Below are 55,531 nucleotides of genomic sequence, written 5' to 3'. Positions count from 1 at the left end.
TCGTCACGTTAAACCAGCATTCCGTTCGTCGGCGCAGCGCCGGCGCGCCCGCTTTCGGCCAGCCGTAGCCGCAAGCCGTTCGCGCCCGCCCGGCCCGCCGTGCCGGCAAGGTAGCGAACCATGAAGATCCACGCCCCGCAGGCGGCCGTCGCCGCCAAGACCTTCACCAACGCCACGGCCGACGCCTACCGTCCGGCGGATGAAATGCTGCGCGCGCTGGATTCGCGCATCGATGGCCTGGACGAGGCCGCCATCGCCGAGCGGCTCGACCGCGACGGCGTCAACGAAGTGGGCCACGAGAAGCCGCCGCACTGGTCGCTGCAGCTGCTGCACGCCTTCAAGAACCCGTTCATCATCGTGCTGCTGGTGCTCGCGGTGGTGCAGCTGTTCACCGACGATGACTTCACCGGCCCCACCATCATCGCGGTGATGGTCGGCATCAGCGTCGTGCTCTCGTTCACGCAGGAATACCGTTCCTCGCAGGCGGCCGAGAAGCTGAAGGCCATGGTGCGCAACACGGCCGCCGTCACCCGCCGCGCGGACGACGGCCACGCGGAGCGCATCGAGGTGCCGGTGGAGGAGCTGGTGGTAGGCGATATCGTCCACCTCGGCGCGGGCGACATGATCCCGGCCGATCTGCGCCTCATCGCGGCGAAGGATCTGTTCATCTCGCAGGCCATCCTCACGGGCGAATCCATCCCCGTGGAAAAGGTCGCCCCGAACAACGCCGCGGCGGGCGACGCGGGCGGCCCGCTCGACCTGCCCACCGTCTGCTACATGGGCACCAACGTCGTCTCCGGCAGCGCCACCGCCGTGGTGCTGGCCACGGGCGCGCGCACCTACCTCGGTTCGCTGGCGCGCACGCTCTCGGGCGAGCGCGTGCAGACCAGCTTCGACAAGGGCATCTCGTCGGTGAGCTGGCTGCTGATCCGCTTCATGGCGGTGATGGTGCCCATCGTTTTCGTCATCAACGGCTTCGACAAGCACGACTGGCTCGAGGCCTTCATGTTCGGCCTCTCGGTGGCCGTGGGCCTCACGCCCGAGATGCTGCCGCTCATCGTCACCGCCAACCTCGGCAAGGGCGCCATCGCCATGTCGAAGCGCAAGGTGGTGGTCAAGCGCCTCAACGCCATCCAGAACTTCGGCGCCATGGACGTGCTGTGCACGGACAAGACCGGCACGCTGACGCTGGACAAGATCGTGCTCGAGCGCCACGTCGACCTGGATGGCGATGACTCGGACGAGGCGCTGGAGTGGGGCTACCTCAACAGCCGCTTCCAGACCGGCCTGCGCAACCTCATGGACAAGGCGGTGCTGGCGCACCGCGACCTGGAAACCATCGCGCACCGCTTCCGCATCGTTGACGAGATCCCCTTCGACTTCCAGCGCCGCCGCATGTCGGTGGTGGTCACCGATGGCGAGTACGAGCAGCTGCTGGTGTGCAAGGGCGCCGTCGAGGAAATGCTGGCGATCTGCACCGAGGCGCGCATCGGCGGCGACGTCGAGCCGATGACGGACGAGAAGCGCGCCGAGATCCGCGCCATGACCCGTCGCCTCAACGAGGACGGCCTGCGCGTGCTGATCGTGGCCGTGCGCCGCGACCCCATGGGCGATCGTGCCTACGGCGTGGCCGACGAAGCCGGGCTCACCGCGGTGGGCTGCCTGGCCTTCCTCGATCCGCCGAAGGATTCGGCGGCCACGGCCATCCGTGCGCTCAACCACCACGGCGTGGCGGTGAAGGTCATCACGGGCGATAACGAGGCGGTGACGAAGAAGATCTGCGCCGAGGTGGGCCTCGACGTGGGCGGCACGGCGCTGGGCCGCGACATCGAACAGCTCGACGACGACGCACTCGACGCCATGGTGGAAACCACCACCATCTTCGCCAAGATGTCGCCGGTGCAGAAGGCGCGCGTGGTGAAGTCGCTGCAGCGCAAGGGCCACACCGTGGGCTTCCTGGGCGACGGCATCAACGACGCTCCCGCCCTGCGCGATGCCGACGTCGGTATCTCGGTCGATACCGCCACGGATATCGCCAAGGAATCGGCGGATATCATCCTGCTGGAAAAGAACCTGATGGTGCTGGAGGAGGGCGTGGTCGAGGGCCGCGTCACCTTCGGCAACATCATGAAGTACATCAAGATGACCGCCAGCTCGAACTTCGGCAACGTGTTCAGCGTGCTGGTGGCCAGCGCCTTCCTGCCGTTCCTGCCCATGCTGCCGCTGCAGATCCTGGTGCAGAACCTGCTGTACGACCTGTCGCAGCTGTCCATCCCGTTCGACCGCATGGACGAGGAATACCTGCGCGTGCCGCGCAAGTGGGATGCGGGCGACATCGGCCGCTTCATGGTGTGGATCGGCCCGGTGAGCTCCGTGTTCGACATCACCACGTTCTTCCTGATGTGGCACGTGTTCGGCGCGAACGACATGGCGCACCAGTCGCTGTTCCAGTCCGGCTGGTTCATCGAAGGCCTGCTGTCGCAGACCCTGGTGGTGCACATGATCCGCACGCGGCGCATCCCGTTCCTGCGCAGCATGGCGTCGGCCCCGGTGCTGGCGCTCACGGTCGCCATCATGATCGTGGGCATCATCATCCCGTTCACCGGCCTGGGCGCCCGCATCGGCATGCAGCCGCTACCCGGCGCGTACTTCGGCTGGCTGGCGCTCACCCTGGCCTCGTACTGCATCCTCACCCAGCTGGTGAAGACCCTCTACATCCGCCGCTACAACCGCTGGCTGTAAAGCTCTTTGTAGGAGCGCACTCCGTGCGCGACGCCTTTCGCGATACCGCAACAGGCCCTGCGCCTCTTCCGCGAAAGGCGTCGCACACGGGGTGGGCTCCTACAAAAATCCCTGCGCTGCGCCTACACACCATGTAGGCGCAAAGCGACATACGCGGCGCCACGAAATCGTTGAAATGGAACCTCCTCAACCAAGGAGCCACAACGATGCTTCGCAACACCCTCGCTGCACTGTTCCTCACCGCTTCGGCCTCCGCGTTCGCGGCCGATACGCCGCCCGCCAACAAGTACGTCGACGCCACCGACTGGCCGGTTTCCGAGGCCGGCATGGATCGCTTCTTCGAAGCCGAGGCCCGCCTCAATGCGGCCTTCGACAAGGTCTGCGGCGATACCTTCTGCGAAGGCGACTTCGCCAATCTGCGCCCGCTGCAGCTGCGCTGCTCCATCGACGCCACCAAGGGCACCTTCAAGCAGTGCCTGTGGGCCTTCGCGGGCAGCCACGCCACCGTGAACCCCAAGTCCGGTGCCGTGCAGGTCACGGCCAAGACCTTCAAATGCAAGCTGCTGCTCGCGAAGGACACCCCGGCCGAGGCGTTCTACGAACTCACCAAGGGTGACGATCCCCTCCACGCCAAGCTGCCCATGGCCTCCGTCTCCATCTACGACGGCCTGCCGGGCTGCATCAACTAACCGCCGCGCCACCCCGGCGCGGCCGGGGCCAAGGCGGTGCGCCGGCCCGTTGTGAAACGCCCCGGCGCTCCGATCCAACGGCTCGCCGCCAGGTATCTGGCGGCGATGTCGTTGCATGCCGATCAGGTCGCTATGACGACACGGTCGCGGCCGGCATTCTTCGCCTGGTACATCGCCTCGTCGGCTTTCATCAGCAGGCGGTCGAGTTCGTAGCCGAACATGACGCTCGAGGCCACGCCGAAGCTGGCGGTGGCGCGCAGGATCGTACGGTGTTCCTCCGAGGGCGCGCTGATGGCCGTGCGCATGCGCTCGGCGATCTCCCTGGCCTGCGCGGGCGTGGTATCGCGCAACATCACCGCGAACTCTTCGCCACCGAGGCGGCCGAACACATCGTGGTCGCGCAGGTGGTCACGGCACTCCGCAACCACCCGCAACAACACCCAGTCACCTTCCGCATGCCCATGGGTATCGTTGATCTGCTTGAAATGGTCGAGATCGAACAGCACCAGCGAGACCTTCTCGCCCGAGCGGCTTGCGCCAGCAAGGGCCGCGGCGCATTCGTCCACGAAGGCCTGGCGGTTGCTGGTGCCCGTGAGGCCATCGGTGCGGGCCATGTGCATGAAGCGACGCTGCGAGCGACGGGTACGCAAGAGCCACAGGACGATGGCCGCCGTGATCGCGGCCAGCATCAGGAAATAGAGGCGCGTCGACGCGGCCTCGCGCTGGTCGGCCTCGCGCTGCAGGTGCAGGATCTGGTTCTGCTTGTCCAGCGCGTCCGCTTCCAGCCGGCTCGCCGTCACCTGCTGCTTCACGATCTGGTACGCGATGGAGCGGGCCGTCACGTCGTCGAGGTAACCCTTGTCAGCCTCGGTGTTGCGCTCGAGCCACGCCGTGGCGCTTTTCCAGTCGCCGCGCTTCTTGGCGATGAGGTACGCCGTGCGCGTGGCCGATACCAGCGGCTCGGAGTATTCGCCCGGCACGGCGGTCTTCACGGCCAGCAGCGCATAGCGCTGCGCCGCGTCGAGGTCGCCGGTGGCCAGCGCGGCGCGCGCCATCGTTGCCTGCACCTGCGCGGTCTGCGTGGGGTAGTCGTCGTGCAGCACGGAGTCGTAATAGCGCTGCAGCAACGCGATGGCATCTGTCGGATGGCCGTGCTTGATCGCGCTGTCGGCCACGTCGGCACGCAGTGCATTGGCGTAGAGCACTTCGCCACTTGCCTGGCACTCGCCCACCCATTGGGCGAAGCTGGCGTCGTCGCCGTCGACCTTGCCGGCCTGGTACATGGCGTGCAGCTTCACCATGTTGGTCTTGCACGCGTTGGCGGGCGTCGTCGACTCGGCGATCGCGCGGTTGGCGTAGTCCATGGCCAGGTCGTACTGGCCGGCAGAGGTCAGCAGCTGCGAGGCTTCGATCAGTGCCTGCATGCGGGCCACCGGGTCGCTCACGGCCGGCAGCGAGGCCACCATGCCGTTGAGGCGGACGAACGCTTCCTCGTAGCGGTGGCCCATGCCCAGGATGTTGACCAGGGTGGCGCTGGCGCGCATGCGCAATGTGCGGCTGGGCGAGTGGTCGGCGATCGCTTCCAGCAAGGGCAGGCCCTTCACGTAGTCGCCGGCGTAGACCACCTGCCACGCCACGAGGTAGTCGAGGTGCGCGCGGGCATCGGTCGGCAGCTGGTCGCGGGCGCGGCCAAGGCGGTCGAGCGTGGCGACGAACGTGGGGTGGTCGGACGTCTTCGTCGCGTCGACCTGCACCAGCGTGGCCCCGGCGTTTTCCCCTTCGCGCAGCTGCGCGCGCACGCCGCCCGCGGCCAGGGCCGCCAGCGTGGCAAGGGCGAAAGCCGGCAAGTGCCGGCGAAAACGACGAAACGACACGCAACCCCCCAATCCCTGGCGTGGCCCCACGGCCCGGCGTGGCGAACCGCCGGGCCGTTGCCCCGCCCCCAAAACGCCACGAACTGGCCCGTAAGCCGCCGCGTGCGCCCCCCATCCTTCCCTAACCACCCAAGGACCCCCTGATGAGCCGACTGCCCGGACTGGACACCCTGCGCGCCATCGCCGTCCTGTGGGTGATGCTGTTCCACAGTTACCTTGTCGGCGGGCTGGGAGAAAACTTTGGCGTGCTGGAGCGGGCCGGCTGGATGGGCGTCGACCTGTTCTTCGTCCTTAGCGGCTTCCTCATCGGCTCGCAGGTGTTCACGGCCCTGCGCGACACGGGGCGGCTGGATGTGAAGGCGTTCTACGCACGGCGCGCCTTCCGCATCCTGCCCGCGTACGCGGTGGTGCTGGGGTTGTACCTGGCGTGGCCCTTGTGGCGTGAAACCCCACTCATGCAGCCCGCATGGCAGTTCGTGACCTTCACGTTCAACCTGCTGTTCGACGCGCCGCAGCGGTACGCCTTCTCGCATGCCTGGTCGCTTTGCGTGGAGGAGCACTTCTACCTCGTGTTCCCGCTGCTGGCGATGCTGCTGGCGGGGCGGCTGACGGCGGCGCGATTCATCGTGCTCTGCGCGGCCATGGTGGCGGGCGGCATCGCCCTGCGTGCGTGGCTGTGGCAGGCGCAGCTGGGCCCTTTGGTGGGTACCGACGCCCCCGCCGGCCCGCCGTACCTGCGCTATCTCTACTACCCCACGTACTCGCGGCTGGATGGCCTGCTCGCGGGCGTGGCCGTGGCGGCCTGCGCGGTGTTCCGCCCGGCCTGGCTGGCGGGGGCGCAGCGGCGTGGAGGCCTCGTGCTGCCCGCGTCGGCGTTGCTGCTCGGCGGGTGCGTCGTGTTCTTCGACGACGGCGGCCGCCTCGGCTTCTGGCAGAACGCCGTGGGCTACCCGCTGGTGGCGCTTGCCATGGCCGGGTTCGTCGGCGTGGGCGCAGGTGGCACGTGGCTGGCGCGGTGGCGCATGCCGGGGGCGGGCTGGCTGGCCCGCGCCTCGTACAGCCTGTATCTCAGCCACAAGGGCGCTTTCATGCTCACGGTGGCCGTGCTGGGCGGGCGGCTGGACGGCTATCCGGGTTGGCGGTTCCTCGCCTTCGCCGTGGTGGTGCTGGCGGTGGGTGCGGCCCTGCACTACGGGGTGGAGCGCCCCTGCCTGCGCTGGCGCGAGCGCCGTTCGGCTACACTACGCGGACCCAGGGTGATCCACGGCGCCAGCGCCGCGGATTGAAACGGGAATCCGGTGCCGCGCAGGCCTTTCGCCCGCGCCATTCCGGAGCTGCCCCCGCAACGGTAGGCGAGTTGACGGGGCTGGCCAATGCCACTGTGCCGCGTGCGGCATGGGAAGGCGCCAGCCCTTGCAGGTAACCCCTGCGCTCGCGAGCCCGGAGACCGGCCCACGGGTATCACCGGACAGGCGGAGGGCCTAAGGTCGCGGGTGGCCCGACTCCGTTCGCCGTCGCTTCGCTCCCTGTTCCCCGCACGTCCCTCGCAGCCCATGCCGCGCGGGTAGGCGCGGCCAGCAGGGAGTTACAACGTGTCGTTCCATCCGTCCCGCCTCGCGCTCGCCCTTGCGGCGGCCGCGCTCGTCCCCGTCGCCGCCCATGCGGACGCCGCCGATTCCACCGACCTCGACAAGGTCGTCGTCACCGCCAGCCGCACCGAGCAGACGCTCAACCAGGTGCTCTCGGCGTCCACCGTCATCGACCGCGCCGACATCGAGCGCCTGCAGCCGCGCTCGCTCAGCGACCTGCTGCGCGCCACGCCCGGTGTCTCCATCGCCAACAACGGCGGCCCGGGCAAGGCTACCTCCGTGTTCATGCGCGGCACCGAATCCGACCACGTGCTGGTGCTGGTCGATGGCGTGAAGATCGGCTCCGCCACCTCGGGCACCGCGGCGTTCCAGGATATCCCTGTCGACCAGATCGAGCGCATCGAGATCGTGCGCGGCCCGTATTCCAGCCTGTATGGCTCCGATGCGCTGGGCGGCGTCATCCAGATCTTCACCCGCCACCCGCAGGGCGCCTTCGTGCCCAGCTTCTCCGTGGGCGTGGGCAGCTGGTCGACCCTGCGCGGTTCGGCGGGCTTCGCCGGGCGTGGCGCGAACGGCTGGTACGCGGTGGAAGCCACCCACGACCAGACGCATGGCATCAATGCCTGCCGCGGCAAGCCCAGCCCGGGCGGCGGCGGTTGCTACACCTACGAGCCGGACGATGACGGCTACCGCAACAACGCGCTGTCGCTGAAGGGCGGCTGGCGCTTCGACGAACAGTGGGATGCCGATGCCAGCGCCACGCGCAGCGAAGGGCATAACTACTACGACGGCACCAGTAGCAACTCCGCGGAATCCGCGACGCAGACCGTGGGCGGCCGCCTGCGCTACCGCCCGGCGCAGGATGCGCTGGTGACCTTGAACGTGGGCCGCAGCCTCGATCTGTCCACCGACTACGAAAACGGCGTTTACGCCGATACCTTCAACACGCACCGCGACCTCGCGTCGCTGCAAGGCGACTTCGGCAAGATCGGCGGTGCCTACGGCCTGGCCACGGTCGGCTTCGACTGGCAGCGCGACCGCGTGGTGGGCAGCACCGATTACTTCGTCGACGCGCGCCGCAACCACGCCCTGTTCGCGCAGTGGCAGCAGGAGTTTGGCGACAGCTCGATCCAGGGCAGCCTGCGCCGCGACGAGAACAGCCAGTTCGGCGGCAAGACCACCGGCAGCCTGCAGTACGGTTACGCGCTGAGCGAACAGCTGCGCGTCACGGGCAGCTACGGCACCGCGTTCAAGGCACCGACGTTCAACGACCTCTACTACCCGGATTACGGCAACCCCGACCTGCAGCCGGAAACCTCGCGTAACTGGGAGCTCGGCTTGCGCGGCACGCCGGGCTGGGGCCACTGGAGCCTGAACGCGTTCCAGAACCGCATCGACCACCTCATCGTCTTCGATAGCAGCCTCACCGGCCCGCTGTTCCCGTTCGGCGGCGCCAACAACATCGACCGTTCGCGCATCCGTGGCGTGGAACTGGCCGCCGATACCACGCTAGGTGACTGGCGCCTGGGCGGCAACGCCACGTGGCTGTCGCCGGAAGACGATAGCGACGACAGCGCGCACGGCAACCTGCTGCCGCGCCGTTCGCGCCGCACCGCCAACGTTGACCTCGACCGCTCGTTCGGCGCCTTCAGCGTCGGCGCCAGCGTGTTCGCCTCGGGCTACCGCTACGACGACACCGCCAACCTGCATCGCCTCGGCGGCTACGCGCTGACCGACGTGCGCATGGCGTATGCGTTCGACCCGTCGTGGAACGTGGAGCTTTCCGCGAAGAACATCTTCGACCGCCACTACGAGACCGCCCGCTACTTCAACCAGCCTGGCCGCAACTGGATGCTCACGCTGCGCTACCAGCCGCGTTCCTGACCTGATACCCGGAGGACACCCCGATGAAGCCGCTCTCCCGCCCCGCGTTCGCCGCCGTGGCCGCGTTCTTCGCGATCTGCATGATCGCCACGCGCTTCCACCACTTCGGCGACATGCTGCACCTGCCCGACATGTCCATGGCCCTGTTTTTCCTCGGGGGCATCTACCTGCGCAGGCACCTGGCCTTCGTCGCCTTCGTGGTGCTGTCGGTGCTCATCGACTGGTACTCGGTGAGCTATGCGGGCGTGAGCGACTTCTGCATCACGGTGGCGTACTCGTTCATGCCGCTGGCGTACGCCGTGCTGTGGTACGGCGGCCGCCTGCTGGCGCCGCGCTTCGACGGGTCGCTGCGTTCGCACGGGCTGGTATTCCTTGGCCTGCTCGTGTGCGCCACGCTCAGCTACGCCGTATCCAACGGTGCGTTCTACTGGTTCGGTGGCCGCTACACGAACCCGAACATGGGTGAGTACCTCGCGCGCTTCATGCAGTGGGCGCCACTGTTCGTGCGTGCCGCGGCCATGTACGTGCTGGTGGCGCAGGTGGTGCATGCCGTCATCGCGCACTTCCTCCCGCGCCAGGGTGGCCGGCCGGCCGCGCACGCATGAGCGACACGCCCGCCTGGCGCGACATGGATGACGCGTCGCGCTACAAGGACAGGGCACAACGCAAGAAGGAACTGGTGGACCGGCGCATCGCGCGGGCCACCATCGATCGCGGCGTGCTGGTGGTGAACACCGGCAATGGCAAGGGCAAGAGCTCGTCGGGCTTCGGCATGCTGGCGCGTTCACTCGGCCACGGCTTCCGCTGTGGTGTCGTACAGTTCATCAAGGGCAGCTTCTCCACCGGGGAGGAGGCCTTCTTCCGCAGGTTCGAAGGCGATGGGCTGGATTACCACGTGATGGGCGAGGGCTTTACCTGGGAAACCCAGGACCGCGAACGCGATATCGCCGCCGCCATGGCGGCGTGGGGCGTGGCCGAGCGCATGCTGGGCGACCCCGCGTACGACTACGTGTTGCTCGATGAACTCAACATCGCGCTGGTGAAAGGGTACATCCCGCTCGACCGCGTCATCGCCGTGCTGCTGGCGCGGCCGGAACGCCAGCATGTGGCCATCACCGGCCGCGGCGCGCCCGACGACCTGGTGGCCATCGCCGATACGGTCACCGAGATGCGCGTGGTGAAGCACGCGTTCCAGGCGGGCATCAAGGCGCAGAAGGGCATCGAGCTGTGACCCGCCAGTGCCCCGCGCTGCTCGTCTCCGCGCCGGCCTCAGGGCAGGGCAAGACGAGCATCACGGCGGCGCTGGCGCGGGCGCATGCGCGCGTGGGGCGGCGCGTGCGGGTGTTCAAAACGGGGCCGGATTTCCTCGACCCGATGATCCTTGGCCGGGCCAGTGGCGCCCCCGTGTACCAGCTGGATGCATGGATGGGCGGCGAGGACGACGTCCGCGCGCGGCTCCATGAGGCCGCCGGTGATGCGGACCTGATCCTGGTCGAGGGCGTGATGGGGCTGTTCGATGGCTCGCCGTCGAGCGCCGACCTTGCGGCGCGCTTCGGGCTACCCGTGCTGGCCGTCATCGATGGCTCGGCCATGGCCCAGACCTTTGGTGCGCTGGCGCACGGGCTGGCGACGTACCGCGCCAATATCACCGTGCAGGGCGTGCTCGCCAACCGCGTGGGGAGCGATTACCACGCCACGTTGCTGCAGGCGAGCCTGCCGCCCGGGCTCGCGTGGCATGGCGCGCTGCCCCGCGATGCGGGCATGGCGTTGCCGGAGCGGCATCTGGGGCTGGTGTCGGCCGATGAGTTGCATGACCTCGATGCGCGGCTTGATGCGTTGGCGGATGCCTTGGCGTCGCGATCGCCGCTGGCGTTACCGGGCCCGGTAACCTTCATGCCGGTGCGGCGTGCATCGCCTGGCGTGTCGTTGCGCGGCGTGCGGATCGCCGTGGCGCGTGACGCGGCGTTCGCGTTTCTCTATCCCGCGAACCTCGACGTGCTGCGCGATGCAGGTGCGGAGCTTGTGTTTTTCTCGCCGCTGGCAGGCGATGCGTTGCCACCTTGCGATGCCGTTTGGTTGCCAGGTGGTTATCCGGAGCTGCACCTCGATGCGCTGGCGTCTCGCGACGATCTGCGCACGGCGCTGCATGCCCACGTGGCGGCGGGCAAGCCGCTGCTCGCCGAGTGCGGTGGCCTGCTTTACGCGCTGGACCGCCTTGCCGACCGCGACGGCCATGTCGCACCCATGGCCGGCCTGCTGCATGGCCACGCGGCGATGCAGCCGCGCATGGCCGCGCTGGGCATGCAGGGCGTGGCCTTGCCCGAGGGCGAGTTGCGTGGCCACTCGTTCCACTACGCACGGGCAACGATCGACGCCGAGCCGCTGGCGCTTGCGACGAACCCGAACGGCGGGCCGACCGCCGAGGCCGTGTATCGCCGGGGCCGCATGACGGCCAGCTTCGTGCACTTCTATTTCCCGTCGAACCCCGACGCGGCGGCGCGCCTGTTCCTGCCATGAGCATCGCGCTGGCCATGCTGCTTGCGGTGGCACTGGATGCGCTGGTGGGCGAGCCGAAGCGCTTCCATCCGCTGGTGGGCTATGGCCGGTATGCATCGATGATCGAGCGGCGGGTGCACCGGGACACGCGTGCGGCCGGCATCGTGGCGTGGAGCCTCGCTGTGGTGGCGCCGCTCATCGTCTTTACCGTCGTGCGCGCGCTGGTGCCCTCGTGGCTCGCGTTCGTGCTCGACGTACTCGTGCATTACACGGCCATCGGCCGCCGCAGCCTGGGCGAGCACGCGCGGCCCATCGCCGACGCGCTGGAACGCGGCGACCTTGCCGCCGCGCGCACATCGGTGGGCTGGATGGTGAGCCGTGACACCGAGGCGCTGGATGCCTCGCAGGTCGCCGGTGCGGCGACGGAATCGGTGCTTGAGAACGGCAACGACGCCGTGTTCGGCGCGTTGTTCTGGTTCGTGCTGCTGGGCGGGCCGGGCGCGTTGCTGTTCCGGCTGGCGAATACGCTGGATGCCATGTGGGGTTACCGCACGCCGCGCTTTCTCCGTTTTGGTGAAACCGCGGCGCGCATCGACGATGCGCTGGGCTTCTTCCCGGCGCGGCTCACGGCGCTCACGTATGCCGGGGTGGGGCGCTTCGATGGCGCCATGCGTTGCTGGCGCGAACAGGGCCTGCGCTGGAAAAGCCCGAACGCCGGGCCGGTGATGGCCGCGGGTGCCGGTGCGTTGAACGTCACGCTGGGCGGGCCTGCGCCCTACCACGGCCAATGGCAACACCGGCCCGGGCTGGGGGAGGGCGATGCACCCGATGCGTCGAGCATCCGTGCCGCGCTACGCCTCGTCGACCGTGGCGTCATCGCATGGGTAGCCGCCGTACTGGTGATCGCGGTGGCCGCGCATGCTTGAACACGGTGGCCGCCTCGCCCGCGCCGCGGCCGCGCATGGCATCCCGCGCGAGCAGTGGCTCGATCTTTCCACCGGTATCAGCCCGCACGCGTGGCCCGTGCCACCCGTGCCCGCCGACGCGTGGCACCGGCTGCCCGAGGACGAAGACGGCTTGCTCGATGCGGCGCGCGCCTACTACGGCTGCGAACAGCTTCTACCTGTCGCGGGCACGCAGGCCGCCATCCAGGCGTTGCCACGCCTGCGCCCCCGCTCGCGGGTGGGCGTGCTGGCGCCTGGCTACGCCGAGCACGCGCACGCATGGCGCGAGGCGGGCCATGACGTAGCGCTGCTGCCGATGGGCGAGCTGCTAGACCGCGCCGACGAGTTCGATGTGCTGGTCTTCATCTCCCCGAACAACCCGACAGGCGAAACTGTAGGAGCCCACTTCGTGGGCGACATCTTTTCGCGAAAGGCAACAGGGCCTGGTGCTCCTCGCGAAAAGATGTCGCGCGCAAGCGCGCTCCTACAGGGGAGGCAGCGCTGGGTGATTGTTGACGAGGCCTTTGGCGACACACGCCCCGAGACCTTCCTCCAGCCGCGCCATGGCCTCATCCTGCTCCGGTCCATCGGTAAGTTCTTCGGCCTGGCGGGGGCGCGGGCGGGGTTTGTCGCCGCGTGGCCCGCGCTGCTCGATGCCCTGCGCGAGCAGCTTGGCCCGTGGACGCTCACGGGGCCCACGCGCTTCGCCGTTACGCAGGCGCTGCGCGATACCCGCTGGCAGGAAGCCATGCGCGCCCGTTTGCGCGAAGAGAGCGAGCAGCTCGCGGACGTGCTGAGTGGCGCAGGCCTCCTTCCCCATGGCGGTACCGACTTGTTCCAATACACCCGGCACGCCGACGCGGCGCGCATCCACGAAGGCCTCGCCCAGCGCGGCATCCTCGTCCGGCTGTTCGCCGAGCCCGCCGCGCTGCGCTTCGGCCTCCCGCCCGACGACGCTGGCTTCGCGCGCCTGGCCGCCGCCCTGGCCGAGGTGATGCGATGACCGCCCGCGTGCTGATGGTGCAGGGCTGCACCTCCGATGCCGGCAAGAGCACGGTGGTGGCGGCGCTGTGCCGCTGGCTCGCCCGGCGAGGCGTGCGCGTCGCGCCGTTCAAGCCGCAGAACATGGCACTCAATGCGGCGGTGACGGTCGATGGCGGCGAGATCGGGCGCGCCCAGGCCGTGCAGGCGCAGGCCGCGGGCGTGGCGCCGCACACCGATTTCAACCCCGTGCTGCTCAAGCCCAACAGCGATACCGGGGCGCAAGTGATCGTGCACGGCCACCCCGTGGGCAACATGGACGCCGTGGGCTACCACGCCTACAAGCGCGTGGCCATGGACGCCGTGCTCGCCTCGCACGCGCGGCTTTCTGAGGCGTACGAAGCCATCGTCGTCGAAGGCGCCGGCAGCCCCGCCGAGGTGAACCTGCGCGACCGCGACATCGCGAACATGGGCTATGCCGAGGCCGTCGACTGCCCGGTGGTGCTCGTCGCCGACATCGACCGGGGTGGCGTGTTCGCGCACCTCGTCGGCACGCTGGCCGTGCTGTCGCCGAGCGAGCGCGAGCGCATCGTCGGGTTCGTCATCAATCGCTTCCGTGGTGACATCGCGTTGCTGCAGCCGGGCCTTGACTGGCTTGAGGAGGAAACTGGCAAGCCCGTCCTTGGCGTGCTGCCGTACATGCATGGCTTGGTGCTGGAAGCGGAAGATGCGCTACCTCGCACGCATGAGGCACGCGACGGTGCGAGGCTGCGCGTCGCGGTGCCCGCGTTCCCGCGCATCAGCAACCACAACGACTTCGATGCGCTACGCGCGCATCCCGACGTGGAATGCCTCTTTGTCGGCCCGGGCGACGCCTTCCCCGCATGCGACGTCATCGTCTTGCCCGGTTCCAAGGCCACGCGCGCCGACCTCGCCTGGCTGCGCGAGCGCGGCTGGGACAAGGCCATCCTCCGCCACGTGCGCTATGGCGGCCACGTGATCGGGATCTGCGGTGGCTTCCAGATGCTCGGCCGCGCCGTGCATGATCCCGATGGCATCGAAGGCGCGCCCGGCTCGACGGCCGGCCTCGGCCTGCTCGACATGGAAACGACGATGGGCCCGCGGAAGCAGTTGCGGCAGGTCGAGGGCACGCTCGCAGAAAGCGGCGCATCCGTGAGCGGTTACGAAATCCATTGCGGTGTATCCAGTGGCCCCGCGCTCGCGCGACCGATGTTATTAATCGGCAAACACGACGGCGCCATGTCCGATGACGGCCTTGTCATGGGAACCTACCTGCACGGCCTGTTCGACCATCCTGATGCGCTCGCGGCACTCCTTGCGCACATGGGCGTGAACAACGCCGCGCCGCTGGATATCCACGCGCTGCGCGATGCATCGATCGGCCGTATCGCGGATGCGATCGACCAACACCTGGATACCCACCGCCTGGCGGCATGGTTCGGACTGGACGGATGAAGACACTTATCCTCGGGGGCGCCCGTTCGGGCAAGAGCGCGCTGGCGGAAAAGCTGGCCATCGATAGCGGCAAGCCGGTGGTGTACGTCGCCACGGCCGAAGCGCTCGACGACGAGATGGCCGTGCGTATCGCGCACCATCGCGCGCGGCGTCCCTCCACATGGCTTTCCATCGAGGAGCCGCTGGCCCTCGGCACCACGCTACGCACGCATGTGGCCGCTGGGAATCTCGTGCTCGTCGACTGCCTCACGCTGTGGCTCTCCAACGCGTTGTGGATGAGAGAAGGCATCCACTTCGATGCCGAGCACGCCGACCTGCTCGCGGCGGCGGGTGAGCCCGGTGGCGACATCATCTTCGTCAGCAACGAGGTCGGCCTCGGCATCACGCCCCTGGGCGAAATCACGCGGCGCTTCGTCGACGAGGCCGGGCGCCTGCACCAATCCCTCGCCAGCGTGTGCGATCGCGTCGTGTTCGTCGCCGCCGGGCTCCCCCTCGTATTGAAAGGAACGTTGCCATGAAACGCTGGATGACCGTGCCCTGCCGCGTCCCCGACCACGCGGCGGCCGCCGCGGCCGCGGAACGGCAGGATACGCTGACCAAGCCACCGGGTTCGCTGGGGCGCCTCGAGGCGCTGGCGATCCAGCTGGCGTCACTGCAATCGCGCAAGCGGCCGCGGGTCGATCGCGTGCACATCGCCGTCTTCGCGGGCGACCACGGCGTGGCGGCCGAAGGCATCTCGGCGTTCCCGCAGGCGGTTACGGGCGAAATGCTGCGCAACTTCGCCCGCGGCGGCGCGGCCATCTCGGTGCTGGCACGCGAACTGGGCGCCACGCTTGAGGTGGTGAACCTCGGCACGGTGAACGATCCCGGTGATATCCCCGGCGTGCGCCGCGACATCATCGCGTCATCCACGGGGAATCTGCGCCACGTACCCGCGATGACGGACGATGAACTGGATGCGGCGCTCGATGCCGGCGTGCGCAGCGTCGCGCGCGCCATGGCCGATGGCGCCGAGCTTTATATCGGCGGCGACATGGGCATCGGCAATACCACCGCGGCCAGTGCGCTCGCATGCGCGCTGCTGGGCGAGAAGCCCGAGACGCTGGCGGGCCCGGGCACGGGCCTGGACAAGCAGGGCGTGGCCCGCAAGGCCGTCGTCATCGCCGATGCGCTGCGTGTCCATGCGGCGGCCGATACCCCGCGCGACAAACTGCGCCACTACGGTGGGTTCGAGATCGCCGCGCTGGCGGGCGCCTTCGTCAACGCCGCGCAGTGCGGGCTGCCCATCCTCGTTGACGGCTTCATCGCCACCACCGCGGCACTGGCCGCCGTCGCGCTGCGGCCGGATGCCCGCCCCTGGATGATCTTCGCCCACCGCTCGCACGAGCGGGGCCACGGGCGCGTCCTGGACGCGCTGCAGGCCACGCCGCTGCTCGACCTGCACATGCGCCTGGGCGAGGCCAGCGGCGCCGCCGTGGCCGTGCCCCTGCTGCGCATGGCGTGTACGCTGCACGGGTCGATGGCGACCTTCGCCGAAGCCGGGGTTTCCGAAGCGTGAGCATCCACCTCCTGCGCCATGGCGATACCGGCCAGGCCGGTTTTCGCGGGCAGCTCGACGACCCGCTCAGCGCGCTGGGCTGGTCGCAGCTGCGCGCGGCCGTGGAAGGGCAGGGGTTGGACCGCATCGTCACGTCGCCGCTCGCGCGCTGCGCGCGGTTCGCGGAGGAGCTGGCCGCGGCGCGCGGCGTGCCGTTACGCATCGATGCGCGCCTCGCCGAATATCACTTTGGTGAGTGGCAGGGCGTTCCCGTCGCGACGTTGGCGGAAGAACAGGGCGAGGCGCTCGGGCGGTTCTGGGCCGACCCTGTCACCAACCCGCCGCCCGGGGCCGAGACGATCCCCGCATTCCATGCGCGCCTTGCGGCGGCAATGGACACAATCACCGCCGAGGCGCCCGATGCACGCGTGCTCGTGGTGACCCACGGCGGTGCCATCCGTCTGCTGCGCTGCGTGGCAGAGGGCCGTCCGCTTGCGGACATGGCCAGCATCGACGTTCCGCATGCCTCGCTACATGCCATCCCATGGAAAACGGCATGCGCGGCCTAGTCATCGCCTTCGGCTTCCTCACCCGCATCCCCATGCCGGCGGTGCAGTGGGATGTCCGCGCGCAGGCCGCGTCGCTGAAGTGGTACCCCTTCGTCGGCTTCGTGCTCGGCCTCATCTTCGTGCTCGCGGCCTGGTGCCTGCGCCACCTCGACCCGCTGCCCGCGGCCGCGGTGATGCTGCTGGTGTGGGTCGCCATTACCGGCGCCCTCCACCTCGACGGCCTCGCCGACAGCGCCGACGCCTGGATCGGCGGCATGGGCAACCGCGACCGCACGCTCACCATCATGAAAGACCCCCGCTGCGGCCCCGCCGGCGTCATCTCCCTGATCCTGCTGTCCCTGCTGAAGTTCTCGGCACTAACCGCTTTTGTAGGAGCGCACTCTGTGCGCGATTGGTTCTACGGCAGCCTTGCCTGGCAACTCATCCTCCCACCCCTACTAGCAAGAACCGCACTAGTCGCCCTGTTCCTCACCACCCCCTACGTCCGCGAAAACGGCCTCGGCGCCCCACTACGCGGCGCACCGGCCTTAGGCTGCCGCATCGCCCTGGTCATCGCGATCATCGCAACGTGCGCTTTCATGCTCACCGGCCTGAAGGCCCTGGTGGCCGCACTCATCGTCGGCGTCCTATGGCGTCGCGCCACGATGAAACGCATTGGCGGCTTCACTGGCGACACGGCAGGGGCGATGGTGGAGATGATCGAAGCCGCGACTCTATTTGCCTTGCTTCTCTAAACACCTGTGGGAGCGCGCTCGCGCGCGATGTACTTGCCGTAACCCCATCGCGCGCAAGCGCGCTCCCACATGAAACGCGGCTGCCCGCCGCAACCATCCTGAAACACGAGCGCCATCCACTGGTTACAGCGTGCCCACACACTGGCGACCCGGGACCACCCCGGAAACCGCCGCCATGGCCAAGCTGACCTGCCGCAGCGCCTTCATCTCGGACGTGCACCTCGGCACGCCCGATTGCAAGGCTGCCTACCTCCTCGACTTCCTGCAGAGCGTCAACTGCGAACGCCTCTACCTGGTGGGCGACATCGTCGACCTCGAGGCCCTGGCCAAGCGCCACTGGTGGCATCCCGACCACAGCGCTGTCATCGCCGAACTCATCGCCATGGCCGCGCGCGGCGTGGAGGTGATCTACATACCCGGTAACCACGATTACCAGATGCGCGGCCTGGCGGGCTCGACCATCGCCGGTATCCGCGTGGAACTGGATGCCCTGCACGAAGGTGCCGACGGCCGCCGCTACCGGGTGAGCCACGGCGACGAGTTCGACCCGGAGCACATCGGCAAGCGCTGGCTGACCCTGCTGGGTGATGCGATGCACCGCGTCATCTGCTGGGCGAACCGCCGCGTGCATTCGGTGCGCCGCCGGATGGAGCTGCCGTACATGCCGCTCTCCATCATCATCAAATCGCACGTGGGCCTGGCCATGGAGTACATCCGTGGCTACGAGCAACGGGTGGCCACCGATGCCGCCGAGCGGGGCGTGGATGGGCACATCTGCGGCCACATCCACTTCGGCCACGTGCGGCCGATCAACGGCATCCTGTATCTGAACGACGGCGACTGGGTGGAGCACTGCACCGCCCTGGTCGAGGACTTCACCGGCGCCATGGAACTGGTCCACTGGACGGAACGCTACACGCCGCTCGGTCGCGCCAGCCGTGAGACGGTACTGCCCTCGCCGGAGGCCGTCCTGAGCTTCGCCCCGCTGGCCGATTGCCGCAACGACCTCTCCACCCTCACGGCGGAACCCTCGCTGGTGGGTTGATTTCACAATGAAAGCGCCCATGTGCGGGGGATGCCGGTAAAATGGCCCCTTTCCCCTAGCGGTGATCCCCTCCATGGCACTTGATACCCCCACCCGCGAGCGCATCGAAGCCCTCCTCGCCCAGCACGAGGTCGTGCTGTTCATGAAGGGCACGCGCCAGCAGCCGATGTGCGGCTTTTCCGCCGCCGCCACCAACACGCTGAACGACGTGGTCGACGCCTACCACACGGTCAACGTGCTGGAAGACCCGGAAATCCGCGAGGGCATCAAGGAATACGGCCAGTGGCCCACCATCCCGCAGCTCTACGTGAAGGGTGAGCTGATCGGTGGCTCGGACATCATCCGCCAGCTCTACACCAGCGGTGAGCTCTACACGCTGTTCGGCAACGCCCCGCCGGACCGCACGCCGCCGGAGATCACCATCACCGACAAGGCCGCCGAAGCCATCCGCGGCGGCATGGCCAATGCCCAGGGCATGGCCCTGCACCTGGAGATCGGCCCGGACCACTCGGCCGGCTTCCAGCTGGCCCCGGCCGGCAGCCACGACATCGTCACCGTCGCCAACGGCATCGAAGTGCATTTCGACCCGGGCAGCGCCCAGCGCGCCAAGGGCGTGGTGATCGACTGGGTCACCACCGTGCAGGGCGAAGGCCTCAGCCTGAAGTTCCCGGGCGCGGTCGAGATCGGCTCGCTCACCGTGCACCAGTTGAAGGACCGCCTCGCCGCGGGCGACATTCTCCTCGTCGACGTCCGCCCGGCCCACGGCCGCGCCATGGTCGCCCCGCTGGCCGGCGCGCGCATCCTCGAGGACGAGGGCTACGAGGCCCTGGCCTCGCTGCCGAAGGACACGGCCATCGCCTTCATCTGCCACCACGGCATCTCCAGCCGCGCGGCTGCCGAGCGCTTCGCGGCCCATGGGTTCACCCACCTGTTCAACGTGGAAGGTGGCATGGATGCCTGGGCGCGTGAGGTGGATCCTTCGGTGGGGCGTTACTGATCAATGTGGAAGCGCGCTTGCGCGCGATGGGGCTTGCTGCAAGCCTATCGCGCGCAAGCGCGCTCCCACAGAAGTGTTTCGGCGGGTCTAGAGTTCTTTGATCGCTGCTTCGGCCTGGGGCAGGATCGCTTGTACCCACTTCGCATACTGCGCGGCTGAGGGGTGCAGGCCGTCGTCGACGACTTCGTTGGCCGCCTTGCGCGAGATGCCGGTCACGTCGACCCAGCGGGCGAACGCGCGTTGCGATTCGTAACGCGCGATGGCGTTGAACGCATCGATCTCTTCGCCGATCTTCTTGCGATCGCGGCCTTCGGCGAACGGCGTGACGCCCCAATCGGGGATCGACACGACCACCACGCGGCGCACATCCCCTGCGAGTGTGCCCGCGCGTTTCAGCAATGCCACGAACTGCTCACGGTATTCCTCGGCGGAGCGCCCGCGGTACTGGTTGTTCACGCCGATGAGCAGCGTGACGAGGCCGTAGCGCTTGTCGAACGTGGCCGCGCCCATCGCGGCGGAGAGCTCATCGGTGGTCCAGCCGGTGGTGGCGATGATGCGCGGCGGCTGCACGTCGAAGCGTGCCTCGCGCAGGCGCGCGGCGAGCTGCACGGGCCAGCGGCCGTTTTCCGCCACGCCCTCGCCGATGGTGTACGAATCGCCGAGGGCGAGGAACGTGATGGCCGGCATCAGGCGACGGCGCTGGCGGGCGGGCGGTCCTCGGCGGCCATGCGGCCCAGCACGCGGTCCATGCGCGTGAACACCTCGGCAAGCTGCGCCGGTTCCGGCAGCAGCGTGAGGCGCAGGTGGCGGCTGGCGTGCAGGTTGAAGCTGGTGCCGGGCACCACGAGCACGCCTTCTTCCTCGAGCAGGCGCAGCGCGAACGCGGTGTCGTCGAAGTGCGCGATGGCATCGGCGCGCACCCACGGGAACGCGTAGATGGCGCCGCCGGGCGATACGCAGTCGAGGTACGGGCTGGCCGCGACGTGGTCGAGCACGATGCGGCGTGCCTCGTGCAGGCGGCCGCCGGGCGCGGTGAGCTCGCCGATGGTGGGCTTGTCGAGCAGGGCGGGGCGCACGGCCCATTGCGCGGTGACATTGGCGCACAGGCGCAGGGCGGCGAGCAGTTGCAGCGCGTCGCGGTACTCCGCGATGCGGGCCTTCGCGCCGCTGAGGCTCATCCAGCCCACGCGGTAACCGCACGCGCGGTGCACTTTCGACAGGCCGCCGAAGCTGACGCAGGGGTGGTCGCCGGCCACGGCCGCGAGCGGCTGGAACGGCGTGCCGTCGTAGAGGATCTCGTCGTAGATCTCGTCGCACAGCAGCAGCAGGTGGTGCTTGCGGGCGACGGCGACGATGCGTTCCAGCAGGGCCCTGGGGTACACGGCGCCCGTGGGGTTGTTCGGGTTGATGAGCACGAGGGCGCGCGTGCGCGGGCCCACCAGGGCATCGATCTCGTCCGGATCGGGCAGGTGGCCGTTCTCGGCCAGGCAGCGGTAGTAGCGCGGGCTGCCATCGTTGAGGATGGTGGCGGCGCTCCACAGCGGGTAATCGGGGCTGGGCAGCAGCACTTCGTCGCCCGGCTGCAGCAGGGCGCGCAGGGAGATATCGATGAGTTCGCTGACGCCGTTGCCGATGAACACGTGCTCGGCGTCGACGCCCACGGCGCCGCGGGCGGCCTGCTGGGCGACGATGGCGTCGCGGGCTTCTTCCAGGCCCTGCTCGTGGCCGTAGGCCTCGCTATCGCCCAGGTGGGTGGCGATGGCCTCGCGCAGGTGGGTGGGCGTGGTGAACCCGTAACGGCCGGGGTTGCCGATGTTCAGCTTGATGATCGGCTGGCCGGCCGCTTCCATGTCGCGGGCGCGCCGGGTGAGGGCGCCACGGATTTCGTAGCGCACTTCCGCCAGGTGCGCGCTGGGCTTGATCGAGGACACGTTCTGGGTCTTCCGTTGCGGTTCTGCCCGATCCTAGCAGCGTCCGGATGGCCCGGCGAGGCGGAATTCGGGCCCGGAGCGGGCATAATCGCGGGCATGACCGACTCAGAAGGCCTGGCGCGACTGCGTCACATCGGCTGGCGCGACGACGCCCTGCCCGACGATCCACGACGCCTCGCGCGCGTCGTGGCGCAGCACCGCGCGGGCTACGAGGTCCATGACGGCACCGCCGCCTTCAACGCGCAGCCGGCCGGCCAGTTCCTGAAACGCGGCCTCGACCCGGCCCTGCGCCCCGCCGTCGGCGATTTCGTCCTGCTCAGCCATGCCAGCCACCCGGTGATCGAAGCCGTGCTGTCGCGCCGTTCCACGCTCACCCGCGCGGCCGCCGGCGAGCGCTACGAGCGCCAGGTCATTGCCGCCAACATCGATTACGTGCTGGTGCTCACGGGCCTCGATGGCGACTTCAACCCCTCGCGCATCGAGCGCTACCTCACGCTGGTGGAGGGCTCGGGCGCCCGCCCGGTGGTGCTGCTGAGCAAGGCCGATACGGGCGTGGACGTGGAAGCGGCGGTCTCGTCGCTGCGCGCGCGCCTGCCGGCCGAGGCCGAGGTGCACGCCATCAATGGCAAGGACCCGGCCACCGTCGGCCTGCTGGCCCCTTACCTGGGGCCCGGCATGAGCGCGGTGCTGGTGGGCTCATCGGGCGCGGGCAAGTCCACGCTCACCAATACGCTGCTGGGCGAGGAAAAGATGGCCACGGGCGCCGTGCGCGACCACGATAGCCGCGGCCGCCACACCACCACGCACCGTGCGCTGCTCAGCCTGCCCACGGGCGGTTGCCTCATCGATACGCCAGGCATGCGCGAGCTGAAGCTCACGGGCGAGGAGAACCTCGACCTGTTCGCGGATATCGAGGCCCTGGCGGCGCAGTGCCGCTTCGCCGATTGCGGCCACGGCAAGGAGCCGGGCTGCGCCATCCAGGCGGCGCTGGCGTCGGGCGAGCTCTCGCCGCAGCGCTGGCGCAACTTCCTCAAGCTGCACGAGGAACGCGAGGAGCAGGCGGCCACGATGGAGGCCCGCCTGCGCCGCAAGGCCGGGCCGAAACCCGGCGGCAAGCCGCGCCGGGGCGGCTGGTCGCACGACGACGACTGATCAGGCGGCCTTGCCGCACTCCGGGCAGAACTTCGACCCCGGTGGCACCTCGTGCTGGCAGCCCGCGCAGGTGCGTACCTGGTTGAGCGAGGTGCCGCACTCCGGGCAGAACTTGCCGCCGCCGGTGGCCGCGCCGCAGGCGGGGCAGGCCAGTTGCTTCTGCGCCTTCACGTCCACCTTCGCCGCGTTTTCCATGCCCTGCGCACGGGCGTCCTCGCGGGCCTTCTCGACCAGGCCGCCGTGGCGTGCCTCGGCCACTTCCGCCTCGATGCTGGGGGCGCAGCGATGGCACAGGCCCTGCTCGATGTTCCAGCACTTGTCGCAGACGTAGCTGCTGCAGCGGGCGCAACGGTGGAAGTGCGCCTTGGCTTTCTCGATGGCATCGCGCAGCGCCTCGTCGCGGGCGGTGCCCCAGCCGGCACGGGCATAGCCGTCGGCCGCGTCGTCGAGCGTGCTGCCCACGTTGCCCAGGAAGCCGCTGGCCACGCCGCTGAGGCGCTGCAGCCAGCCGGCCGCCTGCGCGCTGCGGTAGGGCTCGAACGGCGAGCGCCAGGTGTCGTTGCAGTCTTCGCAGTAAAAATCGAACTGGAACCCCGCGCCGGTGCCCTGCTGCTGGCTCTGGTCACGGAAGTTCTTGGCGAAATGGAGTTCCCCGCCCATTGGCATCCTCAGTGTCTTTCCCACCCTGCGGGGGCAGACGGTACCGCCAGACGGTGAAGGTTGCCACCCTGGCGGCGGGGAGCGGTTCAGTAAGTGACCGTGATGGTGATCGTATCGCTGTAATTGCCGGCCGCGGCGGCGGCCTGGGCCGGCACGCGCCCGTACACGGTAAGCCCCTGTTCCGCGCCGCTGCCCGTGCCGCCCAGCGTATCGCTGTTGAGCGTGTTGCCCCAGCGCTGGGTGTGCTGGGTATCGGTGTAGAGCTCGTAGCTGACGTACTGCCCCGCCGCCACCATGCGCCGGGTGTTGCCGCTGGCATTGAGGCCGTTGTCGAGGCCCACCTGGTAGGCCGCCCGGTTGGTGCAGGTGACGCGTACCAGCGAGGTCTGGTCGGTGTTGCTGGTGAGCAGGCCGGAGACCGAGCCGAAGTTGAGGTCGGTGGCCGTGGCCAGCGTGCATTTCGGCGCCACTGACGCCGTCGCGGTGATGGTGGGCCCGGCGATGGTCTGCGCGGCGGCGGTGCCGGTGGCCGTGCACGACGAGGGGTAAGTGCCCAGTGACAGCAGGGCCTCGTTGTAGGTGTAGGTCAGTGCCGTGCCCGCCGTGCTGCCAAGCAGCGTGCCGGTGTACGCGCCGGGCGAGAGCGTCGACTGCCCGGCGGGCACGCGCCCATACGCGGTGACGCTGCCGGTGAACACCGCGCCGTTGCTGAGGATCGGTATCTGCCCACTGACCTGGAGTGGCGCGTAGGTGACGTTGTTGAGCACGCCCCAGATCGAGGTGCGCGACGCGTCCTTGAACACCTGGTACTGCATGCGGTCGTTGAGCGGGTCGACCATGGTGCGTGGCGCCAGGTTGCCGAGATCGTCCTGGCCCACGCCCACGCACATGGTGATGTAGCTGCCGAACAGGGCGCCCAGCGTGCCCGAGTAGGTGCAGCTGATGTTGATCGTCGCCGTGGTGTCGACGAACGAGCCCGTCGGGTCGACGGCACCGAAGGCAAGGTTGGTGATGCTCGTGATGCGGCACGTGGTCGTCGCCTCCGCACGGGGCGCGGCGAACATGCCCATGCAGGCCAGCAGCAGTAGCGCGAGCCACCTCATGGCGATGGCCTGCAGGCCAGCGGGCCCAATTGCGGCAGGTCGCGCGCGCTGGCGGGGTAGGTGAGCGTGGCCGTGCAGCGCGTGCCATCGGGTTTCGTCACGGTGAGCTCGGTGCTGCCCTTCAGGTTGTCGAGGTAGGCCTGGCCGTCGTAGCCGACGATGGCGGGTTCGCCACTGCCGGTATCCACGGTCGCGCCCACGGGGAGCGGCGTGCCGGCCTCGTCGACGAGGATGGCGAGCGCGGCGCGCACGCGTTTCACCGGGAAGTGCACCATCACGCCGGAGCGATCGGACGGCGCCACCACACTATCCACCCGCTGCACGCGCTCGTCGGCGGGCAGGTCGATGGGGTCGATGGCGAGCCGGTTGTCCTGCCATGCGTTGAGGCGAGAGACGAGCAACAGGCCACGGCTGTCGGTGACACCGGTGCGGCGGTTCTCCAGCAGCACGGGGATGCCGGCGGCGCCTTCCGTGCTCACCACCGCGAAGGCGTCGTCGATGCGCCGCGCCGCGAACACGTGCCCGCCCATCCACACGACCGCGCCATTCGCATCGGCATAGGTGTACGTCGACGGGCCGATGGAACTGGCACCCACCGTGACCTGGCCGTCGTTGCCCAGCCAGCCCATTTCGCCGAGACCCCCGCCATCGGCGCCGCTGCGCCCCTGCACATGCCAGCCGAAGCCGCCATCGCCGTCGATGGGGCGGCTGGCGTCGATGGTGCCGAAGGTGCGGGTGCGGTCGCGTTGTGCCGAGGCCGTCCAGGTCGTGCGCTCGTCGAGCGCCCATGTGATGCCGATGAAGAAGCTCCGGTCGGCATGCTCGTCGAGGTTCTGGTTGAGGCTGGCGTTCACCGCCACGCCGCGGCCGAGGTTGCGCAGCACGAACATGCCCACGTAGCGCGACGCGGGGTTGCCCGCGTAACGCAGGCGCACGTAGTTCGCGCCGAAGCTGGATTCGCGGATGTTGAAGCCGATAAGCGCGCGGTCGCTGTCGCGCGGCGGCGGCGAGCCGTAGTTCGATGCCACGTCGCGGTAATGCGCATTGCTGCGTAGCGAATCCAGGGAAACATTGACGTAGCGGCCGCTCCAGGAGAAGCCCGCGCCGTACTGCGCGCCGCCACCGCGCGATGCCGCGTAGGAGGCATTCAGCACGCCGGCACCAAACGGGTTCCACACGGCGCCGGCACCTGCCGTGCCGCGGCCGTCGCCTGCTTCCGCGTGGGTTTCCAGGGTCAGGCGGTCGGTGATGCCGCGCCGCCACGTGCCGCTACCGATGGGCGCGTCGCCATAGGCAAACGAATCGATGCCGTATGCCTCGCGCACGGTGCCCAGTTCCACCGACCAGTCGTCGAGGCCCTGGCGAAGCAGCTGGCGCGCGGCATAAAACGGGAAGGTGACCGTGCTGCTGCGGCCCAGCGCATCGGTGAGCACCACTTGCGCCTGCCCGGCCTGGTCCACGCCCGGCACGGCCGTGAGCTGGAACGGGCCCGCGGGTACCTTGCCGCTGTACTGGCGGATGCCGTCGACATAGAGCTCCACCGACGATGGCGCCGCGGCCTGGCCGAAGAACTGCGGCAGCGGCGCGGTGACGCGATACGGCTGCAGCGCGAAGTCGGTGCCGAGCGCGATGCCGCCGATGCGCGTGGCGCGGCTCCACGAGGTATAGCCGGTGAACGTATCGCCGACGGTGAGCACCATGGTCTTGTCGGGGAACGAAAGGCGCCACTGCGTATCGAGGCGCACGGTATCGCCCGTCCAGCCGCTGCCAGGCAACTGGTAGCGGCGCGTGAGCGAGGTGTTGCTCAGCACGCCCAGGTCTTCGCTGAAGGCGCGCAGTTCGGCGAGGCCGCTGATGTTGCCGAGGCCGCCACCATGCGCGGCATAGACGTCATAGTTGAGGAGCAGGCCGGTGCCGCTGGTGGCCTTCGTCGCCTTGCGCTCGGGCTGGTTCAGCACCTGGCGCGGGAGGTGGAGCCTGCCCGTGGGCATGTCGATGGTGACGCGTTGCTGGCCCACGTCGTAGCTGTAGCGCAGCCCGTCGATGTCGAGCAGGCAGCGCATCTCATCGCCTGGTGGCAGCACGAAACCCAGTGCACGCAGGTCGGCGGCGTTCGCGCACAGCGCCTCGCCGCGGCGAATGAAATGCATCAGCCGTTCGGTGGTGGTGCCGTTGAGCACCACTTCCAGGTAGAGGTCTTCGCCGGCCACGGCCACGCGCGGGTCCGCCGTCGGTGGCGGTATGGCATCGGTGGCGTGGTCCAGCGCGTGCACGGTGGCGGCCTTGAGCGCGAAGACGCTAGCGGCTAGCCGCGTCCACGACCAGGGTCGACTCGCTCGCCTCACCGTTGATCCTCGCGCGTAGGGCGCCGGCGCGACGCACATCCGGCGGCAGGGGCCATGCCATGGTGCTGCCCGGGAGCACGTAGCCCACCAGGCCCGGTACAAGCGGCACACCCTTGGCGCCCACGCCGGTTTGGGTCACGTCGGCCACCTGTGCGTGGCCCGAGCCCGTGTTATGCACGCTGAGCCGCGGGCCGTCGGGGGTATCGAGCCAGTTCGATTGCAGTGTGGCGCTGACGGTGGGGTCGCCCGCCGGCGCGAGGAAGACGGGTACCGAATAGCGCAGGACGAACTTCAGGCCGCCCTTGTCGGCGCCATCGACGGGCAGCTCGTCCACCACGACGCGATACGCCGCCTCCTTGCCGTCCGAGGGCGGCGCCACCTGGCGAATGACACGCACCAGCTGGCGGTCGCCCGGCGCGATGGTGACCATGGGCGGGCTGACCACCAGATCGTGCGAGGCCTCGAGCACGTCCTTCCCATCGACCTGGGTCCAGCGGAACACGCGCACCTGCGCGTGCAGCGTGTCGCTGCCCGTGTTGGTGAGCCACAACGCCTCGGCCTGGTCTGACGCGGCCACGTGCAGGCCGATCGGCGATACCTGCAGGCCGCTGGCGAAAGCCACCGGCAGCACCGTGGCCATCGCGGCAAGCGCGATGGCCAGGGCGGCAAGGCGGGCGGTGCGTCGTGGCACGGTCAGTATGTGATGGTCGCGGTGATCACGTCGGCATAGCTGCCAGCGGGGAAGTTGGTGGACGGCACGCGGCCAAACACAGGCACGGTCTGGTTGCTGCCGCTGCCGGTGCCCGCGTACACGTTGCCGCTGCCACCCGTCGTGCTACCCCACACATCGGCGGCGGTGCGCGTCGCGGCGCGGTAGAGCTGGTACGGCACCAGCGAGGTGCCGCTGCTCATCTTCCGCGAGTTCACGTCGGTGCCGTTCTGCCCGTTGTCGAGCGCGATGGTGTACGGCGCGCTGGGCGTGCAGTTCACGTTCAACGCGCCCTGGTTGTCGACGTTCGTGGCGGTGGAGGGCTGCGAGCCGAAGTTCACGTCAGTGGGCGCGGTGGTCGTGATGTTGCACGCCGCGGTGATGGTGATGCGCACGTTGAAGGTCGTCGTCGCCGTGGCGGCGTGCGCGGAGCCCGCGGCCACGGCGAGCGCGGCGGCGGCGGTGAAGGCGATGCTGCGGAACATGGTCATGTGAGGTCTCCTGGACTCCCGCCGCCGTCTGGAAGGGCGTGACGTAATGCCGTCGTTGCAAGGATCGATACCGGCGAGGGCGTTGCGGGTGAATTTCACGCTCCGCTGCCGGAACGACCTACAGGTGCCGAAACGGGGTAGTGTTTTGTCAAGCTCGCTTGACATCCGGAGTGCCTGGGGAGGAAAGTCGGCCTGGCCCTGCGGGGAAGCTGCCAGGGCAGCTATCGGCTGGCCCCTGACGCGGCGCGTCGCGTTTCGCCCGGCGGCGTCGGGATCCCGGCGCCAGGTGACGCGGATCACGAAACCGCGATGTAAAGCACCCTTGACACGGTGCCTCGGTCGGCGCAGGATGATGTCAAGCGTGCTTGACACGCTCCATCCAGCCACGAAGGGGTCCGACCATGTCTCATCGCATCGTGTTCGCGTTCCGTGCCGCCGCCGTCCTCATGGCCGCCTGTGCCGCCGCCACCCTCCATGCCGCCACGCCGGGTGCCGCGCCGGCCGCCGCCAGCGCCACCACCGGCAGCACCCAGGTGGGTACCTTGACCATCGAGCGCCACGGCAAGGCCGGCCGCCCGGTCATCCTGGTGCCCGGGCTCGCGGGTGGCCCGTGGGTGTGGAAGGACACCATCGCCGATCTCGAAAAAAGCCACGTCGTGTACGCCGTGACGCTGGCGGGCTTCGACGGCACCCCGGCCCCCTCGGCCGACGGCAACTGGATGGATCGTGCCGATGCGTCGCTGGCGCAGTTCATCCAGCAGAGCCACCTCGACAAGCCGATCATCGTGGGCCATAGCCTGGGCGGCACGCTGGCCCTGCGCTTCGCCGGCCGCCACCCCGATCTCACCGGCGGCGTCGTCGCGGTCGACGGCCTGCCCATCTTCCCGGGCATGGAGCGCGTCTCGCCCGACCAGCGCGCGGCCATCGCCGCGCAGCTGAAGGCGAAGACCGAATCGGCCACGCCCGATGCCTTCAAGGCGCAGCAGCTGCAGTACATGCAGGCGGTGGGCACGCTCGACCCGGCGACGGCCACCCGCGTCGCGCCCTTGAACGCACGCAGCGACCAGAAAGCCGTGGCCCGCTACATGGCCGAGGATGCCGGTGCGGATTTCCGTCCCGAGCTGAAGGCGGCGAAGGCGCCCATCCTGGAGATCACGGCGTTCGCCGACCAGGACGCGCAGATGGGGCCGGTGAAAATCACGAAGGAACAGAAAGTGGCGTACTACGCCGCGCTGCTCGCCGACGCACCTAACGTCAAGGTGATCGCGCTCGCACCGTCGCGGCACTATGTCATGCTCGACCAGCCTGCCGCCTTCGGCAAGGCGCTCAACGACTTCATCGGGGCCCACTGACATGGCGATGCGTGCCGTCCACAAGCGCTACCTGCGCGAGTTCTTCCCGGCCATGGCGGGCTATGTGGTGCTCATCTTCGCCTCGGTGTACTGGCTGAAGACACTGGACGGCACGCTGGCCCGCGCCGTCGTCACGCTGCTGCCGGCCATCCCCATCGCCTTCGTCATCCGCGCCATGGTGCGGGTGATCCGCGACCAGGATGAGCTCGAACGCCGCATCGACCTCGAAGCCATCGCCATCAGTGGCGGCATCGGGTGCTTTGGTTTCTTCACCTACGGCCTGCTGCTCAACGCCAAGGTGCTCGCCATGCCGCCCGCCGCCGCCGTCGCGATCTGGGTGTTCCCGATCTTCATGGGGCTGTTCGGTATCGCCAAGTGCAGCATGCGCCTCTACTACCGTTCCCATGAATAACCGTGTCCGCGAACTCCGCACCGGCCTGGGCTGGTCCCAGGCCGACCTGGGCGAGCGCCTCGATGTCTCGCGCCAGACGGTGAACGCCATCGAGACGGGCAAGTACGACCCGAGCCTGCCACTGGCGTTCAAGATCGCCCGGCTGTTCTCGCTCACCATCGAATCCATCTTCACGCCGGAGGCATGAAGGCATGAAACGCGCTCCACGCATCGCCATCGTCATCGCCATCGCCGTCGCCGTCCTTGCTGGCCGGCAGGCCCTGCACCACGGCGACGCCGCCACGGCCGCGCCGAAGAAGCACGCCGTGGCAAGCCAAGCACCCGCCGTGCCACGCACGTGGAAGCTGGGCTCGCTGGAACTGCACCCGTGTGAACTGCCACAACCGCATTCGGGCCTGTCCAGCGCCGCGTGGTGCGCGCCGTTCGAAGTGCCCGAGGACCGGGCCAACCCGGGTGGCCGCAAGATCGCCATGCGCCTGGCCATCATCCGCAGCAGCGCGCAGGTGCCCGCCGACGACCTCGTGGTGTTCCTCGCCGGCGGCCCGGGGCAGGCGGCCACGGAGACGTACTCGAGCATCGCGCCGGCGGTGGCACCGCTGCTGGCGCACCGCAACGTCGTGCTGCTCGACCAGCGCGGCACCGGCGGCTCGCATCCGCTCAGCTGCCGCGACGGCGACGACCACGACGTGCCGGGTGGCTCGGAAGAAAACCGCGGCGTGGACATGGATGCCGTGCGCAAGGAGACGAAGCATTGCCTCGATAGCCTCTCCGCGCAGGCCGACGTGCGTTTCTACACCACCACCGACGCGGTGGCCGACCTCGAAGACCTGCGCAAGGCCCTGGGCTCGCCGCCGTTCGATGTGTTCGGTGTCTCGTACGGCACGCGCGTGGCCCAGCAGTATGCGATGCGCCACCCGCAGGCCGTCCGCACGCTGGTGCTCGACGGCGTGGCGCCGAACGCGCTGGTGCTGGGCGAGGATTTCGCGGTGAACCTCGACGCGGCGCTGAAGGCGCAGTTCGCCCGCTGCGCCAACGACGAGGCGTGCCGCGCCCGCTTCGCCGACCCCTACCAGACCCTCTACCAGCTGCGCGACGCGTTGCGCGCCAACCCGCACAAGGCGAGCTTCCGCGATCCGCAAACCTACGCCACCACGCAGCGCGTGCTCAGCGAATACGCACTGGCCACCGTGGTGCGCATGTTCGCGTACTCACCGGAGACCGCCGCGCTGCTGCCGCTTTCCATCGATGCCGCGGCGCGTGGCGATGTCGGCCCCTTGCTGGGCCAGGCCAAGCTGCTCACGGGCGACCTGGGCGACACCATGGATGGCGGCATGCAGTATTCGGTCATCTGCTCCGAGGACGCCGACCTGCTGACGCCGCGCCCGCAGGACAAGGACACGATCCTGGGCGACACCATGATCGAAGCGTTCCGTTCCGCGTGCTCGGTGTGGCCGCATGGCACGCGCCCGGCGGATTTCCACCAGCCGCTGCACAGCGCCGTGCCCGCGTTGCTCATGTCCGGCGAGTTCGACCCGGTCACGCCGCCGCGCTATGGCGACGAGGTGCTCAAGGGCCTGCCCAACGGCCGCCACTTCGTGCTGAAGGGGCAGGGCCACAACGTGGTGGCGCGCGGCTGCATGCCGCGCCTGCTCGACCAGTTCATCGACAAGGCCGACGCGAAAAGCCTCGATGGCCAGTGCCTGGAGCGCCTCTCGCCCGTCCCTGTCTTCGTGGGTTTCAACGGAGCCACGCCATGATCGAAGTAAAGGACCTGCACAAGGCGTTCGGCGACGTCAAAGCCGTCGGCGGCGTGAGCTTTACCGCGCGCGATGGCGAGATCACCGGCCTGCTCGGCCCCAACGGTGCCGGCAAGACCACCACGCTGCGCATGCTTTACACCCTGATGAAGCCCGACGCCGGCCAGGTGCTGGTCGATGGCATCGACGCCGCGGCCGACCCGGTGGCCGTGCGCCGCCGGCTGGGCGTGCTGCCCGATGCGCGTGGCCTCTACAAGCGGCTTACCGCCGCCGAGAACATCACCTACTTCGGGCGCCTGCAGGGCATGCAGGACGCGGAAATCGAACGCCGCCGCGAAGCGTTGATCGACGCCCTGGAGATGCGCGACATCGCCGGGCGGCGCACCGAGGGTTTCTCGCAGGGCCAGCGGGTGAAGACCGCCATCGCCCGCGCGCTGGTGCATGACCCGCGCAACGTGCTGCTCGATGAGCCGACCAATGGCCTCGACGTGATGGCCACGCGGGCCATGCGCCGCTTCATGCACCAGCTGAAGGCCGAGGGGCGCTGCGTACTGTTCTCCAGCCACATCATGCAGGAGGTGGCCGCGCTGTGCGATCGCATCGTGGTCATCGCCCACGGTACCGTCGTGGCAGATGAAACGCCTGCAGCGTTGCTGGCGCAGACCGGGGAGGCGACGCTCGAGGACGCCTTCGTCAAGATCATCGGTACCGACGAGGGCCTGGCCGCATGAACGCGTTCTCCGCCGTTTACTGGAAGGAAGTGCGCGAGAACCTGCGCGACCGCCGCACGCTCGTCAATGCGCTGCTCACCGGCCCGCTGCTGGGGCCGGTGCTTTTCATCATGCTGATGAACGTCATGGTGAACCGCGAGTTGGCGCGTGCCGACCAGCCCATCGACGTGCCGGTGATCGGCGCGGAGCTGGCGCCGAACCTGGTCAACGCGCTGAAGGGCGCGGGCATCGACGCCGAGCCGGCCGTGGCCGACCCGGAGCGTGCCGTGCACGACATGGATGCCGACATCGTCATCCGCATCGCACCTGACTACGTCAAGGCCTGGAACAAGGGCCAGCCCGTGCAGGTCGAGCTGGTTTACGACTCCTCGCGGCGCGACGCGAACACGGCCGTGGCCCGCGTGCGCAACGTGGTGGAAAGCTACGCCAAGCGCGAGGGCGCCATGCGGCTCATCGCGCGCGGGTTGTCGCCCGCCACCGCATGGCCGGTCACCGTGGCCGACCGCGACCAGGCCACCTCGCAATCGCGCTCCGCGCTGATGTTCTCCTTCCTGCCGTACTTCTTCGTGCTCACCGTGTTCATGGGCGGCATGTACCTCGCCATCGACCTCACCGCCGGCGAGCGCGAGCGGCAATCGCTCGAGCCGCTGTTCGTGAACCCGGTGGCGCGCTGGAAGCTGCTGGCCGGCAAGCTCGCCGCCATCTGCACGTTCTCGCTCATCAGCCTGCTGCTGAGCGTGCTGGCCTTTTCCACGGCACCGTGGTTCATCCCCACCGAAAAACTGGGCATCGCGCTGGATTTCGGCGTGCACTTCGGCGCGCGGGTGCTGCTGCTGATGCTGCCGCTCATCGCGCTGCTGGCCGCGCTGCAGTCGCTGGTATCGGCTTTCGCCAAGAGCTACCGCGAGGCGCAGACCTACCTGTCGATCCTCATGATCATCCCCATCCTGCCCAGCGCGCTGCTCTCCGTCATCCCCGTGCGCCCCGAGCCCTGGATGTACGCCGTGCCGCTGCTCGGCCAGAACCTCGGCATCGTGCAGCTGATGCGTGGCGACGGCGTCACCGGCCAGGAAGTGCTGCTATGCCTCGCCGGCGGCTTCGCTGCCGCGGCCCTCGCCATCATCGCCACGGCGGTGATGTACCGCAGCGAACGCCTGGCCATCTCCGGCTAGCAAACGCACCGCCGTGTAGGAGCCCACCCCGTGGGCGACAGCTCTTCCGCGAAAAGCTGTCGCCCACGGGGTGGGCTCCTACAACGGCGGTACCAGCTACCGCATCAACGCCAGCGGACGTCCACACCCACCAGGAACGTACGTCCCGGTGCCGGTTCGAAGTACCGGCCATTGCCGTCGTTGACGATGACCGAGCCGATGACGTGGCGGTCGGCCACGTTGTCGACGCGGGCGAAGGTGTTGATGCGCCACGGCCCGTTGTCGAACACGTAGCCGCCCGACAGGCCGAACAGCGCATAGCCCGGCGCGGTGGCGGTGCCCAGGTCGTTGGCGGTGGTGGCGCCCATCGCGTTCATGTCGATGCCCGCCTGCACGCCGGTCTCCGCGCCGTACTTCAGCGCGGCGTAACCCATGGCGCGCGGCACGCCCGGGATGCGGGTGCCGGCGGCGACCGGGGTATCCGGCGCGGCACAACCCGCCGCGACGCAAGTGAGGAAGGGTGTGCGGAAGCTCGCCTGCAGGTGCGTGTATGACGCGACGAGGTGCAGCGCGTTGGCCAGCTCGCCGTCGAACGATGCCTCGATACCCTGGCGGCGCGAGCGGGCGATGTTCTGGTAGGTGGTGCGGCCGCCCACGTTGGTCGCCACCGCCAGTTCGTTGTCGCTGTCGGCACGGAACACGGCCACGCCGGCGTTGATGCGGTCGGTGGGCTGCAGCTTCAGGCCTACTTCCATGTTCTCGGATTTCGACGGCCGCAGGTCGAAGGCCAGGCCCGCGCCCCCGTCGGCGCGGTAGCCGATTTCGGAGAACGTGGGCGTCTCGAAGCCGCGGCCCCAGTTGGCGTACACATGCGCCCACGGCGCCGCCCGCCACAGCACGCCAAACACCGGCGTGGTGGCCGAGTACGCCTCGCTGCCGCTGTCATCCGGGTTGCCCGGCGCGATGTAGCGGTCATCGGAGGTGAAGTGGACATCGCTGTGGCGCAGGCCGCCCATGAGGGTCCAGTCCTGCGCTACCCGCCACGTGGCCTGCGCGTACTGGTCGAAGTCGAACACGCGGTCGATCTCGTCGCGGCGCTTGTCGCCGCGCACGCCCAGCGTCGCGCCCACGAAGTTGTTGTAGCCCTCGCGGTGCTGGTGTTGGTTGTCGTACGCCACGCCCGCGGCGAATTCGAAGGGGCGGCCAAGCACATCGTCGCGCCACGTCCAGCGGGCATCGCCGCCGCCGTAGGCATTGCCGAGATCCACTACGCCGCCCGAGTTGCCGCGTTGGGCGGTTTGCGTCGCCACCGGGATCGACAGGTACTGGGTGACCGTGCGCTGGCCGTAATAGCCCATGACGCGCAGGCTGTTGCGGTTGTCGATGCGCTGGTCGTAGATGAGCCCGGCCTGTTGCTGGTCGGCCGACTTGCGCGTGTTGTACGTCTCCGCCACGGTCGCCACCTGGCGCGGATCGGCGTGGAACTGCGCCTTGGTGAGGCCGAGCGGATCCTGCGCGCCGGGGATGTCGACGGCGTTGAGCACCAGCGTGAGCTTGCGGTCGTCGTCGATCTTCCAGCCCAGCTTCGCGTTGCCCGATTCACGCCGCGCGGCGCTGTGGTCGCGGTAGCCACTGGTGCGGAAGTGGCTGAGGTCGACGTTGTAGTCGACGGGGCCCTCCACGCCACGCGCGTTCACCGAGCTGCGGAACACGCCATTGCTGCCACCGGCGATGCCGAAGCGCAGTTCGGGCGGCTCGGTGCCATCCGCCGTGAACAGCTGGATGACGCCGCCCGAGGCATTGCCGTACAGGGCCGAAAACGGCCCGCGCAGCACTTCAACGCGCTCGGCCGAATCCAGGTTGAAGTGGGTGACCTGGCCCTGGCCATCCGGCATGGTGGCCGGGATGCCATCGGTATACAGGCGGATGCCGCGGATGCCGAAGGTGGAGCGCGCGCCGAAGCCGCGGATCGAGATCTGCGTATCCTGCGCGTAGTTCTGCCGGTCGCGGGCGGTGACGCCGGGGATCGACTGCAGGCGCTCGGACAGGTTCACGTCCAGGGTGCCGTCGGGTGGCGTGCGCACCGAATCGATGGCGGCCGGGATGTCGTACGGTGACTGGGCGGTGCGGGTGGCCGTGACCACCACCGGGGCAAGGGGCTCGGCTTGCTGGGCGGCGGCCGTGCCGGCCAGCGCGGCGAGGATGGCGCCCGCAAGCAAGCGCGCAGGGGGGAGCTGCATGGGGGAATTCCCTGTGGGGAAACCCCATGATGATCGACCCGGCGTGAGGGGTATCGCAAGGCACACGTCGTCGCAGGGGCGCCGTGCTAGATTTCCGGCCCTGTCCCCACAACGCTGGTGCATGCCATGAAGCAGCTTCTCCTCGCAGGCCTCCTTGGCCTTACCCTCCCGGCCGCCGCCATGGCGATGGAAGCCGACCAGCCCGCGCAGGCCACGCCGCCGGCCAGCGCCGCGCAGGCATCGTCGAGCCAGCTCGATGCGGCCATCGCCGGCAAGTGGCGCGACCCGAAGAACACGGCGCGGGACCCGTACCGCCACCCGAAGGAAATGCTCACCTTCTTCGGCATCCGCCCCGACATGACCGTCATCGAGATATGGCCCTCGGGCGGCTGGTTCACCGAGATCCTTGCGCCGTACCTCAATGCCAACGGCCAGTACATCGGCGCGCTGCCCCCGGGCTCGAAGAGCAAGACGGCGCTGGAGAACAAGTTCAGGTTCGGCCCGCAGCAGTACGGCAAGGCCAAGCTCATCGAGTTCGACAACAAGGCACCGAACCTCGGGCCCGACGCCTCGGCCGACATGGTGCTCACCTTCCGCAACGTGCACAACTGGGCGGCCGACGGCAGCGCCGAGACCATGTTCAAGGCGTTCTTCAAGGTGCTGAAGCCGGGCGGCGTGCTGGGCGTGGAAGACCACCGCGCCGACAAGGGCAAGACCCTCGACCAAGTGGTGAACACCGGTTACCTGCCCACCGACTACGTCATCAAGCTCGCCACCGATGCCGGCTTCAAGCTCGACGGCCAAAGCGAGGTGAACGCCAACCCGAAGGACAACCACGACCACCCGAAGGGCGTTTGGACCCTGCCGCCCACGTTCGAGCTGGGTGACAAGGACAAGGCGAAGTACCAGGCCATCGGCGAATCCGACCGCATGACCCTGCGCTTCGTGAAGCCCGCGAAGTAAGGTGCTGGTCGCCCTGAACAAGCCCTTCGGGGTGCTGTGCCAGTTCACCGACGAAGCCGGCCGGCGCACGCTGGCCGACTTCGTCAAGCAAAAAGGCGTGTACGCCGCCGGGCGCCTCGACCACGACAGCGAAGGCCTGCTGCTGCTCACCGACGACGGCAGGCTGCAGCACCGCCTGGCCGACCCGAAGCACAAGCAGCCGAAGACCTACGTGGTGATGGTCGAGGGCACGCCGTCGGAAGAATCGCTGGAGAAGCTGCGCCGCGGCGTCGTGCTGAACGATGGCCCGACGCTGCCCGCCGGTGCCGAACTTATCGACGAGCCCGGGTGGCTATGGCCACGCGACCCACCGGTGCGTTTCCGCAAGACCGTGCCGGATGCGTGGCTGCGCATCACGCTGCGCGAAGGGCGTAACCGCCAGGTGCGGCGCATGACGGCGGCGGTGGGGTTGCCGACGCTGCGGTTGATCCGCGAGGCGGTGGGGGATTACCGGCTGGATGGTTTGGCGCCGGGCGCCACGAGGCTATTGTAGGAGCCCACTCGTGGGCGACATCTTCTCGCGAAATGCAGCAGGCCCTGTTGCGGTATCGCGAAAGATGTCGCGCGCAAGCGCGCTCCTACGAGGAGCGGGCCCCTACCACTCCGCGACGGAACCGTCCGGATGCCGCCACAGCGGATTGCGCCAGTCCTGCACCTCGCGGCTGCGCTCGATCACCAGCGCTTCGTCCACGTCGATGCCCAGGCCCGGCGCGGTGAACGGCTGGGCGTAGCCGCCGTCGTCGAGCTTCAGGGCATCCTTGTTGCGGACGTAGTCGAGCACTTCGCCGCCCTTGTTGTAGTGGATGCCCATGCTTTGTTCCTGCAGCGTGGCGTTCCAGCTGACGAAGTCGACATGCAGGCACGCGGCAAGGGCGATGGGGCCGAGCGGGCAGTGCGGGGCCAGGGCCACGTCGTAGGCTTCGGCCATGGCGGCGATCTTCACGCACTCGGTGATGCCGCCGGCGTGGGAGAGATCGGGCTGCAGGATCGAGATGCCGCCGCGCTCGAGCACGCCCTTGAACTCGAAGCGCGAGTACATGCGCTCGCCCGCGGCGAGCGGGATGGAGGTGGCCGCGGCGATGCGCGGGTAGTGCTCGGCCTGCTCGGCCAGCACCGGCTCCTCGATGAACAGTGGGCGGTAGGGTTCCAGTTCCTTGACCAGCACCTTGGCCATCGGCGCGGAGACGCGGCCGTGGAAATCGAGGCCGAACTCGATGCTGTTGCCGAAGGCTTCGCGGATCTCGGCCACCTTGGCCACCGCGGCATCCACCTGCTTGCTCGAGGCGATGATGGCCATCTCCTCGCAGCCGTTCATCTTGAAGGTGTCAAAGCCGTGGGCCAGGCGTTCCTTCATCTGCGCGATGATGTCGGCCGGGCGGTCGCCGCCCACCCAGCAGTAGGTCTTCATGCGGTCGCGGACACGGCCGCCGAGCAACTCGTACACCGGCGCGTTGAGCACCTTGCCCTTGATATCCCACAGGGCCTGGTCGATGCCGGCCAGCGCGCTCATGAACACGGCGCCGCCGCGGTAGAAGCCCCCGCGGTACATGGCTTGCCACAGGTCGTTGATGCGCGAAGGGTCTTTTCCGATCACGAACTCGGCGAGCTCGTGCACGGCGGCTTCCACCGTCCGCGCGCGGCCCTCGACGACGGGTTCGCCCCAGCCGACCACGCCCTCGTCGGTCTCCATTTTCAGGAACATCCATCGAGGCGGAACGCGGTAGGTCGTGATCTTGGTTACTTTCATGCTTAGACCGAGCGGTAGGCTTTGACAAAGGCTTCGGCGCGTTCGCGTGTACGCGACACCGGTTGGCCCGGCTTGTAGAGGTCGCTGCCGAGCCCGGCGCCGATACAGCCCGCGTCGAGGAATTGTCCTACATTTTCCGGCGTGACGCCGCCCACCGCCAGTAGCGGAACGTCGGGGGGCAAAACGGCCCGGATGGCCTTGATGTACGAGGGCCCGTAAATGCTGGCCGGGAACAGCTTCAGGGACTGGGCCCCGGCCTGCAGGGCCGTGAAGGCCTCGCTGGGGGTGGTGAAGCCGATCGAGGTGTACATGCCCCGGGCCCGGCCCTGGCGGATCACGGCCGGGTCGGTATTGGGGGTGACCAGCAGGTGGCCACCCAGGTCGGCCACCCGGTCGACGTCGGCCGGGGTGAGCACGGTGCCGGCCCCGACCAGGGCCCGGTCGCCCGCGACCTGGGCCGCCATGGGGATGCTGCGTTGCCAGTCGGGGGAGTTGAGGGGTACCTCGATGGCATCGAAACCGGCTTCGATCAGCGCCTCGACGTGCGCGACGATGTCGTCCGGGGTGATGCCGCGGAGGATGGCGATCAGGGGGAGCGCGGTGGGCCAGGCCATGGGCTTACTCGTGGTAGAGCTGGGAACGGCCGCCATCGATGCGGATATCCGCCGCATTGATGTAACGGGCTTCGTCGGAGGCGAGGAAGAGGGCGGTGTAGGCGATCTCGCCCGGCTCCCCGATGCGCTTGTTGGGCAGTATCTCGGTCTGCTTGCGGCGCTCGGCCGCCGGGTCGGCCGCGGCGGCGAACCCCGCCTCGGCGATGGCGGTGAGCACCAGGCCCGGCGAGATCGAGTTCACCCGGATATTGCGTGCGGCGTATTCGATGCCCAGCGCCTTGGTGAGGCCGATGAGGCCGTGCTTGGCGACAGGGTAGGGGAAGCAGTGCGGGATGATTTTGTGGCCGTGCACCGAGGCGATGTTGATGATGCTGCCGCGGCCCAGCGAAAGCATGCCGGGCAGCACGGCCTTCGCGCAGTTCCAGGCGCCCTTCAGGTCCACCTCGAAGCAACGCGTCCATTCCTCGTCGGTGAGCGCGAGCGGCTCGTTGAATACGTTGATGCCCGCGTTGTTCACCAGCACATCGGGGGCGCCGAAGCGTTCGGTGGCGGCATCGACCATGCGCTGGATGGCGGCCGGGTCGGTGACATCGGCTTCGAACAGCATGGCCTTGTCGGTGTCCAGCTCGCTGAGCGTCTGGCGCGCCTGTGCGTTGTCCTCGAGCACGTTCAGCACCACGGCCGCGCCGTGCGCCGCGAACAGCTTTGCGGTGGCCGCGCCGATGCCCTGCGTGGCGCCGGTGATGACGGCCACCTTGCCGGCTAGGCGCGGCAGCGGCGTGGTGCGCGGGTCACCCTGTGGCACCGCGCTCATGCGCCCACCCCGCGCCCGTAGCGGGCCTCGGGGAGGCCACGGCCGCGTGGCGGCGTGCCGATGAAGATGGCGCCGTTCAGGGGTTCGTCTTCCAGCACGGCTTCGTCGATGTACTTGAAGGCCGAGGTGACCACCATGCGATCGAGGCCTGGGCCGGCGAAGGTGACGCAGCTGGGCTGCCGTGCCGGCAGTTCGATGGTGGTGTCGACGCGGCCATCGGGCGTATAGCGCACCACGCGCGACGCGCCCCACTCGGCGTTCCACAGGAACCCCTCGGCATCGACGGTGGAGCCATCCGGTTCCATGCCCTTGCGCAGCTCGGTGAACACGCGGATGCGGTCGACCTCGCCGCTGGCGGCGTCGTAGTCACAGGCCATGATCTGCGCCGTGGGCGAATCGGTGAAATACATCGTGCCGCCATCGGGGCTGAAGCAGATGCTGTTGGTGATGGCGGCCTTGGGCAGCGCCAGGCGGTGCAGGCGGCCATCGTGCGTGTAGCGCCAGAACGAGGCTACCTTCTCCGGGCCGGCCTCGTTGAGCGTGCCGAACACCAGGTTGCCGCCACGGTCGCAACGGCCGTCATTGGCGCGCGTGCCGAGGATATCCGGCTCGATATCCTCGAGTACCTGTAGCGTGCCATCGCGCGTGTCGTAGCGTGCCACCTGCTTCTCGAGCGCGAGCAGCAGCACGCCCTTCTCATGGGTCAACGCGAAGCAGCAGACGCGTGCCGGCAGCTTCGCCTCGGCCACGTGGCCCGTGGCGGGGTCGTACGCGAATAGCCGCGACGTGGCGATGTCGGTCCAGCGCACCACGTTGGCCAGGTCGTCCCAGATCACGCCCTCGGCGTGCGCCTGGCGGTCGGCGGAAAGGGGCTTGAAGGTATCGGTCATCAGCGCGACTGCCTGCGGTTCTTGAGCTGGTCGACCAGCACGGCGATGAGCAGGATCGCGCCGCGCACCAGGTACTGGTAGAAGGCGTCGATGTTCATCAGGCTCATGGCGTTCTGCACGGTGCCCATGATGAGGACGCCGACGAGCACGCCGCTAATGCTGGCGCGGCCGCCCATGAGCGAGACACCGCCCAGCACGCAGGCCGAGATGACGTTGAGCTCGAAGCCCTCGCCGGCGTTGGGCTGGCCGCTGGTCATGCGCGAGGCCAGGATGATGCCGGCCAGCGCCGCCACGACGCCCTGGATGAGGAAGATGGCGATGCGGGTGCGGTCGACGGCCACGCCCGCGAGGCGCGCGGCATCGGGGTTGCCGCCGATGGCCAGCGTGTTGCGGCCATAGATCGTCTTGTTCAGCAGCACGCCGAAGACGACGAAGCAGGCCACGGTGACCCAGACGGGAACGGGCAGGCCGAACAGCTCCAGCGCGCCCAGGGTGAAGAAGGCTTCGCTGGTCACGCCCACCGCCTGGCCATGCGAGGTGATGAAGGCGAGGCCGCGGACGATCTCCATGGTGGCCAGCGTGGTGATCAGTGCGTTGATCTTCAGCTTCGCGATGACCACGCCGTTGATGGCGCCGATGACGGCACCGGCGACGAGGCTGGCGGCGATGCCCAGCACCACGCTGCCCGAGGCGTTGGCGACGATGGCGCACATGACGCCGGCGAATGCGACCGTGGAGCCGACGGAAAGGTCGAAGTCGCGCGATGCGAGGCAGAACATCATGGTGCAGGCCACCATGCCGATCTGCGACACGGAGAGCGCAAGGCCCACCACGTTATCCCAGCTGAAGAAGTACTCCACCGTGAAACTCAGCACGGCGAACAGCACGATGAAGATCAGGATCAGGCTGTAGTCGTCGACGATATGCCAGAGCAGGGCGCGGCGGCGATCCGCCTGCGTCTCGCGGGTGGCCCCGATGGCGGCGGCATTGGTCTCGGTCATGGCTTCAAGCATTCCTCATGGGGGTGGCGCTGGCGCCTTCGGGCAGCGCGGCGGCGAGGACGTTCTCCTCGTTCGCTTCGCCACGGTTGAACTGGGCGGTGATGCGGCCTCGGCACATGGTGATGACGCGGTCGGCCACGCCCAGCACCTCGGGCAGCTCGCTCGAGATCATCACCACGGCGACGCCGCGGGCCGCCAGCTCGTACAGCACGTTGTAGATCTCGTTCTTCGCGCCCACGTCGATGCCGCGGGTGGGTTCGTCGACGATGAGCACGCGCAGGTCTTTCTCGGCCAGCCAGCGCGACAGCACGGCCTTCTGCTGGTTGCCGCCGGATAGCAGGCGGATCTCCTGCTTGCGGTGGGGCGTGCGGATGCGCAGGCGCTCGATGTAGGTGTCGGCCGTGCGCGCCTCGTTGCGGTCGTTGACGAACAGCCCCGCCGTGAGGTGGTTGCGCCGTGCGCTGATATTGATGTTCTCGGAGACCGAGCGCACGCCGATGATGCCGTCTTCCTTGCGGTCCTCGGGGCAGAACACCAGCCCGCTGCGGATGGCGTCGCGGATGTGCGAGGCCTTCACCGCGCGCCCGTCCACGGTCACGTCGCCACCGAGGCGGCGGTCGGCACCGTACACAACGCGCATGATCTCGGAGCGGCCCGCGCCCACCAGGCCAAAGAAGCCGACGATTTCGCCCGCGCGCACCTCGAAGCTCACGGGCTGCTGCACGGCACGGCCGGTGACACCCTTCACGGCCAGGCGCACCTCGCCCTGTTCGCGCGGCTTGTAGCCGAAGATGTCGCCGATGTCGCGGCCCACCATGCGCTGCACGAGCGTATCGCGGGTGACGCCTTCCAGCGTGTCGAAATCGGCCACCTTGCGGCCGTCACGGAAGATGGTGGCCGCGTCGCACAGCTCGAAGATCTCATCGAGGCGGTGCGAGATGTAGATCATGGCCTTGCCCTGCGCGCGCAGGTCGTTCACAAGGCGGAACAGCACCTCGGTCTCGCGGTGCGACAGCGAGCTGGTGGGCTCGTCCAGGGCCAGGATCTTCGCGTCGCGCAGTATCGCCTTCACGATCTCCACCATCTGCCGCTGGCCGATCGAGAGCGACTTGAGGCGGGCGCGCGGGTCGAGGTCCACGCCCAGCGCATCGAGGCGCTCACGGGTCCATTTCAGCGCGGCGCGGCGGTCGACGAGGCCGAAGCGCGTGGGCAGCCGCCCGAGCAGCAGGTTCTCCATGACGGAGAGCTCGGGCACGTACTGAAGCTCCTGGTGGATCACGGCGACACCGGCGGCGATCGCGTCGGCGGCCTTGCGGAAGTGCATGACCTCACCGTCGATCGCCACCTCGCCCTCGTCGGGGATGTACTCCCCGCCGAGGATCTTCATCATCGTGGACTTGCCGGCCCCGTTTTCACCGAGGAGGCCGTGCACGCTGCCGGCGCGCACGCTGAAGCCCACGTCGCCGAGCGCGCGCACGCCCGGGAAGGTCTTCCCGATATGGCGGAATTCCAGGCGTGGCGCGGTCGTGGCCATGGTCATCAGAGCCCCATTTCCTTGCGCACTTCGCCAGCGTTGGCCTTGGTGACCAGGCGGCCGGTGGTAAGCGTGAGCGGCGGCGGGGCCTTGTCGTTCTTGATCCACTCGTACATGTCGACCGAGGTTTCATAGCCATGGCGCTTCGGGCTGATCAGCACGCTGCCGAAGAAGCCCGTGGGCTCGGCCTTGGCGAACTCGTTCAGCGCCGACTTGCTGCCGCCAATGCCGACGCCAATCATGTTGTCGGCGCGGAAACCACGGCCTTCGGCGGCACGCACGGCGCCCAGCACGGCTTCGTCATTCAGGCCGAACGCGACCCAGTGCTTGTACTTCGGGTTCTGCGTGATGGCGATGTTGGCGGCGTTGAAGGCGTTCTCGGTGTCCGTCTTCGCCTGCGGCGCGTTCACCACGTTGGCTTTCGGGAAGCCCGCGGCCGTCAGCGCGGTGATCGCACCGTCGGTACGGTCCTTCGCGGTCGGCAGCTGGTCGTACGAGATGCGCAGGGCGCCGGTTTCTTCCGGCTTCCAGCCACGCTTCTTCATTTCGTCCGCGATGGCCTGGCCCACCTGCTCGCCGATCTTGCTGGCGGAGATGCCCATGTGCGGTACGGCCTCGATGGGCTTGCCCGAGCCGTCGACGAGGCGGTCATCCACGGTCATGAGCTTAAGGCGGTTCATTTTCGCCTTGGCGACGATGGACGGGCCGAGCTTCACGTCAGGCGTGCAGATGACGAAGCCCTGCGCGTGCTGCGCCTTGAGGTTGTCGATGGCAGTGAGCACCTGGCCACCGTCTGGCGCGGCGATCTTCACCAGCGTGAAGCCCTTCTCCTTCGCTGCCTGCTCGGCGTACTTCCATTCGTCCTGGAACCAGGGTTCCTCGGGCTGCTTGACGACGAAGCCGATCTTGACGGGGTCATCGGCGGCGAACGCGGGGCTGGCGGTCAGGGCCAGGGCCAGCGCAAGGGCTTTGAAACCCACGGCGATCTTGTTCTTCATGCGGTCCCTCCTCGAGTGTGCAGCAGTTAATCAAGCAAGCCGCGGCGGCGGGCGATGGTGATCGCACCGTATCCGGCCAGGTCGCGTTGCTCGTCATCGCCCAGCACCGTGATGGTGCCGGAGAAGAAATCGTCGCCTTCCACCAGGCGGGCGATGGCCTCGCGCAGGATCGGCTTGCCGCTGACGACGAAGCGCGTGCCCGGGCTCATCCGGATCGCGCTGGAATTCTTGAGGGTGAGGAGGTCGGAGCCGAGCACCGCCCCCAAAAGGAAATTGGCGCGCGCATTGGCGTCGTACACCGCGAACTGGTCGAGGATGCGGACGCTGAAGCAGGCACGGCCCAGGCCGATCTTTTTTGCCGACGCGGCGCCGGCCAGCAGCATTTCCGGGTCGATGCGCCTGGCGAAGCCTTCCTTCAGCGAGCCGGCCAGGATGGTGTCGTGCGAGATGACGTGGAGCAGCTCGCCGGCCAGGGTGGTGACGCAGCCATCGATCCGCTGCTTCTCGTCGATGCTCACGAACTTGCTGTGCGAACCGGGCAGCACGATGACGGTGGGCTCGTCGATCGCCAGGCGCTCGACCAGGGCGAACGATTCGGTCTCCTCGCCGCGCATCATGTCCATGGCTTCGCAGTTGTGCAGGCCGATGTGGTCGACCTTGTTGCGCACGCCCGGTACGAACCAGATGGGCTGGTGCCACACGGTTTCGACCAGTGCCTCGCGCATGGCGTTCGCCAGGTCGTCGGCGCTGGCGGCAGCCGGCACGTGGGGGATTTCGCACAGGCCCACGTTCGACGTGATCATGCCCGACGCCAGGACGCGGCCGATATCGGCACGCTCCAGCTTCGCATCGGCCAGCGCCGCCGTGATCGTGTCGCGCAGGCCTTCTTCCAGCTTGCGCGTGCTACCGGTGATGGCCGTATCCCGCACACCCACCTGGGTGGCGGCCTGGCCGACAGGCTGGCCATCCCGCCACGCGGTGACGCGGGTATTGGTGGTGCCGGTGTCGATGGTGAGGGTGTTCATCGAAGATCCGTTCGCTAGGCCACCCGGATTCTTGGCGGCGCCGTGCAAGGCAGGCAAACTAGAATTTCTTCGGGCTTACCCCAAATTTTTCTTGATGACTCCGCGATGAAGCGCTCGCTCCCCCTCAACGCCGTGCGTGTGTTCGAGCTTGCGGCGCAGCATTTGAGCTTCACCAAAGCGGGCGAGGAACTGTCGCTGACAGCCGCCGCGGTGAGTGCCCAAGTCAAATTGCTGGAGGCCTACCTCGGCACGCTGCTTTTTGTGCGAAGCAACAACAAGCTCAGCCTGACGGCGGCGGGCGAGAATTATTTTCCCCGTATCCGGGACGCGTTTCGTGCGCTGCAGCATGCCACCGACCAGGTCATGGGGCAGCGGAACGCCTCGTTGCGGGTGGCGGTGCCGCCCACGTTCGGTACGAAGTGGCTCGTGCCGCGGCTGTTCCGGTTCTTCGCGCGCCACCCGGATATCGCCGTCGAAGTGGTGACCGATGGGGGCGACGCGGGCTGGGACCTCGCCATCGACGACCGCATCGGCGAGGGCATGGACCTGCTGGTGACGACCGGCTACACGCCGGTATGCGCGCCGCGGGTGGCCGAGGCCATTGCCACGCCCGCCGACCTGTTCCAGCACCTGCTGCTCCACGAACGCCCCGGTCGCCGCGCCGTGGCCATCGCCAGCTGGGACCAGTGGTTCGAGCAGGTGGGCGTGGAACCCGGCGCCATCTCGCGCGAAATGGGCTTCGGCGACGGCACGATGATGCTGCAGGCGGCGATCGAGGGGCAGGGCGTGGCCCTGGCGCAGGATCTGCTGGTGGCCTACGACCTCGCGGCCGGGCGCCTGGCCGCTCCGGTGCCGGTCGAGGTGCCGTTGCGGCATAGCTACTACCTGGCGGTGTCGCGTGAGGCGGGGGCCCAGGAGGAGACGGCGATTTTCCGGGAGTGGTTGATGGGGGAGTTGGGGAGCGTGGGGTAATTCGCTTGTAGACGCTGGGCTGACGTGATCAGGCAGCCCGCCAAGCGCCGCCCGGCTCGCAGACCGAAACGCCGCGGCGCCGGGGGAATGTGGCGGTATGGAGGTCTTCCATCGATGCAGCGGCGATGCCGATGCGTAGCGCAGCGGCTTTGACGCTTCGATCAGCGCTGACGATCAAATCACATTGGTTGGCACGCGCGATAGCAACGATCTGACGGTCGAACTTGATCTTTTGCCACGGTTCGTCGACGCCGTCCTTCTTGTCGCCAAGGTAAGCGCCGGCGCGGTGAAGTAGATGCAGTTCGAATGCCGCCTTGAAGTCGAACGACGCGATCATGGTGCTGGCGTCCGTCGTGAGCGCGAGCACGCTGGCGAGCCCCTCGCAATTCGCCCTGCAAAGGAACTCGGCAAGGGCAGGCGTCGGGATCACGACGCACGAGCCAGCGGCAATCAGTCTTGCAATAAGCGTCTGAGCTCGCGCGCGGACGTTAATGTCCGTCGACGCGTCTTTCCAATCAATGAGGAAATTCGCGTCCAGAAGAACCTTCTTCGGGACCGGGTTCATTCGCAGCCCCTCAGCTTCTTCCACTCGGCGATCGGGTCGTCGAGGGCATTCCAGCCGTCGCAAGCGATCGACGTGAGGAGGTCAAGGGAATCGGCGATGCTGCCTTCTTTCAGCGCAACGAAAGAGATGGCCTCGCATTCATCACTGATAGGCAGCCAGCCCGCTTCGGTTCGCTCCCAGCGACCCATGACCTGCACGCCGACCATGCCGGTCTGGACGCGCGATTCAAGCTTTGCGGCGAGATCGTCGCTGCGGACGAGGACCCGGATGTTGCGAAGGTTGAAGTCGCACAGGTGGAGATGATGGCTACTGCCGCGCTTGGTGAGCGAGGTGACGGTGCCCCTGACCTCATCGGTCGTGTGAATACGAGGGAACCACTCGAACTTCGAACTGGGTATGGCGAGTTGAGCGACCACTGTGTCCTCCGTGTGCATGTCAGCTGCACCGTGGACGGGATCTTCGCCCTTAACGGGCTCCATACGCTGTAGGGCCTTTCATCAATCCGTGTAGGTCTTTTGCGCGGCGCATGCAGGCCAACCCAGGCCGCGAAAATACTCAACCGCGTTCGTCATTCCCATGCAGCCGCGAACCCAGGTTCTTCGGCGGGGTGGATTGGCCGCAGCGGCTTTCCGCCTTCTTGCGGCGCCACCAGATCACGCCGACGACGAGTACGGCGGCGGCCACGGCGAACCAGATGCCGGCCTGGCCACGGCGGATCCACATGGCCAGCCACTCGTGGTTGTGCGCGCCCAGGTAGCCCAGGTAGACCCAGATGGGGACGCTGATGGCCGCGGCCATGCCGTCGAGGAGGAGGAACCGGAGGAAGCCCACGCGGTGGGTGGCGCCGGCCGTGATGAAGACGGCGGTGCGCATGCCGGGCAGGAATCGGGCCACGAACATGAGGCGGTTGCCGTAGCGCTCGAACTTTTCCTGCACCTTGGCGTAGCGCTCGGGGGTGAGCAGGCGCGCGACGAAGCGCCAGCGCATGATGCGGCCGCCGAAGTGGCGCCCCAGCAGGAACATGGTGGAATCGCCCACCAGCACGCCGGCCATGCCCACGCCCACCATGGTGTGGACGTCGCCGTAGCCCAGGCCGGTGATGATGCCGCCGGCGACGAGCGTGATGTCCTCGGGCAGCGGGATGCCCGCCCCGCAGAGCATCAGGGCGAAGAACACGGCGATGTAGCCGTTCCGCCCAAAGACGTCGACCAGGCTATTGAGCAGTTCCATCAGGCTTTGGCTTGTCCGGCCACGACCGGGTCCTTCGGGCTTCGAGAACCCGATGATCCCATGGATCGCATGACACCGCAGGTGCGGCGCATCATTCCGCGGCAGCCTCGCCCGGGGCGACGCGGGCAGCCAGCAGGACGCGCAGTTCAGCTTTCTCGGTGTCGTCGAGCACGCCTTCGCGGCTGCGCGCGATAAGGAACTCGCGGCGCTGGGTAGTGGCCTGGCGCTTCATGCCTTCCAGGGCGTCGAGGAATTCCACCCGCTGCATGTCGGCCTCGCCGATGACCTCGGCCTGCATCAGCTTCTGCAGGGCGTTGTATTCGGGGCGTTCGAGGAAGTGCTCCACCAGCACGGCGGGGCGGATATCGGGCCGGTTGCGCACCACGTCGATGAGCTCGGCGAGCAGGTCGACGCCGGGGCGGTCGAGCCGCAGGAACGGGTAGGGCGGCTCCACCTCCAGCGCCAGCGCGGGCTGGGCGATGAGCAGGGTGATGGCGCTGCGGACAAGGCTGCGCTGCACATTGCCCTGCTTGGGGGCCGCGCTGCGCTGCGGGGTGGCCTCGGACTCGAAGGTGGCCCCCGCGCCGGTGCGGCGCTTGAGCTCATCGGCCATGAGATCGCGGAAGGCGCCGTCGGGCAGCCTGGCGATGAGCGGCCGCGCCCGCTCGGCGAGCCGGGCCCGCCCGTCGATGCGGCTGGTATCCACGTCGCGGGCCAGTTCGTCGAAGAAATACTCCGACAGCGGCACGCTTTCCTTCATCCGCTTCTCAAAGCCGTCCTTGCCCTCCTTGCGCACCAGGGAATCCGGGTCCTCGCCATCGGGCAGGAACAGGAAGTGCGCCTGGCGGCCATCGCGCATGCGCGGCAGGATCGACTCCACCGCGCGCCAGGCGGCCTGGCGGCCGGCGCGGTCGCCGTCGAAGCAGAAGTACACGTCAGGAGCGGCGCGGAACAGCACCTCGGCGTGGTCGGGCGTGGTCGCCGTGCCCAGCGTGGCCACGGCGATGGGCAGGCCGGCCTGGTGCAGGGCGATGACGTCCATGTAGCCCTCGACCACCATGATGCGGGTGAGGGTCTGGTTGGCCTGCTTCACCTGCCACAGCGCGAAAAGCTCGCGGCCCTTGTGGAACAGCGGGGTTTCCGGCGAGTTGAGGTACTTCGGGCCCTGGTCGGCCGAGAGCACGCGGCCGCCAAAGGCGATGACGCGGCCGCGGCGGTCCAGGATGGGGAACATCACCCGCTCGCGGAAACGGTCGTAGCGGTTGCCGCGCTCGTTGCTGGCCACCATGCCGGCGTCGTTCAGCAGCTTGCGCCGGTTATCGGTGGTGCCGAGGGCCTTCAGCACGCCATCGAAGCCCGCCGGGGCCCAGCCGATGCGGAACCGCTTGAGGGTTTCCTCATCCAGCCCGCGCCGATCGACGTAGGCGCGGGCCTCGGCGCTGTTGCCGAGCTCGCGCTGGTAAAAGCTGGCCGCCTCGTCGAGCAGGGTGTAGAGGTCGCTGCGATCCTCCCGCGGCTTGTCGTCGCGGCCGCCCTCGTAGGGCACCTTCATGCCGACCGACTGGGCAAGTTCCTCGATGGCGTCGGGGAATTCCAGGCGATCGTAGTCCATCAGGAACTTGATGGCGCTGCCATGGGCGCCGCAGCCGAAGCAGTGGAAGAACTGCTTGGCCGGGCTGACATAGAACGAGGGCGAGCGCTCGTTGTGGAACGGGCAGCAGGCCGTCCACTCACGCCCGGCCTTCTTCAGGGGCACGCGCCGCTCGATCACGTCGACGATGTCGACGCGAGTCAGGAGCTCATCGATGAAGTTGTCGGGAATACGGCCGCGCATCAGTCGCCTAGGATGCCACGCAACCGCTTTCCCGACGAGCTTGGCGGCCCGTTAGACCGCCATCTTGAAGATGCCGACGACGGCCAGGATGGCGATCACGAACAGGATCAGGAAGATGGCGAAGCAGACCTTCGCGATGGTGCCGGCGATGCCGGAGATCTTGCTGAAACCGAGGGCGCCGGTGATGAGCGCGATGATGCCGAAGATGATGGCGTACTTAAGCATGGGGTTCCCCTCCGAAAGAGCCGGAGGACGCTCCCCCTGCCGCGGCGGGAAGGATGGCGCCGCTTGCGTGGGGCCTATGTGAAAACGGTAAGCCGGGCGGAAAACGACTGTGGGAGCGCGCTTGCGCGCGATGGGTCTGCGGGAGACCCCATCGCGCGCAAGCGCGCTCCCACATCTAGAAGGGCGGGCGTCAGGTGAGTTTGGCTTTGACCTTGCCCGCCACGGCGCCCATGTCGGCGCGGCCGGCGGCCTTTTCCTTCACCAGGGCCACCACCTTGCCCATGTCGCGGGCCGAGGTGGCACCCGCTTCGGCCACGGCGGCGTCGATGAGGGCATCGAGCTCGGCGTCGCCCAGCTTGGCGGGCAGGTAGGCGTCGATGACACCCATCTCGTAGCGCTCGACGGCGGCCAGGTCGTCACGGCCGGCCTTTTCGTACTGGTCGATGGAGTCGCGGCGCTGCTTCTGCATCTTCTCGAGGACGGCCAGGACCTGTGTATCGTCCAGCTCGATGCGCTCGTCCACCTCACGCTGCTTGATCTGGGCCTGCACCAGGCGGATGACGCCCAGGCGGTCCTTTTCGCCGCCCTTCATGGCGGCCTTCATGTCGTCAGTGATCTTTGCCTTGAGGCTCATCGCTTTTCCTCCAGAACGACGAAAAGCCGGCCCCACCTTTCGGCGGAGCCGGCTCGGGATTTCCGCCTGATTGCGGCGGCAGCGGGCGAACGCGCCAGCCGCGGGTCCAACACCGGCCCTACACAGGCCGGGTGGCAATCAGTACATGCGGGTCCGGCGCGTCGTGTCGCGGGACAGACGGCGCAGGTGGCGCTTCACGGCAGCAGCGCGCTTGCGCTTACGCTCCTGGGTCGGCTTTTCGTAAAATTCGCGCTTGCGCGTTTCGGCCAGCACGCCAGCCTTTTCGCACGTACGCTTGAAGCGGCGGAGGGCAAGCTCAAACGGCTCGTTCTCGCGGACTTTAACGCTCGGCATGGAAACTCCACTTGTTTAAACTGACCCGTCTACCCGGGTGAGCCGTGGATTATAACGTGATCGAAACGAAAAATTCAAAGCCTGTGTTGGGTGTCGAAACCTCCTGTGATGAAACCGGGGTGGCGCTCCTCCGCTGGGACCCGGAGAAACCGGGCCGTGGCCTGCTTTCCCACGCCCTGTTCAGCCAGATCGCCCTGCATGCCGAGTACGGCGGCGTGGTGCCCGAGCTGGCCAGCCGCGACCATGTCAGGAAGCTCCTGCCCCTTGTGCGCCAGGCCCTGAAGGACGCCGGCCTCACCCCGGCCGACCTCGGCGGCGTGGCCTACACGGCCGGCCCGGGCCTCGTCGGCGCCCTGCTGGTGGGTGCCTCGGCCGCCCGCGCCATGGCCTGGGCCCTGGGCGTGCCGGCCATCGGCGTCCACCACATGGAAGGCCACCTGCTGGCGCCCCTGCTCGAGGATGACCCGCCGGCGCCGCCGTTCGTGGCCCTGCTGGTATCGGGCGGCCACTCCATGCTCGTGGAGGTGAAGGCCATCGGCGAGTACCGGATCCTGGGCGATACCCTGGACGATGCCGCGGGCGAGGCCTTCGACAAGACCGCCAAGCTCATGGGCCTGCCGTACCCCGGCGGCCCGGCCCTGGCGAAGCTGGCCGAGCAGGGCACCCCCGGCAAGTTCCGTTTCTCGCGCCCCATGGTCGACCGGCCGGGGCTGGATTTCAGCTTCTCGGGTCTGAAGACCCAGGTGCTGCTGGCATGGCAGGCCTCCGATAAGTCGGAGCAGACCCGGGCCGACATCGCCCGGGGGTTCGAGGAGGCCATCGTCGACACCCTCGCCATCAAGTGCCGCCGCGCGCTGGAGGCCGCTGGCGCGAAGCGCCTGGTCATCGCCGGCGGCGTGGGCGCGAACAAGCGCTTGCGCGAGCAACTGGCCGAGGCTGGCGCGAAGGACGGCTTCCGGGTGTATTTCCCGCGCCTGCAGTTCTGCACCGACAACGGCGCGATGATCGCCCTGGCCGGCGCCATCCGCCTCGCGGCCGGGCAGCAGCAGGGCGATACCATCGACGTGTTCCCGCGCTGGAGCCTGGAAACGCTGCCGCCCGCGGCCTGAGCGCGGCCCTCGTAGGAGCTCACCCCGTGAGCGACCCCTCGAGCGACATCGTCACAAGGCCTGTGGCGTTGTCGCGAAAAGATGTCGCTCACAAGTGAGCTCCTACACCGGCACGGCCGCACGCGTTACCCTGTAGGGCCTTTCTTCGCACCCCGGGCCCCATGGATATCGTCTTCATCGAGGACCTGCGCATCGACGCGGTCATCGGCATCTACGACTGGGAGCGCCGCATCCGGCAGACCCTGTCGTTCGACCTGGAGATGGCGTTCGACAACCGCCGCCCGGCCGCCACCGACGACATCAACGACACCCTGAACTACAAGTCGATCTCCAGGCGGCTGCAGGCCTACGTGGAAGGCTCTAGCTTCGGCCTCGTCGAAACGCTGGCCGAACGCTGCGCCGAGATCGTCCGCGAGGAGTTCGGCGTGGCATGGGTGCGGCTGAAGCTGTCGAAGCCCGGCGCCGTGCGTGGCGCCCGCGCCGTGGGCGTGCGCATCGAGCGCGGCACGCGGCCGGCATGAGCCATCGCAAGCGGTAACCCATGGACGACTTCTTCCACGTCATCGAACTGAAGCGCCTCGGCGCCATCGCCGGGCTCTTTGTCGTCGCCTATCTCGTGGGCCTGCTGGGCCGCGTGTTCCTGCACCGCGTGGTGCGTGCCGCCACGCGCCATACCGCGTGGCGCTGGGACGATGCGCTGTACGAGTTCGGTGCCTTCCGCTGGCTGGCGCGCATGCTGCCGGCCATCGTCGTCTACTACGGCATCGCCCTGTTCCTGGATGTAAAGGACGAGGACAGCTGGGCCGGCTTCATCCGTGACGTAGCCGTGTGCTGGATGATCGTATGCGTCATGGCCGCGCTGGGCCGCGCGCTGGTCGCGTTCGAATCGCTCTACAGCGCCACGCCGGCGGGCAAGCGTTCCATCAAGGGCGTGGTGCAGCTATTCCAGCTGGTGTTGTGGATCGTCGCCATCGTGGTCGTCGTCACGCGGCTCACCCACCAGAACGTGGCCCTGCTGCTCTCCGGCATCGGTGCCATGTCGGCCGTGCTGCTGCTGGTGTTCAAGGACACCATCCTGGGCTTCGTCGCCGGCATCCAGCTCAGCACCAACGACATGCTGCGCGTGGGCGACTGGATCACCATGGCTTCGGCCGGCGTCGATGGCGATGTCATCGACATCACCCTGCACACGGTGAAGGTGCGCAACTTCGACCGCACCATCGTCACCGTGCCCACATGGCGGCTCATCGCCGAATCGTTCCAGAACTGGCGTGGCATGTCCGACAGTGGTGGCCGCCGCATCAAGCGCGAGCTGTACGTCGATGCCGCCTGCGTGCGCTTCCTCGAGGAAGGCGAGCTGGAGCGTTTCGCGAAGATCCACCTGCTGGCCGCCTACCTGAAGCAGAAGCGCGAGGATATCCAGCGCTGGAACGACGCGCTGGGCGAACCCGCGAAGCTGCCGGCCAACCGCCGGCGCCAGACGAACATCGGCGCGTTCCGCGCGTACGCCGAGGCTTACATCACGGCCCACCCCGATATCCACGACAAGATGACCCGCATGGTGCGCATGCGCGACCCGGGCGCGCAGGGTATCCCGCTGGAGGTCTACTGCTTCACCAACACCGTGGCATGGCTCGATTACGAGCGCATCCAGGCCGACATCTTTGACCACCTCATCGCCATCCTGCCCGAGTTCGGCTTGCGGCCGTTCCAGCAGCCGTCGGGTGGCGACGTGCGCGAGGCCATCGTGGCCATGCGTGACGCGACGGCCGTGGAGCGCTGATGGGCCGCGCCTACCTGAGCCTGGGTTCGAACATCGACGCCGATAAGTGGCTGGCGGCGGGCGTGGCCGAGCTGCGGACGCGCTTCGGGCCGCTCGTGGTATCGCCGGTCTACCGCAGCCGCGCCGTCGGCTTCGACGGCCCCGACTTCCTCAACCTGGCCGTAGGCCTCGACAGCGACCTCGGCCCCGAGGCCCTGAACGACTGGCTGCATGCCCTGGAAGACCGCCACGGCCGCGTCCGCGGTGGCGACCGCTACGCCAGCCGCACCCTCGACGTGGATATCGTCCTGTACGACGACCTGGTGCTCTCCGGCCCGGGGCACCTGGAACTGCCGCGCGGCGAGCTGCGCCACGCCTTCGTCCTGAAGCCCATGGCCGACATCGCCCCGGGCTTGCGCCACCCGGTGACCGGCGAAACCATGGCCGCCCTGTGGGCCGCCTTCCCAGCCGGTAAAGAACCCCTGTCAGTCGAGCCCCTCGATCTGTAACCCCCGACCGACCTTTGTGGGAGCGCGCTTGCGCGCGATGGGCTTGCGGCAACCCCCATCGCGCGCAAGCGCGCTCCCACAGAAAAGCCTCCCGGCCGCTGCCCATGACCTCCCGCGGTGGCGCCCGCCCCGGGCGGGGTGCTAAAACGTCGCCACGATTCGCCAACCCAAGGGGTTCCAAAGGACATGGGCAAGTTCGCACGCAGTTGGGCGCTGATGAAAGCCAGCGCCAACGTCCTCCGCCAAGACAAGGAAATGATGCTGTTCCCGCTGTTCGCGGGCCTGGCCTCGCTCGTGGTCATCGCCTCGTTCGCGTGGCCGGTGTTCTCGCTGTACCACGGCCACCGCACCGGGTTCGAAGACGGCGGGCACCATGTGTCGCCGCTGTTCCTCGCCGTCTCGTTCCTGTTCTACTTCTCGCAGTACAGCGTGGTGATCTTCTTCAACACCGCGCTGGCCGCCGCCGCGTTCATCCGCCTCGAAGGCGGCAACCCCACGCTCAACGACGGCCTCAGCGCCGCGTGGAGCAAGCTGCCCTCGATCATCGGCTACGCGCTCATCTCGGCCACGGTCGGCATGATCCTGCGCGCCATCCAGGAACGCGCCGGCTTCGTCGGCCGCATCGTCGCCGGCCTGCTCGGCGTGGGCTGGACCGTCGCCACCTTCCTCGTCGTGCCCGTGCTCGCCGCGCAGAACGTCGGCGCGGTCGATGCCGTGAAGGACAGCGCCGGCCTGGTGAAGCGCACCTGGGGCGAGAACATCATCGGTAACGCCGGCATCGGCTTCGTGGGTGGCCTGATGGTGTTCTGCGTCATGGCCGTGAGCTTCGGCCTCTTCGTCGCCGCGGCCGCCACGAACTCCGTGGCGCTGATGATCACGGTGGGTGCCGTCGGCATCATCGCCCTCGTGGCGCTGAGCCTCTTCCAGAACGCCCTGCACGGGGTCTACGCCGCCGCGCTCTACCGCTACGCGCAATACGGCGACCCCGGCGAGGGCTTCGACCGCGCCCTCCTCGAAAACGCATTCCGCCAGAAGAAGTAAAGCGAAGGCCCCGGCAAAACCGGGGCCTTCTGCTTTCCGTGGCGCACACCTTTGTCAGTGGGAGCGCGCTCGCGCGCGAT

At 68.3% G+C, this 55,531-nt stretch carries 54 protein-coding genes, 1 pseudogene and 1 riboswitch; of the genes and pseudogenes, 31 read left to right on the top strand and 24 right to left on the bottom strand.

The annotated features are described in order from the left end of the window. Positions 1-120: 120 nt before the first annotated feature. Together mgtA and VI08_RS11175 are read left to right on the top strand one after the other, a co-directional pair. Positions 121-2,742: a magnesium-translocating P-type ATPase gene (gene mgtA / locus VI08_RS11180; RefSeq protein ID WP_045829669.1), complete on the top strand. Its 2,622-nt coding sequence runs from the start codon at positions 121-123 to the stop codon at positions 2,740-2,742. A 206-nt stretch (positions 2,743-2,948) separates the two neighbouring features. Next, positions 2,949-3,431 carry a hypothetical protein gene (locus VI08_RS11175; RefSeq protein ID WP_232309529.1) on the top strand — a complete coding sequence of 161 codons (483 nt, stop codon included), beginning with the start codon at positions 2,949-2,951 and terminating at the stop codon, positions 3,429-3,431. A 122-nt stretch (positions 3,432-3,553) separates the two neighbouring features. On the opposite strand, the gene VI08_RS11170 is transcribed toward VI08_RS11175, so the two are convergent. Continuing rightward, positions 3,554-5,278, bottom strand: coding sequence for a GGDEF domain-containing protein (locus tag VI08_RS11170; protein WP_052697835.1), 1,725 nt, complete (start codon positions 5,276-5,278; stop codon positions 3,554-3,556). A 170-nt stretch (positions 5,279-5,448) separates the two neighbouring features. Here VI08_RS11170 and VI08_RS11165 point away from each other — a divergent pair. From VI08_RS11165 to grxD, 14 genes and pseudogenes are all read left to right on the top strand, one after another. Next, positions 5,449-6,543: pseudogene (locus VI08_RS11165) on the top strand (acyltransferase family protein); the annotation flags it as partial. After that, a riboswitch (cobalamin riboswitch) is annotated at positions 6,543-6,775 on the top strand. (Overlaps the previous pseudogene by 1 nt.) Positions 6,776-6,897: 122 nt before the next feature. Continuing rightward, positions 6,898-8,778, top strand: coding sequence for a TonB-dependent vitamin B12 receptor (btuB, locus tag VI08_RS11160; protein ID WP_045829667.1), 1,881 nt, complete (start codon positions 6,898-6,900; stop codon positions 8,776-8,778). Positions 8,779-8,801: 23 nt separating this feature from the next. Then, positions 8,802-9,383, top strand: coding sequence for a hypothetical protein (locus VI08_RS11155; RefSeq protein WP_045829666.1), 582 nt, complete (start codon positions 8,802-8,804; stop codon positions 9,381-9,383). 23 nt (positions 9,384-9,406) lie between these two features. Next, on the top strand, positions 9,407-10,009 hold the full coding sequence (gene cobO / locus VI08_RS11150; RefSeq protein WP_157006653.1) for a cob(I)yrinic acid a,c-diamide adenosyltransferase: 603 nt from the start codon (positions 9,407-9,409) through the stop codon (positions 10,007-10,009). Next, positions 10,006-11,295 carry a cobyrinate a,c-diamide synthase gene (locus VI08_RS11145; RefSeq protein WP_045829664.1) on the top strand — a complete coding sequence of 430 codons (1,290 nt, stop codon included), beginning with the start codon at positions 10,006-10,008 and terminating at the stop codon, positions 11,293-11,295. Before cobO ends, VI08_RS11145 begins: the two co-directional genes overlap by 4 nt. Continuing rightward, positions 11,292-12,200, top strand: coding sequence for an adenosylcobinamide-phosphate synthase CbiB (gene cbiB / locus VI08_RS11140; RefSeq protein WP_045829663.1), 909 nt, complete (start codon positions 11,292-11,294; stop codon positions 12,198-12,200). The genes VI08_RS11145 and cbiB overlap by 4 nt, the downstream gene beginning before the upstream one ends. After that, the gene (gene cobD, locus VI08_RS11135) at positions 12,193-13,221 is read left to right on the top strand and encodes a threonine-phosphate decarboxylase CobD (protein ID WP_045829662.1); all 1,029 of its coding nucleotides are present in this window, start codon (positions 12,193-12,195) and stop codon (positions 13,219-13,221) included. The genes cbiB and cobD overlap by 8 nt, the downstream gene beginning before the upstream one ends. After that, positions 13,218-14,675, top strand: a complete 1,458-nt coding sequence (locus VI08_RS11130; RefSeq protein WP_045829661.1) for a cobyric acid synthase — start codon at positions 13,218-13,220, stop codon at positions 14,673-14,675. Before cobD ends, VI08_RS11130 begins: the two co-directional genes overlap by 4 nt. Further along, positions 14,672-15,193 carry a bifunctional adenosylcobinamide kinase/adenosylcobinamide-phosphate guanylyltransferase gene (cobU, locus tag VI08_RS11125; protein WP_045829660.1) on the top strand — a complete coding sequence of 174 codons (522 nt, stop codon included), beginning with the start codon at positions 14,672-14,674 and terminating at the stop codon, positions 15,191-15,193. Before VI08_RS11130 ends, cobU begins: the two co-directional genes overlap by 4 nt. Then, entirely contained in the window at positions 15,190-16,233 is a 1,044-nt protein-coding gene (cobT, locus tag VI08_RS11120; RefSeq protein ID WP_045829659.1) for a nicotinate-nucleotide--dimethylbenzimidazole phosphoribosyltransferase, read from the top strand. Before cobU ends, cobT begins: the two co-directional genes overlap by 4 nt. Then, positions 16,230-16,781, top strand: a complete 552-nt coding sequence (locus tag VI08_RS11115) for a histidine phosphatase family protein (RefSeq protein ID WP_045829658.1) — start codon at positions 16,230-16,232, stop codon at positions 16,779-16,781. Before cobT ends, VI08_RS11115 begins: the two co-directional genes overlap by 4 nt. Next, complete coding sequence (locus VI08_RS11110) at positions 16,769-17,515, top strand: adenosylcobinamide-GDP ribazoletransferase (protein WP_045829657.1); 747 nt, start codon at positions 16,769-16,771, stop codon at positions 17,513-17,515. The genes VI08_RS11115 and VI08_RS11110 overlap by 13 nt, the downstream gene beginning before the upstream one ends. Before the next feature lie 175 nt (positions 17,516-17,690). Further along, a complete protein-coding gene (locus VI08_RS11105) occupies positions 17,691-18,560 on the top strand; it encodes a UDP-2,3-diacylglucosamine diphosphatase (protein WP_045829656.1) in 870 nt (289 codons plus the stop codon). Positions 18,561-18,633: 73 nt separating this feature from the next. Beyond that, positions 18,634-19,557 (top strand): Grx4 family monothiol glutaredoxin, encoded by a 924-nt coding sequence (gene grxD / locus VI08_RS11100; protein WP_045829655.1) that lies wholly within the window; start codon positions 18,634-18,636, stop codon positions 19,555-19,557. 87 nt (positions 19,558-19,644) lie between these two features. On the opposite strand, the gene VI08_RS11095 is transcribed toward grxD, so the two are convergent. Together VI08_RS11095 and VI08_RS11090 are read right to left on the bottom strand one after the other, a co-directional pair. Beyond that, positions 19,645-20,244, bottom strand: a complete 600-nt coding sequence (locus VI08_RS11095; RefSeq protein ID WP_045829654.1) for an SGNH/GDSL hydrolase family protein — start codon at positions 20,242-20,244, stop codon at positions 19,645-19,647. Beyond that, complete coding sequence (locus VI08_RS11090; RefSeq protein WP_045829653.1) at positions 20,244-21,488, bottom strand: aminotransferase class I/II-fold pyridoxal phosphate-dependent enzyme; 1,245 nt, start codon at positions 21,486-21,488, stop codon at positions 20,244-20,246. The genes VI08_RS11095 and VI08_RS11090 overlap by 1 nt, the downstream gene beginning before the upstream one ends. Positions 21,489-21,584: 96 nt before the next feature. Here VI08_RS11090 and rsgA point away from each other — a divergent pair, with 96 nt between their 5' ends. Then, complete coding sequence (gene rsgA, locus VI08_RS11085) at positions 21,585-22,640, top strand: ribosome small subunit-dependent GTPase A (RefSeq protein ID WP_045829652.1); 1,056 nt, start codon at positions 21,585-21,587, stop codon at positions 22,638-22,640. On the opposite strand, the gene VI08_RS11080 is transcribed toward rsgA, so the two are convergent. From VI08_RS11080 to VI08_RS11060, 5 genes are all read right to left on the bottom strand, one after another. Next, the gene (locus VI08_RS11080; RefSeq protein WP_198148926.1) at positions 22,641-23,300 is read right to left on the bottom strand and encodes a zinc ribbon domain-containing protein; all 660 of its coding nucleotides are present in this window, start codon (positions 23,298-23,300) and stop codon (positions 22,641-22,643) included. It abuts the gene before it with no gap. Between the two features lie 86 nt (positions 23,301-23,386). Next, positions 23,387-24,403 (bottom strand): Csu type fimbrial protein, encoded by a 1,017-nt coding sequence (locus VI08_RS11075; RefSeq protein ID WP_045829650.1) that lies wholly within the window; start codon positions 24,401-24,403, stop codon positions 23,387-23,389. Further along, the gene (locus VI08_RS11070) at positions 24,400-26,748 is read right to left on the bottom strand and encodes a fimbria/pilus outer membrane usher protein (protein ID WP_198148925.1); all 2,349 of its coding nucleotides are present in this window, start codon (positions 26,746-26,748) and stop codon (positions 24,400-24,402) included. The genes VI08_RS11075 and VI08_RS11070 overlap by 4 nt, the downstream gene beginning before the upstream one ends. Then, complete coding sequence (locus tag VI08_RS11065; RefSeq protein WP_052697833.1) at positions 26,702-27,439, bottom strand: fimbrial biogenesis chaperone; 738 nt, start codon at positions 27,437-27,439, stop codon at positions 26,702-26,704. Before VI08_RS11065 ends, VI08_RS11070 begins: the two co-directional genes overlap by 47 nt. 2 nt (positions 27,440-27,441) lie before the next feature. Then, positions 27,442-27,948 carry a Csu type fimbrial protein gene (locus tag VI08_RS11060; RefSeq protein ID WP_045829649.1) on the bottom strand — a complete coding sequence of 169 codons (507 nt, stop codon included), beginning with the start codon at positions 27,946-27,948 and terminating at the stop codon, positions 27,442-27,444. Between the two features lie 401 nt (positions 27,949-28,349). On the opposite strand from VI08_RS11060, the gene VI08_RS11055 reads away from it, so the two are divergent. From VI08_RS11055 to VI08_RS11030, 6 genes are read left to right on the top strand one after another with little or no spacing between them, the layout of a single operon-like run. Then, complete coding sequence (locus VI08_RS11055) at positions 28,350-29,300, top strand: alpha/beta fold hydrolase (RefSeq protein ID WP_232309528.1); 951 nt, start codon at positions 28,350-28,352, stop codon at positions 29,298-29,300. 7 nt (positions 29,301-29,307) lie between these two features. Continuing rightward, complete coding sequence (locus VI08_RS11050) at positions 29,308-29,712, top strand: hypothetical protein (protein WP_232309527.1); 405 nt, start codon at positions 29,308-29,310, stop codon at positions 29,710-29,712. Then, positions 29,705-29,899 carry a helix-turn-helix transcriptional regulator gene (locus tag VI08_RS11045; protein ID WP_045829647.1) on the top strand — a complete coding sequence of 65 codons (195 nt, stop codon included), beginning with the start codon at positions 29,705-29,707 and terminating at the stop codon, positions 29,897-29,899. The genes VI08_RS11050 and VI08_RS11045 overlap by 8 nt, the downstream gene beginning before the upstream one ends. A 4-nt stretch (positions 29,900-29,903) precedes the next feature. Beyond that, positions 29,904-31,469: an alpha/beta hydrolase gene (locus tag VI08_RS11040; RefSeq protein ID WP_045829646.1), complete on the top strand. Its 1,566-nt coding sequence runs from the start codon at positions 29,904-29,906 to the stop codon at positions 31,467-31,469. Next, positions 31,466-32,200, top strand: coding sequence for an ATP-binding cassette domain-containing protein (locus VI08_RS11035; protein ID WP_045829645.1), 735 nt, complete (start codon positions 31,466-31,468; stop codon positions 32,198-32,200). The genes VI08_RS11040 and VI08_RS11035 overlap by 4 nt, the downstream gene beginning before the upstream one ends. After that, positions 32,197-33,372 carry an ABC transporter permease gene (locus VI08_RS11030; protein ID WP_045829644.1) on the top strand — a complete coding sequence of 392 codons (1,176 nt, stop codon included), beginning with the start codon at positions 32,197-32,199 and terminating at the stop codon, positions 33,370-33,372. The genes VI08_RS11035 and VI08_RS11030 overlap by 4 nt, the downstream gene beginning before the upstream one ends. A 104-nt stretch (positions 33,373-33,476) precedes the next feature. Here the strand turns inward: VI08_RS11030 and VI08_RS11025 are convergent, their stop codons facing one another. Continuing rightward, entirely contained in the window at positions 33,477-35,591 is a 2,115-nt protein-coding gene (locus VI08_RS11025) for a TonB-dependent receptor family protein (protein ID WP_045829643.1), read from the bottom strand. A 126-nt stretch (positions 35,592-35,717) separates the two neighbouring features. Between VI08_RS11025 and VI08_RS11020 the strand changes: the two genes are divergently transcribed. Beyond that, positions 35,718-36,554: a class I SAM-dependent methyltransferase gene (locus tag VI08_RS11020; RefSeq protein ID WP_045829642.1), complete on the top strand. Its 837-nt coding sequence runs from the start codon at positions 35,718-35,720 to the stop codon at positions 36,552-36,554. Position 36,555: 1 nt separating this feature from the next. Further along, on the top strand, positions 36,556-37,086 hold the full coding sequence (locus VI08_RS11015) for a pseudouridine synthase (protein ID WP_045829641.1): 531 nt from the start codon (positions 36,556-36,558) through the stop codon (positions 37,084-37,086). 102 nt (positions 37,087-37,188) lie between these two features. Here VI08_RS11015 and dgoD read toward each other — a convergent pair whose 3' ends face one another. The 8 genes from dgoD to VI08_RS10975 are packed head-to-tail and all read right to left on the bottom strand — an operon-like array spanning position 37,189 to position 45,216. Next, positions 37,189-38,340 carry a galactonate dehydratase gene (dgoD, locus tag VI08_RS11010; RefSeq protein WP_045829640.1) on the bottom strand — a complete coding sequence of 384 codons (1,152 nt, stop codon included), beginning with the start codon at positions 38,338-38,340 and terminating at the stop codon, positions 37,189-37,191. A 2-nt stretch (positions 38,341-38,342) separates the two neighbouring features. After that, positions 38,343-38,954, bottom strand: coding sequence for a 2-dehydro-3-deoxy-6-phosphogalactonate aldolase (locus VI08_RS11005; RefSeq protein WP_045829639.1), 612 nt, complete (start codon positions 38,952-38,954; stop codon positions 38,343-38,345). A gap of 4 nt (positions 38,955-38,958) precedes the next feature. Beyond that, complete coding sequence (locus VI08_RS11000) at positions 38,959-39,768, bottom strand: SDR family oxidoreductase (RefSeq protein ID WP_045829638.1); 810 nt, start codon at positions 39,766-39,768, stop codon at positions 38,959-38,961. Continuing rightward, positions 39,765-40,658, bottom strand: a complete 894-nt coding sequence (locus VI08_RS10995; RefSeq protein WP_045829637.1) for an SMP-30/gluconolactonase/LRE family protein — start codon at positions 40,656-40,658, stop codon at positions 39,765-39,767. The genes VI08_RS11000 and VI08_RS10995 overlap by 4 nt, the downstream gene beginning before the upstream one ends. After that, on the bottom strand, positions 40,658-41,659 hold the full coding sequence (araH, locus tag VI08_RS10990; protein WP_045829696.1) for an L-arabinose ABC transporter permease AraH: 1,002 nt from the start codon (positions 41,657-41,659) through the stop codon (positions 40,658-40,660). The genes VI08_RS10995 and araH overlap by 1 nt, the downstream gene beginning before the upstream one ends. Positions 41,660-41,663: 4 nt before the next feature. Further along, positions 41,664-43,199, bottom strand: coding sequence for an L-arabinose ABC transporter ATP-binding protein AraG (gene araG, locus VI08_RS10985; RefSeq protein ID WP_232309526.1), 1,536 nt, complete (start codon positions 43,197-43,199; stop codon positions 41,664-41,666). Next, the gene (locus tag VI08_RS10980) at positions 43,199-44,191 is read right to left on the bottom strand and encodes an arabinose ABC transporter substrate-binding protein (RefSeq protein WP_045829636.1); all 993 of its coding nucleotides are present in this window, start codon (positions 44,189-44,191) and stop codon (positions 43,199-43,201) included. Before VI08_RS10980 ends, araG begins: the two co-directional genes overlap by 1 nt. Positions 44,192-44,217: 26 nt before the next feature. Continuing rightward, complete coding sequence (locus VI08_RS10975; RefSeq protein WP_045829635.1) at positions 44,218-45,216, bottom strand: 2-dehydro-3-deoxygalactonokinase; 999 nt, start codon at positions 45,214-45,216, stop codon at positions 44,218-44,220. 105 nt (positions 45,217-45,321) lie between these two features. Between VI08_RS10975 and VI08_RS10970 the strand changes: the two genes are divergently transcribed. After that, positions 45,322-46,188 (top strand): LysR substrate-binding domain-containing protein, encoded by an 867-nt coding sequence (locus tag VI08_RS10970; protein ID WP_045829634.1) that lies wholly within the window; start codon positions 45,322-45,324, stop codon positions 46,186-46,188. A gap of 28 nt (positions 46,189-46,216) precedes the next feature. Here the strand turns inward: VI08_RS10970 and VI08_RS10965 are convergent, their stop codons facing one another. From VI08_RS10965 to rpsU, 7 genes are all read right to left on the bottom strand, one after another. Continuing rightward, positions 46,217-46,753, bottom strand: coding sequence for a PIN domain-containing protein (locus tag VI08_RS10965; protein ID WP_045829633.1), 537 nt, complete (start codon positions 46,751-46,753; stop codon positions 46,217-46,219). Continuing rightward, positions 46,750-47,187 carry a hypothetical protein gene (locus VI08_RS10960; RefSeq protein WP_157006640.1) on the bottom strand — a complete coding sequence of 146 codons (438 nt, stop codon included), beginning with the start codon at positions 47,185-47,187 and terminating at the stop codon, positions 46,750-46,752. The genes VI08_RS10965 and VI08_RS10960 overlap by 4 nt, the downstream gene beginning before the upstream one ends. A 121-nt stretch (positions 47,188-47,308) precedes the next feature. Continuing rightward, positions 47,309-47,983, bottom strand: coding sequence for a DedA family protein (locus VI08_RS10955; RefSeq protein ID WP_045829631.1), 675 nt, complete (start codon positions 47,981-47,983; stop codon positions 47,309-47,311). 91 nt (positions 47,984-48,074) lie between these two features. Beyond that, positions 48,075-49,817: a DNA primase gene (gene dnaG / locus VI08_RS10950; protein ID WP_045829630.1), complete on the bottom strand. Its 1,743-nt coding sequence runs from the start codon at positions 49,815-49,817 to the stop codon at positions 48,075-48,077. A 51-nt stretch (positions 49,818-49,868) separates the two neighbouring features. Further along, a complete protein-coding gene (locus VI08_RS21340; protein ID WP_045829629.1) occupies positions 49,869-50,042 on the bottom strand; it encodes a DUF1328 domain-containing protein in 174 nt (57 codons plus the stop codon). Between the two features lie 190 nt (positions 50,043-50,232). Next, positions 50,233-50,676: a GatB/YqeY domain-containing protein gene (locus VI08_RS10940; RefSeq protein ID WP_045829628.1), complete on the bottom strand. Its 444-nt coding sequence runs from the start codon at positions 50,674-50,676 to the stop codon at positions 50,233-50,235. 138 nt (positions 50,677-50,814) lie between these two features. Then, the gene (gene rpsU / locus VI08_RS10935; protein ID WP_029213735.1) at positions 50,815-51,030 is read right to left on the bottom strand and encodes a 30S ribosomal protein S21; all 216 of its coding nucleotides are present in this window, start codon (positions 51,028-51,030) and stop codon (positions 50,815-50,817) included. 83 nt (positions 51,031-51,113) lie between these two features. Between rpsU and tsaD the strand changes: the two genes are divergently transcribed. From tsaD to VI08_RS10910, 5 genes are all read left to right on the top strand, one after another. Continuing rightward, positions 51,114-52,139 carry a tRNA (adenosine(37)-N6)-threonylcarbamoyltransferase complex transferase subunit TsaD gene (tsaD, locus tag VI08_RS10930; RefSeq protein ID WP_045829627.1) on the top strand — a complete coding sequence of 342 codons (1,026 nt, stop codon included), beginning with the start codon at positions 51,114-51,116 and terminating at the stop codon, positions 52,137-52,139. 161 nt (positions 52,140-52,300) lie between these two features. Continuing rightward, positions 52,301-52,660 carry a dihydroneopterin aldolase gene (gene folB / locus VI08_RS10925; RefSeq protein ID WP_045829626.1) on the top strand — a complete coding sequence of 120 codons (360 nt, stop codon included), beginning with the start codon at positions 52,301-52,303 and terminating at the stop codon, positions 52,658-52,660. Positions 52,661-52,680: 20 nt separating this feature from the next. Continuing rightward, positions 52,681-53,922 carry a mechanosensitive ion channel family protein gene (locus VI08_RS10920; RefSeq protein ID WP_045829625.1) on the top strand — a complete coding sequence of 414 codons (1,242 nt, stop codon included), beginning with the start codon at positions 52,681-52,683 and terminating at the stop codon, positions 53,920-53,922. Then, positions 53,922-54,410, top strand: a complete 489-nt coding sequence (folK, locus tag VI08_RS10915) for a 2-amino-4-hydroxy-6-hydroxymethyldihydropteridine diphosphokinase (RefSeq protein WP_045829624.1) — start codon at positions 53,922-53,924, stop codon at positions 54,408-54,410. Before VI08_RS10920 ends, folK begins: the two co-directional genes overlap by 1 nt. A gap of 186 nt (positions 54,411-54,596) precedes the next feature. Continuing rightward, positions 54,597-55,451 (top strand): DUF6159 family protein, encoded by an 855-nt coding sequence (locus tag VI08_RS10910; RefSeq protein WP_045829623.1) that lies wholly within the window; start codon positions 54,597-54,599, stop codon positions 55,449-55,451. Positions 55,452-55,531: the final 80 nt, after the last annotated feature.

This window comes from Luteibacter yeojuensis (assembly GCF_000964085.1).
GTDB lineage: Bacteria > Pseudomonadota > Gammaproteobacteria > Xanthomonadales > Rhodanobacteraceae > Luteibacter > Luteibacter yeojuensis_A.
The sequence above is the reverse complement of the archived record's forward strand: the minus strand, read 5'-3'. Positions and strand labels throughout refer to the sequence as shown.

What these genes read in the sequence shown, in the direction of transcription:
- mgtA (WP_045829669.1), top strand. Translation starts at nt 121, where the DNA reads ATGAAGATCCACGCCCCGCAGGCGGCCGTCGCCGCCAAGACCTTCACC.
- VI08_RS11175 (WP_232309529.1), top strand. Translation starts at nt 2,949, where the DNA reads ATGCTTCGCAACACCCTCGCTGCACTGTTCCTCACCGCTTCGGCCTCC.
- VI08_RS11155 (WP_045829666.1), top strand. Translation starts at nt 8,802, where the DNA reads ATGAAGCCGCTCTCCCGCCCCGCGTTCGCCGCCGTGGCCGCGTTCTTC.
- cobO (WP_157006653.1), top strand. Translation starts at nt 9,407, where the DNA reads ATGGATGACGCGTCGCGCTACAAGGACAGGGCACAACGCAAGAAGGAA.
- cbiB (WP_045829663.1), top strand. Translation starts at nt 11,292, where the DNA reads ATGAGCATCGCGCTGGCCATGCTGCTTGCGGTGGCACTGGATGCGCTG.
- cobD (WP_045829662.1), top strand. Translation starts at nt 12,193, where the DNA reads ATGCTTGAACACGGTGGCCGCCTCGCCCGCGCCGCGGCCGCGCATGGC.
- VI08_RS11130 (WP_045829661.1), top strand. Translation starts at nt 13,218, where the DNA reads ATGACCGCCCGCGTGCTGATGGTGCAGGGCTGCACCTCCGATGCCGGC.
- cobU (WP_045829660.1), top strand. Translation starts at nt 14,672, where the DNA reads ATGAAGACACTTATCCTCGGGGGCGCCCGTTCGGGCAAGAGCGCGCTG.
- cobT (WP_045829659.1), top strand. Translation starts at nt 15,190, where the DNA reads ATGAAACGCTGGATGACCGTGCCCTGCCGCGTCCCCGACCACGCGGCG.
- VI08_RS11110 (WP_045829657.1), top strand. Translation starts at nt 16,769, where the DNA reads ATGCGCGGCCTAGTCATCGCCTTCGGCTTCCTCACCCGCATCCCCATG.
- VI08_RS11105 (WP_045829656.1), top strand. Translation starts at nt 17,691, where the DNA reads ATGGCCAAGCTGACCTGCCGCAGCGCCTTCATCTCGGACGTGCACCTC.
- grxD (WP_045829655.1), top strand. Translation starts at nt 18,634, where the DNA reads ATGGCACTTGATACCCCCACCCGCGAGCGCATCGAAGCCCTCCTCGCC.
- VI08_RS11095 (WP_045829654.1), bottom strand. Translation starts at nt 20,244, where the DNA reads ATGCCGGCCATCACGTTCCTCGCCCTCGGCGATTCGTACACCATCGGC.
- rsgA (WP_045829652.1), top strand. Translation starts at nt 21,585, where the DNA reads ATGACCGACTCAGAAGGCCTGGCGCGACTGCGTCACATCGGCTGGCGC.
- VI08_RS11080 (WP_198148926.1), bottom strand. Translation starts at nt 23,300, where the DNA reads ATGGGCGGGGAACTCCATTTCGCCAAGAACTTCCGTGACCAGAGCCAG.
- VI08_RS11075 (WP_045829650.1), bottom strand. Translation starts at nt 24,403, where the DNA reads ATGAGGTGGCTCGCGCTACTGCTGCTGGCCTGCATGGGCATGTTCGCC.
- VI08_RS11060 (WP_045829649.1), bottom strand. Translation starts at nt 27,948, where the DNA reads ATGACCATGTTCCGCAGCATCGCCTTCACCGCCGCCGCCGCGCTCGCC.
- VI08_RS11055 (WP_232309528.1), top strand. Translation starts at nt 28,350, where the DNA reads ATGTCTCATCGCATCGTGTTCGCGTTCCGTGCCGCCGCCGTCCTCATG.
- VI08_RS11050 (WP_232309527.1), top strand. Translation starts at nt 29,308, where the DNA reads ATGCGTGCCGTCCACAAGCGCTACCTGCGCGAGTTCTTCCCGGCCATG.
- VI08_RS11045 (WP_045829647.1), top strand. Translation starts at nt 29,705, where the DNA reads ATGAATAACCGTGTCCGCGAACTCCGCACCGGCCTGGGCTGGTCCCAG.
- VI08_RS11040 (WP_045829646.1), top strand. Translation starts at nt 29,904, where the DNA reads ATGAAACGCGCTCCACGCATCGCCATCGTCATCGCCATCGCCGTCGCC.
- VI08_RS11035 (WP_045829645.1), top strand. Translation starts at nt 31,466, where the DNA reads ATGATCGAAGTAAAGGACCTGCACAAGGCGTTCGGCGACGTCAAAGCC.
- VI08_RS11030 (WP_045829644.1), top strand. Translation starts at nt 32,197, where the DNA reads ATGAACGCGTTCTCCGCCGTTTACTGGAAGGAAGTGCGCGAGAACCTG.
- VI08_RS11025 (WP_045829643.1), bottom strand. Translation starts at nt 35,591, where the DNA reads ATGCAGCTCCCCCCTGCGCGCTTGCTTGCGGGCGCCATCCTCGCCGCG.
- VI08_RS11020 (WP_045829642.1), top strand. Translation starts at nt 35,718, where the DNA reads ATGAAGCAGCTTCTCCTCGCAGGCCTCCTTGGCCTTACCCTCCCGGCC.
- dgoD (WP_045829640.1), bottom strand. Translation starts at nt 38,340, where the DNA reads ATGAAAGTAACCAAGATCACGACCTACCGCGTTCCGCCTCGATGGATG.
- VI08_RS11005 (WP_045829639.1), bottom strand. Translation starts at nt 38,954, where the DNA reads ATGGCCTGGCCCACCGCGCTCCCCCTGATCGCCATCCTCCGCGGCATC.
- VI08_RS11000 (WP_045829638.1), bottom strand. Translation starts at nt 39,768, where the DNA reads ATGAGCGCGGTGCCACAGGGTGACCCGCGCACCACGCCGCTGCCGCGC.
- VI08_RS10995 (WP_045829637.1), bottom strand. Translation starts at nt 40,658, where the DNA reads ATGACCGATACCTTCAAGCCCCTTTCCGCCGACCGCCAGGCGCACGCC.
- araH (WP_045829696.1), bottom strand. Translation starts at nt 41,659, where the DNA reads ATGACCGAGACCAATGCCGCCGCCATCGGGGCCACCCGCGAGACGCAG.
- araG (WP_232309526.1), bottom strand. Translation starts at nt 43,199, where the DNA reads ATGACCATGGCCACGACCGCGCCACGCCTGGAATTCCGCCATATCGGG.
- VI08_RS10980 (WP_045829636.1), bottom strand. Translation starts at nt 44,191, where the DNA reads ATGAAGAACAAGATCGCCGTGGGTTTCAAAGCCCTTGCGCTGGCCCTG.
- VI08_RS10975 (WP_045829635.1), bottom strand. Translation starts at nt 45,216, where the DNA reads ATGAACACCCTCACCATCGACACCGGCACCACCAATACCCGCGTCACC.
- VI08_RS10970 (WP_045829634.1), top strand. Translation starts at nt 45,322, where the DNA reads ATGAAGCGCTCGCTCCCCCTCAACGCCGTGCGTGTGTTCGAGCTTGCG.
- VI08_RS10965 (WP_045829633.1), bottom strand. Translation starts at nt 46,753, where the DNA reads ATGAACCCGGTCCCGAAGAAGGTTCTTCTGGACGCGAATTTCCTCATT.
- VI08_RS10960 (WP_157006640.1), bottom strand. Translation starts at nt 47,187, where the DNA reads ATGCACACGGAGGACACAGTGGTCGCTCAACTCGCCATACCCAGTTCG.
- VI08_RS10955 (WP_045829631.1), bottom strand. Translation starts at nt 47,983, where the DNA reads ATGGAACTGCTCAATAGCCTGGTCGACGTCTTTGGGCGGAACGGCTAC.
- dnaG (WP_045829630.1), bottom strand. Translation starts at nt 49,817, where the DNA reads ATGCGCGGCCGTATTCCCGACAACTTCATCGATGAGCTCCTGACTCGC.
- VI08_RS21340 (WP_045829629.1), bottom strand. Translation starts at nt 50,042, where the DNA reads ATGCTTAAGTACGCCATCATCTTCGGCATCATCGCGCTCATCACCGGC.
- VI08_RS10940 (WP_045829628.1), bottom strand. Translation starts at nt 50,676, where the DNA reads ATGAGCCTCAAGGCAAAGATCACTGACGACATGAAGGCCGCCATGAAG.
- rpsU (WP_029213735.1), bottom strand. Translation starts at nt 51,030, where the DNA reads ATGCCGAGCGTTAAAGTCCGCGAGAACGAGCCGTTTGAGCTTGCCCTC.
- folB (WP_045829626.1), top strand. Translation starts at nt 52,301, where the DNA reads ATGGATATCGTCTTCATCGAGGACCTGCGCATCGACGCGGTCATCGGC.
- VI08_RS10920 (WP_045829625.1), top strand. Translation starts at nt 52,681, where the DNA reads ATGGACGACTTCTTCCACGTCATCGAACTGAAGCGCCTCGGCGCCATC.
- folK (WP_045829624.1), top strand. Translation starts at nt 53,922, where the DNA reads ATGGGCCGCGCCTACCTGAGCCTGGGTTCGAACATCGACGCCGATAAG.
- VI08_RS10910 (WP_045829623.1), top strand. Translation starts at nt 54,597, where the DNA reads ATGGGCAAGTTCGCACGCAGTTGGGCGCTGATGAAAGCCAGCGCCAAC.